We start from the raw sequence: 57,671 nt of genomic DNA, 5'->3' as shown, positions 1-57,671 counted from the left end.
TTATTTTATCGTTTCCCCCATCCTTGCTTTGAATTATTAAGTCAATGCGTTTGCCCTTGATAAAATCAAATTTATTCGTGAATTCCATATATTTAAAGTTTAAATGATTTACTTTTATATTAAAAGTTAATTTGCTATTGGTTTGAAGATTTTTAACTTCGATTTTTGATGGCGATTTTTTAAAAAACGATTTTAGTTTTATTACAAAAAAGTATGTTTTCATTACATGACGCTTGCTAATGGATAGGCCTATAAGGTTATCTTAAATTATCATAAATTATATTGATGAAAAAACATCAAACAAAAATCAAAATTTCAAGGATGATTTTTGTAAAGGAGAACATCATGAAAGCCAAAAAACAACTTACGTTTGCGTTTATTTCCACCATCCTTTGTGGATCAATTCTAATAGCTTCCAAAATAGGAGATGTCAGCCGAATCTTTCCCGCTAATGCCGAAGCCTCAAGTAGTGCTTTTATGACGTTCAACTTCTTGGACGGCGGAGATAGCGCAAATCAACCATATGCTAATACAGATTTATCTACGAATGTTACCACCACGGGTTATTCTTCGACAAAATCTCCATGGGAAGCGGATTATGCTAATCTTAGTTTAAAAGATGGAACTAGATTAGGCGGAAAGCTGGCTTCAGCTGTTCAAACGGATGACACGACGGCTTGGGCTAATATAAAGACTAAATTTACTTTTGAAAGACCAATAGATGCCTTGACACTATCTGGCGCGGCCACATTTGGTACAGCCGACAATGTCGAGCATTTCTACGTCCAGTATTCTTCTTCAGGAACCGTATGGACTACGGTGGTCGATATTGATGCCGGTTTAGAATCCACTGCGAAAATCTTAGTTGTAAACACGCAAGGATTAATCCCGGAAAATTCATATTTACGCTTTGGGATAGGACTAAAATCTTCGGGTACAAACTCCGGCCTAGCATTTACTGGGCTAACCGTCCACGATTACGCGCTCTGCTCGGAATAGCTTCGCCCGACGATTCATCCGTTTCTTCATCATCAACAAATTCTGTTTTTACTTCTGATTCAGAAACAAAATTGAATTGGTCGGGCTATAACAACTATTATTCGCCGCTTTTTGAAAGTGCCGACATTGTCGCTGATTTGGCCTTCGTTTTAAGAGACACGGTTTCTTATGTTCAATATCAAAATTCAACTGATATTGATATAACAAACTCGACTAAGGGGGGCCAGTATATTCTCTACGATGATACCGACATAGTAATCCCTTTAGGGGGTTGGCCATCAGGCGGAAATTATGCCATAGATGGTTATGGAACTTATTCGGTAGATCGCGAGCATATTTGGGCATGTTCAAATATGAGGATTATGCCATCAAATAAAAGTAGATCGCTTGCCAGTTATGTCGATTACGAAGTTAATGACGGATCATTTGACTATCGCCCGGAGCAGACGAACAAAGGTCACTTCTCGGATATGCATAATTTATGGAGTGCGGCTCGCTACGCCAACCAAACGCTTCATAGTGACCACTTCTTCGGAGAGACAAATGGTGCCTCTAAATCTCCTTACTTACAAAGTAACGCCTTTTACCCGGGGGAGGAGTTTATAGGCGATATCGCTCGGGTCTTATTCTATATGACACTCATGTATCCACACCTAACGTTGGTGAATGAAGGAGATGTTAATGCAGTTGAAGGGACTACGTACTATGGCTATCTTAATACTCTTCTCGTGTGGAATAGTATAGATCCCGTATCAGTAGAGGAAATATCCAGGAATCAAGCGATATTCAATATTCAAGGTAATCGAAATCCATTTATCGACTTTTATTCACAAAGTATTGCCAGCCTTATTTTTGAAAACGGAGATCCTAACGTCATATAGAATTATCAATTGGTTGCTATATGTTCATCTCATTCCCATCCGGATGAACATATTGTACAGGGTGACAAAACGTCACCTTTTTTTGTAAATAAATCATTATGATGATAACAACATACTCACCTTTGCTATAATTAAATAGCGAGGTAATGTTATGCGTGGAAATTTTATTTATCACAATCCTACCAAAATATATTTTGGAGTCGGAACTTTAGACAATTTAAAAGAGGAAATAGATGGAAAATATCAGCACATTCTTTTAGCGTATGGTGGCGGTTCGATAAAAAGAAATGGTATTTATGATTTGGTCATAGGCATACTAAAAAAATGTAAAGTCGATATTACTGAATTTTCCGGAATTATGCCCAATCCAACATATGAAAAAGTTTTGGAAGGGGCAAAGCTGGTGCGCGAAAAAAAGATTGATTTAATCCTGGCGGTAGGAGGAGGTTCAACCATTGATTGTGCTAAGGCCGTATCGTTAGCCAGTTATCATGATGATGCCTGGAATCGGTTTTGGATAAAGCACGAACCAATTTCCCAAAAACTGATACCGATCGCCTCCATTTTGACGATGGCGGGTACCGGTTCAGAGATGAACGGGGGTACGGTTATTACTAATACAAAGGAAATTTTAAAAAAGGGAACTGGTTATATAGAACTTAATCCTAAATTTTCAATCTTAAATCCGGAGTTCACTTATTCGGTTCCGGAATATCAAATGTTAAGTGGTATTTTTGATATTATGTCGCATATTATGGAAACTTACTTTAGCGCGGATGATAGTGATAATCTTTCGGATGATCTAGCGGAAGCGATGCTGAAGAATGTGATGAGAAATACAAAAGTCGCGATTGAAAATCCTCATGATTATGTCGCCCGGAGTAATATTATGTGGGATGCCACGATGGCCTTAAATGGCACGATCGACCCCGGAAAAGATGGTGATTGGGAAGTTCATGCCATCGAGCATCAAATCGGCGCTTATTACGATGTTGCCCATGGTATGGGATTAGCGGCCGTCTCTATCGCTTATTACCGGCAAAAGATACCATTTGCTATCGCCCGTTTCAGAAAGTTTGCAATCAATGTTTTTGATGTTGATCCCGATAAAAAAAGTGATTTAGAAATTGCTAATGAAGGTATCGATGCTTTAGCTTCTTTTATCAAAAAGAGTAAAATGTGTTCTTCACTTAGAGAGTTAGGCATAAATGATGACAGCAAGTTAAAAGCAATTGCGTCCTCAGTTAGTTGCTATCCGACATCGTACCAGACACTTACAGCAGATGATGTCTATAAAATTCTCAAGGAAAGTTTCTGATGAAAATTTTGCTGATCAGTGACTCCCATTATCGATCAATTGAACCGATATTAAGCTATGAATATGATGCCATATTTCATGCGGGAGATATGGATGCTGATACCAAACTTTTGCTGGATAATCATCAAGCCTACTATGTCGCGGGAAATTGCGACAGTTTTGAAAGCAATGATGTCGTGATAACCTTTAATCACCGAAAGATCCTTTTGACGCATTCTCATCGTTACCAAACCAAGCGCGGTTATGAGAAACTAATTGAGGAAGCAAAACGGCGGGAAGCGAACATTGTTATTTTTGGGCATACCCATCATCGTGATTTCTTCGTACGTGATGGAATCACCTTTATAAACCCCGGCGATTTTGTCGGAGGAAACTTTGCGATTATTGATGACAATACCCTTTCTTTTATGAACTATGGTGGGTTTATAAATAAAAAAATCGGTTTGATTAAAAAGATAGACATTTCTTTGTTTTGACATTTTAATATCGTTTAATATCTTTTGCTCAAATAAATATGTTTTTTTAATTACTTAATTGACTTAACTACGGAAAAATACTTTGTTTTTGATTGGGGGTTGGTTATAATAGACCCACATATAAGAACGGAGATTATGGTATGGGTAAGAATAATTTAAGGCGCCTTTTTTTGGGCACCTTAACCGTAACGGGATTGGTAGTTCCTTTTTCGCTTACACCCGTTGAGGCGATAAGTAATTATCTACACACGAATGCTTTATTGGCTAACGCTGATAGCGGTGCCGGCGATTATGCCGATGCGGATAACTATTATAACGGGATTGATGACTCTTTGACTGGCGAAAACTTGATGGTGGCCCTTTCCACTTTGACGAGCAGCGGCTTTGTCAATCACTCCTATAGTTCCTTACCGGATATTTATCAATATTCGGATGTTGATAGTTCTCATCCGGGTAAAATGCGGATGGTCTATACCAATAGTTATCGCACTTTTTCTGCCGGCAGTATGCCTTCTAGTTCAAATAAAGAACATGTTTGGCCGGCTTCTTGGTATGGAAATGGCACAAGAACTGAATCGGCTGGAAGTCCGGGAGCGGACGCTTTCAATGTCTGGCCGGCTGATTCGGGAGTTAACTCAAAACGGGGCTCGTCCGCGTTTGATGAACTTAGCTTTGACAGTAGCTACAAAGTTCCCGAATTAGGAAGTTACGACTATGGAGACGGAACTCCGGATAGTTATGTTTATTCTTCGGCTTTTAATAATTCTAACGGTCAAAATGATGATCAGTTTTATCCGGCGGCAGGTGAACGGGGAAAGATTGCCCGCATTTTAATGTACGTCGCAACGCGCTACAAAAACAACAGCACCTATGTTGTTACGCTTCACGATAATAACGTAACGCTCAAGGAAGGTTATATTGGCAAGTTATCCGTTTTGCTTAAATGGCATTATTTAGAACCGCCGGGCGAATTTGAAATTGCCCGTAATCAGACGGTCGCCGAAAGATGGCATCATGCCCGTAATCCTTTTATCGATCACCCAGAGTACGCCGGCCGCATTTATCAGTATTTACCGGAGCCAAACCAAAGTGCTCCTACCGAGGCGGTATTAAACGCCATCGCCACCTATTCGGAACCAGTAGCGGTTGAAAGTGTCAGTGTAAGCAGTTTGAAAACTACGATTGGCATCAATATGAGTACGCAAATGAAAGCGGAAGTTTTACCGACTAACGCCAGTGAAAAAGGCGTTTCTTGGGAATCAAGCAATCCCGCTGTTGCGACTGTTTCCTCTTCGGGACTTGTTAGTGGAAAAATGGGCGGAACGACGGTTATTAAAGCGACAACGAGTGATGGCGGAAAAGTTGATTCACTAACGATTACCGTCGATCCTAATTTGGTCGCGGCGACGGGAATAAGCATTACGCCGGACGTTGTTAATTTGGATATCGGACAAGAAACTTCCATCGCAGCGACGGTTTTGCCGACCAACGCCAGCAATAAGACGATCAATTGGTCATCATCAGTTCCGTCCGTGGCCTCCGTGGATGAAAACGGATTGGTCAAAGGAATTAAAAAAGGCATTTCGGTCTTAACGGCGACAAGTGAAGACGGTGGATTTACCGATACGGTTAAAATTCAAGTAGCCACCGATGGTGAACCATATTTATGGATTGATAGCACCGGTGCCGATAAGTATATTCCTTATATGAGTGACTTTGCTCCTAATGGCATAGTTGCCCATTATGTAGATGAACTGGGCGAAGATAGTATCATTACCAATTATACCTACGATTCAATTGACACGAGTAAATTAGGTCAACAGGAAGTGACAATTCGCTATCAGGGTTTAGTGGGAAACTACGATGTTTTAGTAACCAACGATGGGGCAGAGGCAAATCCGAGCAGTATCACCCAAGAGGTCTTAACTATTAACTCAGGTTTTCCAACTGCTTATCCAACATCGGCAACAACATACAAGTTGGAAGGACAAAATTTTACGCTCAAAAATGTGGCAAATTTTAACAGTTCTATCCAGGTAAAAAAAGGATCGGGCGTTTCTGCCTTTTATAACAACGAAGCTCTCAGTCCGATGACTTCAATCATTCTTACTAAAACGGGCAGTAGTGCGGGGGTACCTAATCTGTTTGTCGGTTTGAGTCAAAATCCCTCATCTGCTGTTTCGCCTGTTATCAGTGGAGATGTTCTAACATATAACGTGGAAGATGCTACGTTCTTTAAAATTACGGGAGCCGATTCGGGAGTGAGCAATTTAGAATCAATTACGCTCAATTATTCTAGTCAAGGAGCCGCCTTTACCGGTGAAGATCAAGCAAAAGCTTACGCGCGATACTTCATCGATATGACGAAGGACGAGTGTTTAGCACTTAATGTAAGTTTGACTAATTGGGATCAACTAACAGATGAGTATTCCTTTATGATGGACGAGGCAAAAGATGCATTTATTACCTCAAGCGATGAAGATATTGCTTCCGCGCGCGCCCGTTATCAATTTATCGTTAACAAATATGGTTATGAACCGTTCGCGAGTGATAGCAGTGGGAATCTGCTTTCATTAAGAGATGGACGTGAGCCATTAGCCGCTTCCAATCCGTGGATGATGTTAATATTTGGCATCGGTTTTGCGGGAATAATATCTCTTCTCTACTTTGTAAATCGCTCAAGTAAAAAAAGAAACTAATAAAAAAAGATCTTAGCAAGATATATCATCAGAACTAAGATCTTTTTATTTTAAATTACCGACGAATAATTTTTTGCCATTTCATGGAGGCCAAATGCTCATCATGAGCAATATTCGCCTTAATCTTATCAATATGCATTGCCCCTCTGGCGACTAAAGACAATGATTTCACTTCGCCCAACTTTTCAATATGGCTACGGACGACAGTGTAATCAAAAGGTCGGCAAGAGAAAACATCGGCATAAATCTTTTTGGTTTTATATTCATAGTGAAGAGCAATATGGCTTTGCGCAATAACGATAATTCCCGATAAAAACTTGGGGTTCTTCATTGTTGATTTAAGAACGAAAGCTCGGGTAATGGGATCCATATTTATATCAAACACGATATTTTCAAGGAAATCAGCCATGTGCTCCATATCAACGATGGTACTACTCTTTACTTCGCCCATCAGGTGGGGTCCAAAATCATCTTTCGGACTATATGGTGCCATTTCAAAATTGGGCTTACTGCGATCGGTAGAAATAAAGACCGATGATTTGAGTTCAAATGAGAGCCGAGTCTGCAAAAATGGAACTACTTGATCTTCATCAAAGCTTTTGGTGGTAAAAATATCTAAGAAGTAACATTCCCGAAGCGGAAAGGTGTGAATAGTAATGTGTCCGCCTTCCAAAAGGACGAAGGATGATACGCCGATATCTTTCTTTACCTTGCCATAATAGTAAGGAATAATTTGCGGTGGGCAAATTGGTGCCAGTTTTAGTTTGTAGGCTAAGGTAATAAGCGTTTCATTGATTAATTTGATGTCATCAAGTTGGCGAGGATTCCCACCATAGGCGTCAAGCGTAATGTGTTTCATTTCTCTATCTTTGGTTCTTTCTTATAAGGTTTCTTTCTTTTGTTGCAAGACATAAAATATTTCATAAAGCGTTTTTAATCCAAGCCACGAGGTAATGTCGTTGTTATCGAGAGGTGGACTAATTTCGACCAAATCCATCATCTTAATAGGCAGATGTTTAAAGGCCGATAGAATAATTGCCAGCAGATCGGTTGATTTCGGTCCAAAGGCTTCCGGAGTTCCGGTGCCAGGAGCGAATGCGGGATCGTTAGCGTCGATATCATAACTCAAATAAACAAGATAGTCATCATTAAATTTTTCATTTAGATAGTCAATTACTTTTTGCGGGCCATTTTCCAGAATAAAAGAGGCATTGAATATCTTTATTTCGGGGTGCGCAGCAAAATAAATGACTTCCTGTTCCTCATAACCGCGAATGCCGATTAAGCAGATATCTTCCGGGGCGATGCCGTTGTCGATAGCCCTTCTTACCGGAGTAGCGTGAGAGAAGTGACTGCCTTCATACTCATCGCAGATATCGGGATGGGCGTCAATATGAATTAATCCGGGCTTTTTATTGACTTTTTGGCAGTAATTAATAAACCCGTGGACGGTTCCGATATTGACACTATGATCACCGCCAATAAAAAGCACGAATTTCTCTTTCTCTAGAAAAGAAAGAGATTTCGCACTTAAAACTGAGTAATCCAACTTATCCGCATTTCCTTCGTCAAATAAGCGGATGTGGTTAAGCAGATACCCATCTTTGGTTAAGGCAGGCAAGAAACCACTTAAAAACCGAAGACGATCAGGGGCTTTGGAAGCACCCTTTCCAACCGAGGCATTTTGATCAAAAGGCAGTCCATATAACAGAATATCTGCCTTTTCTTCTTGTTCGACTAATAGATCACGAAATGATTCCATTTCCCAGCCCTTTCTTGCCCGCAAAATTTGCTCACTTAAAATATAGAGATTTTATCATTCACTTGCAATTATTTTGTTTGTTTTTAACGATTTTCTTTACCCATGTATTTTTTTACTAGGAAAAGTAACGTTTATTGTCTATTATTTAGGTGCTATATTTAACTAATTATGAAAAAGAAAGATTTAACCATTCGCAAGCGGAAAAAGACCAATATATTTAAACGGCTTTTTCTTAATCAAATGACGCCTACCATACTGTTAGTGCTCATTCAGATAGCAGTATTCGTTCTTTTCTTAATCAATATTTTTGAAAATTTCTATTCCTATTATTTATTAAATTTAGCAATTTCAATTATTCTAATCGCCACGATTTTAAAACGCGATACGGACCAGAGTTATAAATTGGCGTGGATTGTAATCGTCAGTATATTGCCTATTTTTGGTTCGCTCCTTTATTTATGGGTGCGAATTATGCCCGCGGCTCATTCCATTAGTAAGAAGCTGGTTCGCCGAATGAAGGAAACGTCCGTTTATATGGAGCAGGACGAAACGATTCAGGAAGAAATCCGGCGGAATTATTTTGAATATGCTGGAGTTGTCAACTATCTCCATAATTATGGTCCTTTTCCTACCTATCGCAATCAAGCGGCGACCTATTACCCGTTAGGGGATGATGTCTATCCGGATATGATCAAGGCGTTGGAAGGCGCCAAAAAGTTTATTTTTCTCGAATACTTTATTATCGCTCCAGGCGTTATGTGGAACAGCATTGTCACAATTTTAAAGAAGAAGGTTCAGGAAGGAGTGGAAGTTCGCCTGCTATATGACGGCTTAAACTCGCTCACGACCATTCCCCGCAATTACTATAAAAAAATTCGGGCAACGGGAATCAAATGTCGGGTGTTTTCCCCTCTTTCGTCAACCCTATCCCCCTATCAAAACAGCCGCGATCACCGCAAAATGATGATTATTGACGGCCAGATCGGATTTATCGGAGGCATCAATTTAGCCGATGAATATATCAATCAATTAAATCGGTTTGGCCATTGGAAAGATACCGCTTTAAGATTTAGGGGTGAGGCAGTCAATTCCTTGACCATAACTTTTTTATCAATGTGGCATATATATGACAAAGATTCGATAATCGTCGAACCATATTTACATGATCCCAAGGATTTTCAAGCCGCGACGAAAAACGAAAGTTCGGGAGGATTTATTACTCCCTACGCCGACGCTCCGGAAGATGGTGAAGAACGCGGTGAGCGATTGTTCCTCGATCAAATTGGCGATGCCAAGCATTATGTTCATATTTACACACCATATTTAGTTATGAACGAAGCCTTGAAAAAAGCCATCACCGCCGCTCAAAAAAGAGGGGTGGAAGTGGTAATTATTATGCCCCATCATCCGGATAAGAAAATTCCCTTTTGGGTGGCAAGAACCTACTATGCCGCTCTTATTAAGATTGGAATTAAAATTTACGAATACACCCCGGGATTTATGCACGGAAAATTAGTGATTAGTGATGATAAGATTATTAATATCGGTTCGATTAACTTTGACTTTCGCTCTCTATACTTAAATTATGAAAACGGAGCGCTGATTTTTGATGAACAAACAGCTAAAAAAGCCGAATCAGATTATCAGCAAACGATAGCTAAAAGTGAACTAATAACATTAAAACGATGCCGTGAATTTCCCTGGTTTGAACGGTTTATCGGTTTTATTATGAGCTTCTTTGATCCGCTATTTTAAAGGGGAGGCGATATGCCTTCCGCCTTCAGGTGAAATAAATATTTCTTCAATAGGATAGTTTGGAAACGAAGCCTTGACTCCGTCGATAAAGGCTTCTTTAATCTCGGGCTTAATGAAGGCCAGTATTGAACCTTTAAAACCCCCACCGTGGATACGAATTGCTCCATTGTGATTAATAAGTGGGCTTAGGACGTCAATGGCTTCTTGAGGGCTGCCGTGGTATTCGCCTTCAAGAAAGGTATTGTGAAGATTGTGGTGGGAAGAATGCTGTGAGGCGCGGATTTGTTCAAGAAATAGATCGACATCATTTTCTAACAAGGCAGTCTTAGCTTTCAGCACGCGCTCATTTTCAGTAAAAAAGTGGCGGGCGATGGCTATTTCATCCTCCGGTAGCTGGATATCATGAAGCATATCGGCCTCGAGAAAATAACGGGGGTTGATATCACGAAGAAATTCTTGATTGAAATAATGAGCGACATGAAACATACTATTTGGAATTTTAGCGTAGGCATCAACCAGATCAGCATGTGTGCCCGGCGGTGTAATTAAAAACAAAGATAAGGGTAAATTAAAGGGAAGTCCGATAATAGCCGGTTGCTTGATATCAGCAAAATCAAGAAAATTTGCTTTGCCGAAAGCGACACCGATTTGGTCAAGCAGACCACAGGGTTTGCCGAAATATTTGTTCTCGGCATACTGACCGGCTTGAGCGAGAAAAAGTTCGCCAAAGTGGGAGCCGTTAAAAAAATAGTTAAAAATCTGGCCGATTAAAACCTCAAAAGCGGCGGAAGAAGAAACTCCCGCTCCCGCAGGAATATTGCTGCTCATATAGGCATTGAATCCACTTACGAGGCCGTTTTTTTGAGCGATAGCGTTTGCCACACCCCGGATGATTCCCTGACTGGTTCCCTTTTCTTTTTCAACGATACTTAGTTCGCTTAGGTCGACTTCAATCAGCCCCATGCCTTCAGAATAAATACTTACTTTGGAAGTATTATTTACTTTAGCGCTGGCATCGATAGCTAACGAGCAATTGCCAACCAAACATAAGCCATGGTTATGATCGGTATGGTTACCGATAATTTCAATTCGCCCTCCGCAAGAGAAATGATCGGTTGGTTCTTCATTAAAGATTTCTTTAAATAGTTTATCCAGCCGCGTAAAGTTTTTTTCCATAATTACCTCTTTGTCTTTTGATGTTCATTAAGTCTTTACTCAGTATATATTATCATCGTTAGAGAATAAAAAATCTAGTGCTAATGAGAATAAAACGCGACTATGTTTTTAATTTATTGGCTTCTTTTTCTTTAAAAATAAAAAATAAATTAAGTGGAAAATCAAATAATCCGTCAAATTGAGTTTCGAAAAGATAAAAATCAAGATAGAATAATAAAAAAGAGGGAAGATATGAAACTTTTTTATTCCACCAGTTATAAACTAACCACCAATTTCTTCGATGCTTATGATCGGCTTACGGCCGAAGGAATATTGGATCTATGTCAAGACATCGCCGGTCGTCATGCGACCATGCTGGGCTTAGGCTTTGCGCCGCTTAATGAGCGCCACCTTCATTGGGTGGTGTTACGTAATCGGTTTGTGGGAGTGTTATTCTTATGGTAGTAGAGTTGGGGCAAAAAACCAGCGGCTCCGTCACATTCGACAGAGCCGCTATTCAGGAATTTCCCCAGTCACATCACCTATGAAGTTGTAAATGATTCGGACCTTTTGCCGCAGTTGTCCATCGATTTTTTCCGCTTGCCCGACGATGACCTTTTCAATAAGTGTCACCGCAAGCTCTGTAGTCAATACGGTAATATCTGTGAACTGCCTTACCAGTTTTATGAACCGCTCCACACCATCGTTATTTTCCCTGTCTTCGGCGATGACAATTCGCAGTTGTTCACAACGGGTGCGGAGCTGTGATTGTTCTGCCTCAAAGCCGGCGAGCATTTTTGCGAACCGCTCGGCGCTTAATTCGCCGACCACCTTATCCTCATATAGTCGGTTTATGATATGGTCGATTTCGTTTAGGCGATTCAGCCCCTCGGCGAGCTCTTTCTCGTTTTTACGGAGAGCGTCATCACCGCTTCGCTTTGTTTTCCGCTCCACCATTCTGGTGAACTCGTCTTCATGCGCTTTGGCAAAAGCCGTGACCTTGCGGAGATGGGTGAGCACCATTCCATCCAAATCATCCCGTCGAATATAGTGCGTTGTGCAGAGTTTGTAATGCAGATAGTACCCGCACATATAGCATCCGCCGTGGGATTTCAACCTCGGTGTAGGCTTGTAATACAGCTTGTTCCCACACGTGTCACAAAAAATCAAACCGTTGAGTGGACTTTTATCGTGAGCGATGATCTTTCTGCGCCGGCCACTTTCTCTGATCCTGTGAGCAGTTTGCCAGGTTTCCTCGTCGATGATCGCCTCTTGTGTATCACGGGTAACAATCCAGTCACTTTCAGGGTTTTGGACGCTTTTCTTGTTTTTATAGGATATCTTTTCTCTACGGTAGCTGACGGTATGTCCTGCATACTCGTAACGGTCGATAATCACAATGATTGTCGCCAAGTGCCAGAATTCTGGCGGATCCTCAAGATTGAGGCGTCTGCCGTACTTGTATAGTCCGATCTGCATCATGTGTTTGGAAGGCGGGTCAATTTTCCGATTGCTCATTTCTTCGGCAATTTGCTTGAAAGTCATACCCCCAATGTAGAGTCGATAAATCTCCCGTACCACTTCCGCGGCTTCCTCGTCAATCACCCATTTTTTGGGATCGGTATCAGACCACAGGTATCCATAGGGAACGTTGCCTGTGAGATGCTCTCCCTTTAGCGCCCTGGCCTTCATCCCTGCCTTAACCTTTTTGGAGATGTCGCGGCAGTACCACTCGTTTATGATATTCCGAAACGGCGTGAAATCGTTGTCCACTGCATTCGCGCTATCCACGTTATCGTATATGGCAATGAACCTAACGCCTGCGTCTGGAAAGGTCATCTCTGTGTAGAGACCAACATTCAAGTAGTCTCTACCGAACCTTGACATATCTTTGCATATTACCGCCCCAACGACACCATCCTCGATGTCGCCGAGCATTTCCTGAAAGCCGGGGCGATTGAAATTCGCGCCCGACCATCCATCATCGACATAGAACCTTGGATTGGTAAAGCCATTTTCGGCGGCATACTTGTTCAGAATCGCCTTTTGGTTGCTAATGCTGTTGGACTCCGCATCGCCGCCGTCATCACGGGACAAACGGCAATACAGTGCAGTGATTTTGCTTTGGTCAACCTGCTGTTTCCTCATCATCAGAACTCCTCCTGCTTTCGTTTGGGTCGTGACCATGTTCGCTCTGATCGGAGGACATAGCAAGTTGCCCGGCGGCGTTATCCGATAACTTACTGTTAACTTTTCGCACATCCGGAATGTGTTGGATGATCAGCTTTTTCAGCTTCTGCTCTAAGGTCTCGGTAGCTGCCGGGCTGCACTCAGCTGTGACAATGAACAGCGTTTTTCCTACCACGATCTCTGTTGTTGAATGTTCCAAAGCCACCCTCCGTTCCGAGGGATAGAAAAACTCCCCTCACTTCCTACTGGACAGCGAAGGGAGAAAATCCGTAGTAACAGAGGCAAAGCCTCCTGGCTTTTCCCAGTTATACGCGTTCTTTTCAGCAATATAGAAACGATGCACGTGCATTTATAGCATGGTATAAATCAATCCGCCTACAGCACCGGCACCCAGCATAACGTATATTGAATTGAGTTTAAACCTTCGCAACAGTAGAATACAGATCAGCATGATCACTACAGCAATCCAGTCAATAGCGCTTACCTGAAACTCGAAAAGGCTCCCCTGCCAAAGCACTTGAGAAACAATAACCACGCCAGCCGAAGCAATCAAGCCCACAACTGCGGGTTGCAGGCTCTTCAGTACGCCCTGTACGTATCGGAGGTTTCTGTATTTTTTATACAAGAACGCAAAGCATAATACAATGATAAACGAGGGTAACACGCAACCAAGTGTCGCGACCAAAGCGCCCCAAAGACCCGCGATTCTTGCGCCAACAAAACTTGCGGAATTTATCGCAATTGGTCCCGGAGTCATTTGTGAAATTGTGATGATATCCGCAAATTCATCCATAGTAAGCCAGCCATGTATCTGCACGACCTGGTTTTGTATCAACGGCAGAGCGGCATACCCGCCTCCGATGCTGAATAGACCGATCTGAAAAAATGCCAATAAAAGCTTAAGGTAGATCATCCTGTACCTCACTTGCGTTGTTTTTAGTCGCGCTCAATAGCCCAATGAATACGCAAGTCAGGATGACGAACATCGCGTTGACGTTGAACATCGTAACTGCGATAAAAGCAGCCACCACAATCGCGATAGGCATTATCTCTCTTCGTTTGATAATTTTCCCGCTCATATCAATGACGATGTCGATGATCACCGCGCATACCCCCGCACCCATTCCGCGCAAAACACTTTGAATCAGCCTGTTGCCGATAAACGCACTATAGCCGACTGAAATGATCGAAAGCAGAATCAACGGAGGCAATACGGTCCCAAACACTGCAACCAGCGCGCCTGGTATACCCGCCAGATGATAGCCAAGGATTACCGATGCATTAACTGCAATCGGCCCTGGCGATGACTGGGCAATCGCTATAAAATCGAGCATTTCCTTTTCATCAATCCAATGTAGCTTATCCACAAACTGTTTTTTCATCAGGGGAACGATAACATAGCCTCCCCCAAACGTGAACGAGCTCAGTCTAAATGTGGACCAGAACAGTTTCATCAACAGCTTTATTTTTGATTGTTTCAAAGTTCAGCCTCCCATAGTTTTATAGCGTTTTTACATTACTACATAATCACATATAGCGACTCGAGCCGAATTACTATCCATTAATAATACTCAGGTCGCTTTACAATTTGGGAACCGTGATCACGAATTCCGTTCCATGCCCCAGTTTGCTTCGAACATCAATGGATCCTTGATGTGTTTCAACGATCCATTTCACGATAGACAATCCAAGACCGCTGCCATTCCGGTTACGGGAAGCATCAACCCGATAGAAACGATCAAAGATATGCGGCAGTGATTCTTCGGGTATACCGATGCCATTATCTTTGATAGATAGGATGATTGCTTCATTATTTTGATTAACAGAAAGGTTGATCGTTCCCTTCCTCTTTCCATACTTGACAGCGTTTTCTACCAGATTGAGCAGCATTTGTGTGAGCAGGCTTTGGTCGGCCTGGATCTCCATATTCGCGGAACAATGCGATATCATTTTAATGCCTTTCTCCCGTAGCTGCTCTTCCATGGTTTCGGTCACGCTTTCCACCACATCCTTCAACTTTATGGTTTCGATGCATATAGGATAACACTTCTCTTGTCCGCGCGTAATGATCAGCAATTGACTGATGATCTTTTCCATACGAGTGCATTCGGTTAAGATGGTTTGCAGGGACTCCCGGTGTTCCTCTATAAGTGCCGATTCGTTCATCAGAGTTTCTGTGTAGGCACGTACCACGGTTACCGGTGTCCGCAGTTCATGGGACGCATCGGAAGAAAACTGCCTTTCCCTATCAAACGATGCTTCTACACTGGCAAGCATGCCGTTAAGCGCATCTGTCAACTCTCCAATTTCATCGTTAATGTGGGTTGGAGGAATGCGTTCGGACAGATTGCCCTGCGATATGATCTCAGCACTCGTGATGATTTTTCGTATTGGCATGAGTGAACGTTTAGCGATACCAAAACCACCCAAAAGCAAGATAATTGTTATGGAGGGAACCCCAATGAAAAATAGCAGTAATAGGATGGACAATACCTGTTGGTTATGTGCATATGATGCCGCAACACGCACGCGCAAAGCGAAATGATCCTCACGGATGAGTGCGGAATCCAATAAAAGCCAATCGCTTTCTGCGCCTTTCGCTGTAGAATACTCGTTCTCATGAATCGGCACCTGATCAAACACAGTGATATCTTTCCCATATGAAGCAATTTCGCTTCCATTATCTTCGGTGATATAAAACATGATGTTCTGAGATACCGGTACTTCGTTCTCGAATGTGATCATACCGTTTTCATTCTCGATTTGTGAGATAAGTTGGCTCATGGCCATCGTTGTCTCGTTTTGTAGGCTTTGCTGAAGCTCGCTGGAGACAACCCAATACAGAAATATACAAAACACGGTAATAACGACAAATGTAAAGGCCGTATACCAAAAAGTCATTTTTGTACGTAAGCGCATATTACTTCTCATCTGATGCTTCCACCTTTAGCACATATCCAAATCCTCGCACTGTATGCAAGAGTTTCGTCGTGTCATCACAGTCGATTTTTTTGCGTAAATAGCGGATGTACACATCGACAAGATTGGTTTCGAACTGGTGATCGTAGTTCCATACATGATCTACGATCTGATCGCGAGTCAGCACCTGTCCGACGTTGAGCATAAGATATTCTAGCAAAGCGTATTCTTTGGCTGTTAAGCAAATATCATTCCCCCCGCGTGAAACAACATGCGCTGTTATATCCATTTCCAGGTCGGCAACGACTAGTTTGGGAGAGTGTATGCCTGTGCGTTTTCGTAAAAGTGCCCGCAAACGCGCCAACAGCTCATCAAATGCGAAAGGTTTCGTCAAATAATCATCCGCGCCAATATCAAGCCCCTGAACACGATCTGGTATTGCGTCTTTCGCGGTGAGCAGTAAAACACCGCTCTCGCAGCGCTTGTCTCGCAATTGCCTTAGGATTTGCAGCCCGTTCATGCCCGGCAGCATAATGTCCAGTACGATCCCATCATATGTCATGGCAAGCGCATAATCCAGACCGTCTATCCCGTTTGCGCATGCGTCAACCGCATATCCCTCCATTGTGAGACGTTTCTGAAGGATTTTACGGAGGGCGGAATCATCTTCGACAATTAGAATTCGCAAATTGACCGTTTCCTTTCATTCTATTATGTAGCAAGTATATCATAGCCAAATGAAAATCTGATGAGAAAGGCCGAATTCCCTTTGGTTTTCATCTTCTTCTCATTTTCATCGGATACAGTAATTATGTCCTAAAGATGACGATACGGCAAGTGGAGGTACAGTATGAGGAACGCAGTTAAACAGACAAGCATAGCGATGTTTCTAATAATTGCACTGGTTCTTGGGTTCAATATATGGGCAACAGCGGATACAGTCCAGGGAACTGTCGACAATAATTTGATGAACACGGGAAATATCAGTATTACGATCGTAAACGCGGATGGCACGACCCAATCGGAAGCAATCGCTGAAGCAGCCTACGCGGAACAATGGCAGGTTCCTTGTATCATGCCACTTTATGATTATCAGTATCAGGACGAATTTCGCCGCATCACAATTAAAAAGACAGCAGAAAACGACATGACTTATTTCGTTGTGGACGTACAGCTATCCGATCCGGTGTATTTTCAAACGGCACTAAGTGGAGACAAAGCATACAGTGCATTGGAAGTAGTATCTGATATAGCTGTGAGGAATCATGCTATTCTGGCCATTAATGGTGACGATTATGGAACGCATAAATACGGAACGATCATTCGCAACGGGGAACTAATCCGAGCCAATACTACAACCCGTAACATGTTGATAGTGGATCAAAACGGAGATATGTCCGTAATTTCCGACCGTAAAGGGGAAAAACCGAAAGCGCTGAGCCAGCAGCTTGTATCCGAAAATGTATGGCAAACATTTGAGTTCGGACCTGAGCTAGTGAGAGACGGGCAGGCTGTAAGTTTTAACAGCGCGTTTGATGTAATCTCCACGAGAAGTACGCGGAGGGAGCCCCGCACGGCGATCGGTCAGATTGATACGCTTCATTATATCATTATTATAGCTGACGGGCGGCAGGATGGATATTCCAATGGGATGACGCTGCCGGAACTTCAGCAGTTATTCGTGGAATACGGAGCTCAGACTGCGATGAACCTTGACGGCGGAGGCTCAACCGAGTTGTGGTTTCAAGGACAAATTCTCAACAGCCCCGCGGGCGGAGAAGAGCGCTATGTGTCGGACATCATCTTTTTCTGATGAAAGTGGGATGTTGTATGATCGTCAAGAACATGCTTCGCAGAGGATTTCTCGGTTTTCTGATCGGGATTGCCGTTCAATACATTCTAGCCATTGCGGTTTCACTATATCTCAGACTGGGCTATCTGCTTCCATACCCGGCATCCTTTTCGGAACGGTTCGGAGGAGAGATGAGCACTGTGGTGATTGTTACAGTCATCTGTGGAGGTATTGGAGCAATTGTGGGTATAGTTGCAGCATGGTTAAGAAGCAGGAGATAGATTCTGAAAAACATTCTTAAAAGGATCCACTTCATTTATTTCTCATCTTGGGGTGTTAATCTTAAAATGTTCAATAGACTGCCGCGTTTGAACCGGCAAATAAAGAACGAAAATTTGGAAAGAAGGCAACAAAATGAAACACATGAAGAAAACTTACGTATCCGTAACACTGGCATTTCTCCTGGCAGTATCGCCTTTCATTATCGCATCGGCGGACAGCAACACTAACACCACTGCTATGACTTCCCTAAAGGTATCGTTCGACCAGGCACTCTCGATTGTTAGCGATGCGTATCCTGGCTTGACACTGCTATCCCTGGCACTAGATGACGAAAATGGCATTCATGCGTACCAGGCAGAATTACTCAATCCAGTTGACAATTCGATCATCGAGTTTACCATTAACGGTGAATCTGGGGAGATTTTTACGCAAGCCGCCGAAGAAAACAATCAGAATGAACAAGACGAAAATGGCGGTGCTGATGTCCAATTTTCTGACAACACACAGGACGAAACTTATGATGACGATGAAAATGGTTCAGAGACAAACCGAGGCGAATCTAAAGGGGACGAATTCTTCACTTTGAACTTAAGCGCGGTTACTATAACCTTTGATCAGGCTCTATCCACAGCAAAAGAAGCTTATCCCGGTCATACGCTGCTTACGCTGGGGCTGGAAAATGAAAATGGAGTCCTGATGTACCAGGCGGCGCTGCTCAATCCGGCAGATGATTCGGTTGTTGGGATTGCTATTGATTGTATATCGGGGCAGATTCTTCCGCAAACCGCTGAGAACGATCAAAACGAAATAGGCGAGCAGGGCGGGGAAAACATCCAATACGAAGACAAATCGGATGACAATGGGAATGATGCGCAAAGAGATGCTTTTGATATGAGTGCTGTGAAAGTCTCCTTTAATCAAGCACTATCAATTGCAAACACTGCATATCCGGATTATACTCTCTTCGCGCTGCAGCTGGACTCTGAAAACGGCAACCTATTGTATCAGGTAGAATTGTTCAATACGTCAAACAATACTATTCTGGAAGTCAAAATCGATTGTATTTCCGGTCAGGTTCTGTCACAGTCACCGGGTTTAGATGAGCAAAACGACAATGTTGATGAAAACGGAAACGGAACGGACGATGGAACCGGGAATGATAACTAGGATTCTATACTGTTGTAACTAGGAAATTTACTTTGCAGCCGATGACGTTTTATACACGTCATCGGCTGCAAACAATAAGAAGTATATTGAGACCTGTTCCTTAAACCGACATCCGCCTCTTTGTTTTGCCAATCAATTATCTACATCGCACGCGGATGAGCTATGGATCGATTGTACTTGCTTTACAGGAAGCGAGACAGCTCACTGCTATACCTGTCGTATAAGACGCCAACATCATCTTTTTCGGCATGCCAGACTTTTTTATCGTTCCATATCAAGTCCCCCTCTCCATCGGTACAGGCTATAGTTAGAATTTGGCCTGCATTCATAACCGTACCCTGTGGAAATACATAAACCTCCGACCCTCTTTGCGAGAAAATCATGTACCCGGATATATCCATTTCGGTGCCGTTATTGATCAACGTGATCGTCTGTGCATTCTTGTCTATTTCCACAATCTCAATATCCGCGTTGGGGCTTGGTGGTTGGGGGCTGGAGATTTTTATCTCGCCGGATGCGCTGACGCGCAGAAGTGCGCCGCGGGTGAAGCCCTCCGTTACCAAAACTCGAGCGCCGTCAAACAATGAGGTCACTCTCTCGTTCGCCGAATCGGCATCCTCAACCGTACTCGTAGATATCACTGCGATCTTTGGGGAAACAGCCGCCGCAAACATCTGGCTTGTCGCATCCGGATTGCCATGATTGCCCACCTTTAAAACATCCGCCTGTAAATCCACGCCCGCGGCCAGCAGAGTCCCCTCCTCGGCAAACTGCATATCTCCGGTAAACAGAAACGATCTCCCGTTCGCACCAAGGCGCAGCACCAGTGAGTTGTCATTATCGTCTTCACTATTGTATACCACAGGGCCAAGCACATCAAAAAAAGCATCGGCAGACAGGTTGATTGTATCGCCAGCCATAAGCTTGACATGATTCAGCGAAAGCTCCGCGGCTAAAAGATCTATCTTGTTTTCACCATTCTTTTTATCTTCTGAGATCTCCGCGGAATAGAGTGTGCCTATTGCGTATTGCGAAGCAAGAGCTTCCATTCCGCCAATATGGTCACTGTGTGTATGCGTCAGGAAAACAGCTTCCAGTTTTTCCACTCCGCACATCGCGAGCGCGCCGAGAAGCTGCGGGACAGATGCCTTGCTCCCGGTATCGATCAGGTAGGAATTACCGTCAATCTGCACAAGCGTGGCATCGCCATAGCCAACATTGGTAAACATCACGGAAACATCATGTTGATAATCCGCTATATCGCTTACAACTGCTTCAACCACATCAGAACTGTTTTGGGATCCAGTTAAAGCGTATCCGGGCTGTATCGCGGCGGCGAGGGCGAAAACAACGCAGATTCCCAAAAGCCATAGTCGTCGCTTATTCATGATCCAGCGTCTCCATTCCTTCATAATTCGTAACAGAAATGAGTACTATGAGCAGGTGCCTGCCAACCATATTGTATCATCAAACCGTTTAGATTGAAACTCGAAGCGGTTCTGCTCAAATATGCTGGAATGACGCGTTGCTAATTTCCCTTGTCGTTATGTTGCAGGGTCTGTATAATAACTGCAGGCGATGGAAATGTATGAGTTTACCCCGGAAGAAAAGCAGAGTATGCATAGACTGATCCACCCATTTGTCGTGATCGGACGTTACCAATCGAGTGGGATTTTGCGGCGAATCGAAGAAGGGAAGTTAACCCAACGAGATCTTGGGAGCATCCAGAAAAAGTTGACTGTAGCAACATTCAGCCTTAACAGTGCTATGCCAACATACAAGAATGAGTTCCTAACACGTCTGGAGATCGCAAAGCACGTGGCCATAGTCGACAACGCGCTGTCGCGTTACCATTTGATTGACTGGTAATAAAAAAGGCTGACACCGAAGTATCAGCCGTAGATAAATTATTCGATTTGTCCGAATTCTCCGGACACCCATCCGACTTGATTCTCGAGCGCAACCGCATGCCATCCGTTCTCGGCGGTTGCCACCCAGTCATAGGACGTGCCGTTCTGCGCGGTGGTGATCAGGCTGTACTGTTCGCTGTTCCCAGCGCGGATATCCACACCATCCCCGGAAGCGGTGATGATGACCCTTTTCATTTCGGGCGTTGCATCATCCTCGATTTCTTCCGTCTTGACATCGTCCAGTACCGCCTGCGTAATCGGGCCACAGATGCCGTCAGCCACCAACCCCTTGTCCGTTTGAAACGCCATGACGGCGGCCGTGGTTTCCGAGCCATAGCTGCCATCGGCACCGTATTTCGGCAGATTATAGCCAAGCGCCAGCAGCTTGCTCTGCAGCACTCGTACCTCTTCACCTTTATCACCTTTACGCAGGGTCGCCATGACCGTTTCACTTCCTTCGTTTGTATAATCCACACCGACGAGCTCGCCCCATTCATCCCAGTGGGAAAGCTTGCTGGTGACAATGCCGTAGGCAGTACCCTTCGCTTCAATGACGGTATCATCACCGATGAACAATCCCACATGATGCCGGGATCCGGCGCTGTTCACCAGAAACACCGCGGTGCCCGGCCGGATCGTGATACCGCTTTGCAGCGTACCCTTGCTGGTACAGTATTTGTTCCACATCGTATTGCTGCCGTGGTACATGTATCCGCCGAGTTCCTTGAACGCCCAGGAAAAAAGGCCGCTGCAATCAGCGACCCTTCTTCCGATCCACCGTGAACCGTACTTGACAGTCATAGAACGAGTAGCGGCATCCTGCTTGGCCTGCGTCCAAGTCTGTCCGGTACCACCCCAGATATAACCCCATTTCTGATCCAGCGCATACTGGAATTTCGCAATCAGCGCTTGTGCGGTAATCAACCGTTCTCACCGTCCCCGGAATCGACGGATTTCTCCTCCCGTCCATGCTGCTGTGCCAAAATCTCCTGATCCGCACCAACTGCTTTGCGGCTATCCGTTGGGATCCGAATCCTTTGTCCGGGCAGCAGAATATCGGTCGTCATGCCGTTGAGCGCTTTGATTTCCGGGTACCGGTCGCCGCTACTGAGCAACTTCTGAGCAATGGAGAACAGGCAATCGCCTTGCATGACCCGGTATAGGGCACTGTCCTTTTGTTTCTTAGCCATTCGCGTTATCCTCGTTAGAAGAAGAATCGCTGGTTGCGGCGGTATCATCAGTCGTTTTCGCCAGCTGTTTGACCACCTGGTTGGTGCCTACCGCAGTCAGGCCGGAAGCAGCGCCAATAGCAAGCGCCACCAGCAGATTGGTCTGCGTGATGGATTCGGGCACCGCAAAGTACATCACGGCGGCAGTGACAATACCCAACGCCAGCGCAATGAGGGGATAGAAGTGGCTGAGACGCTCGGAAAGGGTCGTGTACGGCGCAATGGTGGTCTTGACCAGGTCGATGATCACGTATACGACTGTCACAATGACGGGAATGGAAACGCTGTTGAGATAATCGGTCATGAAAATCACACTTTCTGCCTCTGGATGAGGCGGTTCGTTTAGGAAAAAACACGGATTGTCGTGGCGCAGGGTATGAAAAAACCGGGGCGGATGAACCGTTGCCCGGCGTTTTCACTTGTTGGCGTTTTGCTCCAGCAGATAGTCGTACAGCTCCCGGTTGACTTTATCGTAGTCCTCGAGCGCTGCGTGCAGTTCGCCGTTGGTACGCCCGTCGCGGATCGCGATGGCGTTGGCCATGGTCAGCTTGCCGATCACGCTCACGCTTTTTAAGATCAGGATGTTTTCCCGCCTGGCGGTTTCATCCTTTTTCTTTTCGCCTTCTTCCCTGTGGCGGAAAAACCGCTGCATGAAAAAGAGCGTTACGCCGCTTAACACGGACGCGCAGACGCTGATGACGGTTGCGGTCATGAAATCCCTCCCTTCCGGCCCGGGGTTGCGGCGGGCCAAATCGTTTGTCGAGGATTGCCCGCCGTGAGAAGAAAAAAGGCTCACGGCAGGGCATATGAAAAGCGCTGCCCGGGTAAGGAATCCGCGGGCAACGCGGATGTTAAACTCGGTGTACGCATTAGAATTTGGTTTACACCAGGTTCCAGAAGGACGGATCCTCCGAACCGAGACCATCCAGGGCCAGCCCGCCGATGCCCAGCCCGTACACCACATGATTGTACAGCTCCTGCAAATCCAGCGAGGTGCGGAAGACAAGGTATGCACATCCGCGGCTGTCGCCAAGGCAGGCCATCACCAGTTCGGCACCGGTATCCACCGGGGTGACGGTAAGTGGAGCATTCGAGCCACAGACAATTCCTTCGACGGTACCTTGTGACAGGCATTCCAGCTGTCCTTCCAAAACAACGGACCGGCTGTCCGGCTCTTCGCTGAGGCTGCTGAGCGTGAAAACGGAGCCATTCCACGCGGCTCCGGTTCTGTTCACCCTGCCGAGCAAATAGCTCTGTCCACTCAAATCCATCCTGATACATTCATGCGCGTCATACCTGTAGGCATCGCCGATCACAAATTCGGAAACCAACACAGTGTAATCCGATACGATGCCGACATTCCCGGAGGTTGCGGAAACCGTCTGCGTGATTACTGGTCGCCCGCCGTAGTAAACCGTAACCGTCGTGCCGCGCTTGCGCAGTTCCAGTATAAATAGGTGGGGCGCTGTATAGGGATCGTCCGTCCTTTCCAGAGGCACATCGAAGGTGGTCAACAGATACTGCGCGTTAAGATAAGGGCCTTGATAGATTTCGATACGCTTATAGGGATCATTGTAGACCACATAGAGCGTGCCACAGCGGATGCCGGTTTTGCCAAAATTACTGGTACGGTCAGCAGGTTCCAGGAAAACCAGGCGCGCATAGAAATTGCTAAAGGAAGCGCCGCTGTAGAGCAGTTCTCCCTTTCCTGCCAGATAATGAAGGCTTGATTCACCGTCTGGGTCATTCTCCGTGCCGTACTCACCATCGTCCGCATTGTAGTTTCCCAGCGTGCTGTAGTCGGAGAAGCTATCATACCAATAAGCCACAGGCGTTGGCGGATACCGACGCATAATGATCAGGAGATGAAACGCTGTTGGCGTGAGATCATTCCCATCCCTATCCACCAGGGCGTGTAGGCGGAGCGTTGCAGATCCCGATGCGTAGTCATACACATGCGGCAGCAGAACCGTCCGGTATTCCGCCGTGTCCAGATGGCCCGCAAAGGCAGCACAGGGCTGACCATCGGCGCAGGATACAGTGCCCAGCAGAAACCCTGCTGCTGTTGAAAAGGGTACATCGGATGCTCCAGTCGCCGTGTACATTCTCCCCGCACCCAGCAACCCAAGCAAGACTGTCCCCGGCGAATACCACGCCGTTGCCTCGCGGAGAACAGCTTCGATCTGCTCCATTTTGCCATCTGCGTGAAACAGCAGGCTAACCGTATTGAAATAACCAGCAAACGCGGCATGATCGACCCAAGAACACTCGATTTCCAGTATGGCTGGTAGTGAGAGGTTAAAATGACCAGCCGCATAGGCATGCTTATATTGGAGAAACAGGTCGGTAAAAAGGTCGCATACAGCCAGCCGGTGGGTGGAATCAGAAGCGCTGGTTATGCGGATATCCAGTCCCTTGAACAGTGGATAAAGGCTGCGTAACGAACGCACATCCGATAGCAGCGTATCCTTTGCGCCATTGGTGTTATCTCGCACGGCTACAAACGCAGCCTCATCGGTATTGCTGACCGACAGCAGCCAGCGGGTATCCGTTCGCGCCGAAATAACGGACATGAGCAGATCCAGATCGAGACTATTGAGGTGGATGTGTCCCGACGCATCGAAGGTCAGGCAGCGAACCGCAATCATCGCGGGCAGGGCTTGCGCGGAGGAAAGCCACTCAATTAGTCCTGTAGAGATTGTGTTGATCCACGCCATGGTCATGCGCCGGCACCTCCGTTTCGCTCCTGAAAATCAAAAAGGAGCCGCATGGCTCCCTCCAATTTGATGTTGTGCCGTGAGATACCGTCTTGTACGTAAGGAAAAAAACCGCTCTTTTCTACTGTCCAACCATTCTTGGACACCGTGTAATTGTCAGAATCGATCACCAGAGCATCGCCGGCAGCTATAGGGTCAACTGTCAGCCTTTGCCCGCCATCGCCCTGAGAGAGTTCGATAGCGGCGCTGTCTTCCAGTGCCATTCCCTGTACATTCAGTCCACAGGCGGCGGTACCCTTGTTCAACAGCACCAGTGTTTCGTTACCGTGAACGACCGCGTTTACCCGGCGTCGGTTGCCTGTGTTGACCAGCATCTCTGCCGTATCCGGTGCATAGCCCGTCGGGTTTGTCCCTTCCTGGAAAACCATATCCGTAAGGGAAATATCTCCAGTGGCGTTATACAGTCGAATGCCAACGCGAATGCCATTTACCTTCTTGGCCGTGCCAGCCTGCGGAATGTCTACCAGCGCCGAAAAAGCTTTGAAAGTCATAGGCTACCCATCCTGTGTAAACTGGATTTCGCTCACATGTCCCGTCCAGCCTGTGGCGATGGACCCCGACTGGAGCATCAGGTCGGTAAGGTAGAGATCCCCGGTGGTATTTGTTACGGTGACCCTGACCCGTATTGACTTCACCTTCCGGCTGGTATCTGAGCCGGACGCCTGCACTGTCGGTGCGATCTTTTGGACCACGTTCGTATAAGAGACCATACCGGCGTCACCTCTCTCCACTTGTTGGGCCTAATACAGGTCGTATTCTTTGCTCTCCATGCTGCCGTCGTCATACGTGATTTCGATTTCCAGCGTTACCGCACCGCCGTCGCCCAGCTCCACATTGTCTGCAGCGACCTTCGCAGAGAAGGTGTAGTTATCCCGAGTCGCGGGATAGACCACCTGGCTCAGGGACTTCGTGCCGTTGAGCACTCCTGTCGCCTTGAAGCACGCGCTGCCGCTGGCACCGTTTTCCGTGTCCACCACAAAGCCGTTGTTGGCCCAATGCGCGAAGCCATCGTCGGCACGGCTGTTCTTCAGATGGTTGAAGGGCACCATGTCCTTGATATCCACGCTGGACACCAAGCTCGTGCCTTCCGTGGCAGCGACGGCGGAGTCCCAGGTTGAGCTGGAACTCGATAAGTTCTTGAGCGTTGAAGAGAGCTCCAGTTTCGACTTCCACGGTTCCTGTAGATTGTACTCTCGGCGCACCACGCGTGTCTTCACATTGATGCCCAGTTCCTTGTCGTATACCGTCACCCGGTCGCCCAAATCCCAGGTCTCGTGCCGGTATCCGGTGAGCAGGGACAGATCCATGGCGGAGAGCTCATAACTCACAGTCGGCGCAGCGTATTCTGTCAGCCGCATTTTGGTGTATTCCAGCATCTGCGAGGGATTGGTAAAGGACGTACAGTCCAGCGTGGAGATACGCACCTCGTCGGTATAGGAGTAATCTTCCACATATGCCTTGCCCTGGTTCACGTCGGCAAAGGTCATACCTTCCGCGCCGATTGCATAGAGCCGGGTGACCAGACTGGCGGTGCTGGTAACCTTCTTGATCTGGCTCATGTTCTTGTTGTAGGCAAACACCGCGCCGGAATCCGAGCCATACTGGGTATACAGATGCACCAGCCTGCGCGGACAGTCGAAAACCAGATCCCCACCGTGAATATCGGCAACTGACCTGAGAATGGCCAGCGCGTTGGTCTTTTCGCTGGTCCAGGAGCGCTTCGTGCTTACCTCTACATCGCCCACATACCAGCCCGTGCCATCGAGCGCGTAGGCCATCTCCGTCTTAGCGGTTTCGGAAATAAATTCCTTTACCGGCCGATACACGGAAAATCCCAGGTCATAGAACTCCGCCTCGGCGTATACCGTGGTAGTGGACTTGCCATCGCTGGTTTTTTCATCGGTGACGGAACGGATCCGGTAGATATCGTCCACGATCTGGATTCGTGCTTCATTGGCAATATAGGCTCGCTTAGCATCCGCAAAGGGAAGGGAGAACCGAAGCGTATCCTCGCCGTTGATTTCCCCGCACACCGTGATTTCATAGGCGTCCTCCAGCACCGCAGCAGACGCGCCGGAGGCGTCCAGCACCACCGGGTAGCTGTAGCCCTTCACGGAGAACAGGCGGTTTGGGATATCATAGACGCGCAGTTCATGGAAGCGCGGGGTACGCGTTGGATCGTTGGTACAAAGGGTAACCCGGAAACGGATATACTCTGCCGCCGGTGAGGTGATGTCCCCTTGGGCATCGACCGGCGACCAAGCTGTCCAGTGAAGCAGATCGGTGCTGACGGAGGATTCCACGGCGCCCAGACTGGTGGTGCCTGCCAGATACGTAAAGTCCCACGCGGCCTTGCCCGTTCCGGTCACATCGTAGGCGACGGCTCGGGTGATGAACATGCCAACGGATGGATAGGCGCCCTCCACAGCCGCCAGGGTGACGGTTCCCGGCGAGGAGTAGACATCGCAGGTGCTGTTGCCCTGATCCACGGACAGACTGGTGAGAAACTGGCGCTCCAACAGATACGCCGTGAAGTCGGAATCCGTTTCCACAAACACATCGTCCACCAGCATGGCCGTGACGGTCGGTTCGGCGCCGGAATGCGTGTAGTCGAACGCACCGATCAGCAGATCCGCTTCGGAAGTAGTGTTTACAGTGGTGGCAAACGTTCGCAGCGGCGAGGTATACCAGGTGCCGTCCGTGTAACAGCCAATGACCGTCTGCACGGTATTCTCTACGGTATCGACGGTAACGGCGATGAAATACCAGGTATCCGGCTGCAGCTGCAGGTTTTCTTGCGCCGAGAAGCAGGTGGCACCGCTGGTCCCGTTGAGCATGACATTGACCTTGCCACTGGATAGATCGAGCCGAAACAGCGGTAGTGTATCGGTTTTCTGCGTCGCCAGTAAGGGAACGACGCCTGTCGGGATGGAGGGAAACCGGAAGCTACCGCCGAAAACCAACCTGCCGTACAGCGGACTAAAGAAAGCGCCATCGTTGGCGGCTTTCAGATAACTGCCGCCCGAAGTGGCATTCAATGCTACAGCCTTGCCGAAAACACCCTCCGTGAGCGCATAGTCCGTTCCCACCGGCGCCAGATCGCGCCCGTAGTTGGCGGCATCCGGAAAGCGGACAGATTCATCCTGGGCAACAATCGCTTCATTGAGCCGCCACACGCCCACCGCGTGATCTGTGATGGGGAACTCTCCGGTAAAATCCGAGGGTTCGGTCAGAATCGCAATCACTGCCATAGGCTTACCTCCATCTGCTATTGCTTCGAATGGTCAGCGACGAGAACGCGCATCCTTCCGCCTCGATCAACACCCGGTTCACACCCAGATTGAGTTCCGGCAGGTTCAGGCTGGACAGATAAGGAAGGCCATTCTTAACCAGCACCCCATCTGTGTCCACGACCTTCGCGGTCATGTTGGCGGTATCGATCACCAGCACTTCATTGGTTGCCAGTCGGCCAGAGATCGTAAGCGCCACCCCGTTAGTGGTGATCCGAAACCAGCGCGCCGAGGAATCGTTGATGACCTCGCCCATGAGCCGGTACTCCGGGAGGCTGACCGCGTTGCCCTTGGTGCGTAGGATCGTGTGCGTGCCTGTCGCTGTCAGCGTGAAATTCTCATCGGAGAGCGCGTATCCGTACGGGTCCGGGCAGAAGAAATCCAGGTCGAAGGAACCCGCGCAGCGGATGAGTCGTGTACAGCTCACATCGCTGTCCAGACGCGCAAGAAAGTACCGGTCGGGCAGCTCATCCAACACCAGCTGAGCGGTCCCGTTGGTAGGGTCGAGCCACGCCGCGAGCACGTCGAGTACATGAATCAGGCTGGCCATGCTGCCCGCGGGATTCACGCCGCATTTGGCAGAGATCCGTCGGCTGGTCTTGCTGGCGCCAAAGTCCGCCACACCTTCCTTTCCGGGGATGTTTACCGTGTAATTGTTTACCGCGGGGATGAATCGCCAGTCCGTAAGCCGTGCACGGATGCCCATGGTGGACGAGTGGATACCGTTGAACAGAAAACCCATGCAAGCACCCCCATTCTCCTGTGGCTATCAGGATTTGCTTTGATTACGCCGTAGTGAAGTACCCCTGCGCACGGCTGGACTGCTGGATCATGTTGTACAGCTGCTGGGAGATGGCGCGGATGTCGTCCTCGCTGCGCACGATCAGCTGCTGCACGGACACCAGCGGGCCGGACGTGACCGTTGCTGTACTGCTTACCCCGTTCAGGCTGATCCCGCCCGCGTCCAGCGTTGTCGGCACCGCCGCCTGCATCTGATCCGCCACCTTGTTCATCTCGTCCTCAAAGCCCAGCCCAAGCCCCAACGCCAGGTTGGCGCCGATCGAATCCCGGAACAGCGTGGAGGGCGAAGAAATGCCAAAGAACGACTTGATTCTTTTCCACAGCCCGCTGCACAGGTTGCTGACTTTGGTGTAGAGGCTGCTTGCGGCGTTGGAAAGGCCCGTCCAGATCCCGGAAGCGAGGTTCCCGCCGATGGAGATCATGCTGGAGACGCCGCTGGTGAAGGCGGTCTTGATGCGGGTCAGGATGCCGGAGCAAGCGGTAACGATGGTTGAACCAATGCTGCCCGCATTGCGCACCAGGCTGTTAAACAGCGTTGTGCCGGTGGCGGCGATCGTACTGGCGTAGCCGGAAATCTTGCTCTTGATCTGGTTCAGAATACTGGATACCTTGCCCGTCACATTCGTAATGACGGAGCCCACATTGGTCGTGATGTTGTTAAGCAAGGACTGGCCAGCCGTGGCGATGGTGGTCGCCTTTCCAACGATGAAGTCCTTGATGGACGTGACGATGTTGCCCACGCCCGTTTTCACGGTGGCGATTACGGAGGAAACGTTCTGCACAATGCCATTGAGCAGGTTTTGGCCTGTGGTCGCAATCTCAGAAAGCTTGGAACTCAGTGCCGTTTTGATGCCCGTGACAATATTGCCCACGGCAGTCGTGACCTTCGTAACGACCTCGGTGATCCGCGTGGTCACTGACCCCAGCAGCCCCGCGCCCACCTCGGCGACCTTGCCAAACATCGACGTAAAGAACGTAACAATCCCGGTGATCACCTGGGGAAGCGCGGCCACAATGTCCGTCACAGCCTGTCGGAGATTGGTCACAATGGATTTCAGCAGGCCTTCGCCGGTCGAGGCGATGGTTCCGAAGGACCCGACGAGCCCATTGACCAGCGCCGTGATGATCTTCGGAACGGCCTTGACCACCTCAACGATGATCCTGGGCAGGTTGGTAATGAGCGCGACGAACAGCTGTACGCCCGCGTTGACGATATCGTCGAGATTGTCCATGATGGCCGAGACCAGGCCCTCGATGATCGCCGGGATTGCCTCGCAGACCGTATCAATGATCTCAGGCAGCGCATCTACCAGCGCCACAAGCAGCGTGACGCCGGTTTGAATGATCTCAGGAATCGCTGCCAAGAGCTTGTCGATGAGGCTGGTGATGAGCTTGGGGAGCGCTGCAATCAGCACGGGAATCGCTTTCAGGATCCCCTGGGCCAGTCCGGTTACCAGCTGGAGCGCCGCGTCGATGATGAGGTCGAGGTTGTCGATGAGCCCCTGCACAATCGTAATGATGGCTTCAACCGCAGCGGGGATCAAGTCGGGCAGTGCAGCGCCGATGCTGCTTACGAGGGTGGTCACCAGTTGGAGCGCGGCGGAAACCAGCAGCGGCAGGTTGTCGATTAACGCGTCCACAATGGTCAGGACCGCGTCCACGGCGACAGGAATCAGCTCGGGAAGTACCGAGAACAGCATATTCAGAATCTGCTCAAACAGATCACCCACGGTGGTGAGCAGGGTTGGCAGCAGTTGGTTGATCACGGGGATCATCGCTTCGATCGCGATCGGTAAAGCTTCGACGATGTTCTGGATGATCGGGGTGATGTTGGTCAGCACATCGGAAAAAGCGTCCACAACGTTGCCGCACAGCTGCTTCATATCGGCCTGCGAATCGCCGAAGCCCACGACCAGGTTCGAAAACGCTGCTTTGAGCGACCCGATAGAGCCGGAAATCGTGTGCTCCGCCTCAAGCGCCGTCGTTCCCGCGATGCCCATGCTTTCCTGCATGACGTGAATGGCCTGGACGACGTCGGAGTACGAAGAAAGATCGAACTTGACCCCGGAGATCTTCTCTGCGTCCTTGAGCAGACGCTGCATTTCTTCCTTGGTGCCGCCGTACCCCAGTTTGAGGTTGTCCAGCATCGTATAGTTCTGCTTGGCAAAACCCTGATAGGCGTTCTGGATGGAGGACATGTCGCTGCCCATTTTGTTGGCGTTGTCCGACATATCCGTGATCGCCATATCGGCATACTGGACAGCTTTTTCCGTATCGCCGCCAAGGGACTGGATGAGGCTCGCCGAGAACGACGTGACCGTTTCCATATACTCGTTGGCGGAGAGCCCGGCGGTTTTGTAGGCGTTGGCGGCATAGGACTGCAGTTCTTTGCTGGAATCCTTGAAAAGGGTGTCCACGCCGCCGACCAGCTGCTCGTAATCGGCATAGGCGCTCACGACGGATTTCGCGAGGGCAACGGCGGCGGCGCCAGCCGCGGCCACAGCCGCGCCGAGGGCTTTGCCGACCGTACCCAAGACGGAGGCGAATCGACCGTACTTCTCGCCCGACTGATCCGCAGCGTCGCCCGCGTCGTCCACCGCCTTGTCCAGTTCCCTGGCTTCGCCTTCTGCGCCGTCCATGCCGGAGGAGGCCTTGTCCAGCGCAGTCCCGCAGTCCTTCAGCTCGCCTTCGAGCTTTCCGAGGGTAGCCTGCGCGTCGTACAGCGCCGCCTGGTATTTGTTCGCCTCGGCGGATCCTTCGCCGTACTCGGCGGTCGCACGCATGAGCGCGGCCTGCAGCGTGGTGATCTTCTGCTTTTGCAGGTCTATCTGCTGGTTCAAGACAGCTTGTTTGGCGGAGAACGCCTCGACGGATTTGGCGTCGGAACCGTACTCGGCGGTCACAAGGTTCAGCTGAGAACGCAGCACTTTGAAGGAACTGTCGAGCATAGAGAGCTTCTCGTCCAACACCTGGCTTGCGTCTTTCGCCTGCCCTGTGGACGCTGCAGTATCTTCCAGCGCGCCCTGATTGGATTCCAGGGCGGTGTTCATGTTGTTCAGCTCAGCCTTGGCGTTATTGAGCTGAGTCGCGTAAGAGAGGGTGCGCTTATCACTCTCGCCATAGGCGGTTCCGGCGGAATCGAGCGCCTTTTGCAGCAGCTCTACCTTCGACTTCTGCGCCTCGATCTGCTTGGTCAGCGCCTCGGAGCGCGCGGCTACGGCAGCAGCGGACCGGTCGTTCTGGTCGTACTCGGAAGAAACCAAATTCAGTTCGGACTTGACTAGCTTGAACTGGGCGTTCAGGTCGGAGAGCGCTTTCTTGAAAGTGGCCTCGCCTTCGGCCTTGAGCTTCACGCCGATACTGCCGTCGTTTGCCATAGCGCGTCACCTCCCTTACATGAAATGAAAACACCGAGCCGTGGATGTTCCACAGCCCGGCATCAGTCGAGGGCAAAAGGAATCACGTCGTCGATGTCCAGACGCCGCTTCGCCTTGGCCATGCGGTTGAAAATCTTGTAGATCTCGATCTGGTCCAGCAGCTCCCCGATAACGGTCAGGTGGTACTCCTTACGCGAGTAGCCGAGGAGCGAGCAGGCGTAGAACTGGAGCCACGCGAACGTGCTGCCGTCGTCGGCTTCGGAGGGTTTGCGCCGGTATCCTCAGTTTCCACATGGCGCGCCGTGCCCTTGGACATACAGGACATGATGGCGTCCTTGAAGCCCAGGAGGTCGTAGGGCGAGGTCAGCAGTTCCAGCGTCTCGGCGTCCAGAAGCTCCTGCTGGTCGTCCGGGAACTGGAAGTTGTGGATGAGCACCGACTGGTTGGCCAGAAGAGCGATGAGCCAGATGATCTCGTCCAGGCCCTCGTCGAAGTTCTCTTTTCCCTCGAACAGCTTGTCGCCGAGATTCTGGAGGCCGCCGTACCGCTTGGCGATTTCCTTGGTAGCCCGGGTGGTCAGGAGCAGCGCATATTCTTTGCCGCCAATCTGGATCACGGCGGCACGGTCGCAGTCGATGACAGCGCTATTGGCAAGTTGAATGGATTCCATGGATCAAGTCTCCTTCAATAGCGGCAGGCAAAAGCGGCGCCCCATTCAAGAGACGCCGCCCTGCTCGTCTGTTGGTTCATGAGTGTGTTGGTTACGCCGTTACTCCACGGTAACCGTGGCCACCCCAGAGGTGACCGACGCAGCGGTGGCGCTGCCGATAACGCAGTAGTAATAGAACGTACCTGCCGTATCGGTGGGCACCGTATACGTCAGGCTCGTGGCGCCGGTAATCGCCGAACCGCCGGTATTACTGTCGGTGGTGTTTGCATACCACTGATAGCTCAGCGTGGAACCATCCGAAGCGGAGGCGACAACCGAGATGCCTGCGCTGCCGGTATTGAGCGCGAAGGTTTGCTCGCCGGGGTTGGCGGTAATGGTGATGATGGCGGTGCCTTCCGCCAGGACCGTAACGGCAGCGGTTTCCGAGGTGACCGCAGTCAAGCCGGAAGCGGAGACCACGCAGTAATAGTAGTACGAACCTTCCGTGAGATCGGTGGGCAGGGCCAGGCTGGCGCTGGTGGCACCGCTGACCAGCGTGCCGCCGGTATTGCTGTCGGTTGTATTCCCATACCACTGATAGCTCAGCGTGCTCCCGTCCGAGGCCGCGGCGGTAAGGTGCAGGCTGCCTGAGATCGCGTCGGCGGTAACCGTCGCATCATTGGGCTGCGCACTGATCGAGATGGTTGCGGTACCGGCTTCCACCGTGACGGTGACAGCCTGGGTTTTCACAGAAGCGCAGGTTTCGCTGCTGATCACGCAGTAGTAGTAATACGATCCGGCCTGCAGGGAGATCGGCAGGTTGAAGGAACGGTTGGTCGCACCAGAAATGGTCGTGCCACTGACATTGGTGTTGGTCGTGGCTTCATACCATTGGTAGGTCAGCGTAGACTCGTCGGACACGGTTGCCAGCACCGTAATCGTACCGGAGACGGAACCCGCAGTCGTGGAGATGGAGCCGGGCTGCGCGGTGATTGTAATGGTGCCGGTCGCTGCCTGCGCGGAGGCCACGACGACAGCCACGACATTGGAATTCACCGTGCCGAGCGTCGGGCTGGTGGCGCGGCAGAAGAAGGAATACGTGCCGACCGTCAGATCGGTGGGTACCGTCAGCGTACCGTTGGTCGCACCGGAAACCGCCGTAGCGCCGGTCACGCTGCTGACCGTATTCACGTACCACTGATAGCTCACGGCGGAACCGTCGGAAGCCGAGGCGGCAGCGGTGAGCACACCGGTAATGCTGCCTTCCGTCACACTGCGGCCGGTGGGCTGCGTGGTGAACGTGAGCGACGCGACCGTACCCGCAGCCGCGACCACTACGGCAGCGGGCGTGGTGACCACCGAGGTCGTGCCGTTGCCGATCACGCAGTAGAAGTAATACGTGCCTTCCGTCAGGCCCGTCGGAACCGGGAGGGATGCGCTGGTTGCCCCGGACAGGAGCGTGCCGCTGGAAGCAACATTGCTGCTGCTTTGGTACCACTGGTAGGTCAGCGACCCGGAACTGGTCGTGGCGACCACAGTCAGCGTCCCCGTGATGCTGCCCGCAGTGACAGCCAAACCACTGGGCTGCGTACTGATTGTGATCGCCGCGCCGCTGTAATTGGGCTCATAGACCGCGCTGTACCAGTTCGCGATGGTTGTCGGGGACACATTCGGATCGCCTTCCGTCACTTCCGCCTTCCAAGGATGTTTGTTATTTCCATCCAGCCGGTTGCGGCGGTAGACTGTGCCCTCAATGCTGGGTGTCTGAAAGGAGATCTTGTCACCCTTGGTTTCCAGCTTTGCGGAAGGGAGCTTGAACAGCACGCGATAGAGCCAGAAGTAGCGATATAAACCGTTGGCCCGGCGTGCTCTGAACCCGATGGCCACCGCGCCGCCCGAATCCTCGCTGCCGGAGATCAGCACGCCGTTGTCATCCACGCTCGCGCCGGTCAGGTCACAGGCGGATACGCGCCCGATGTCGTTAACCCCCAGGGTCAGCTTGCCCGTTTGGAACTCCGAAATGTGTTCAGCGGCGCCGTCGTCGGCGTAGAGCGTAGCTTCCGCTACATCCACGGACAGATCCGCGTCGATCGCCTTGGCAAGCGTTCTGGGAACCCCGTAGGTTTCGTTACCAGACTCGTCTTCCGTGATCTTCGCGTAGACGAGCCGATCCAAACCAATTGTACTCATTGGGTGTCCTCCTCATTGAAATGATACGGATACACTTTGGTCACGTCGATTTCGTAGTGGTGATAGCCGGTATCCGACTCATACTCTACATATTGCCTGCCAGTCACCGTGAAATCGTTCTGTAGCAGCGTCCGCACCAGTGCATCCGCGAGGGTGGTGTAGCTGCCCCGGACGTAAAGAGAAAGCCGGACTTCCGGCTCGGTATACTGTGGGCTGTTGTCCGCGTGCTGGGGGAAAATGTCTGACATCGGGATCAGCACCAGAAAGGTATCCGGCGGCTTCTTCTTATAAGCCCCTGTTTCAACCGGAAGAAACAAGCCGTCAGCAATGGTTTTGATCTCCGCAAGGATGCTCACAGCCCGTCCACCTCCTGGTTGAAAGCGTCGACCATCGCCTGGGTCGCGGGCGCTTTGACTGCGCTTTTGGTCGCGCTGAGAAACGGGCGCGCGGGCTGGTTCGATTTCCCGTGCTCCAGGATACCGGCGATCATGGCGTTGCGCTTTCCGTCCTTTCTGGGCTCATTGAAGCCGATCTTGATATCCACGGAGCCGTCGTCGGCAGCTTTGACGGGGCTGACGCCCAGCGCGCCGACCAGCTGGCCGGTAGACTTGCTTTTCCGCTTTGTGCTTCTGCCGATCGCGCCCGCGAGCTTTGTTTGAAACACAGGCTTGACCACATCCGCTCCCGCCTGGAGGGTTTTCTCCAGCACCGCATCGGTTCTGGCTTCCAGTTTGGCAAGCTTCTTCATGATGTCGTCCGGAAATTCCACCGTCACTTTCGCCATACCAATCACCCCTCCGAAGCCGTCACGAGTTGCGCCGTCACGACCAGGTACATTCCGTGCCCGGATATCTCGTCTACCGCCGTGATGTTGTACCGGCCCGCCGCGTCGGTAATGAACTGAGAGGGCTCCACGCGAAGCCCGGGGATACACCGGAAACGGAACACGGCGGTCTGGGTAGCAAACGTCGCATCGTCTTTGGATGATTCGTTCATCCCGGTGTAGCTCTTTTCGGCGCGTACGCTGGCTAGGACGATATCCTGATCGGATGAAAACGCCTCATCGTCTGTGGTTCCGCGCCGCTCAATGATATCGATGAAATCGTTCATCTGAGCACTCATATCTTCCACTCCTTATCGAGCCGGAGCAGGGTATCCACGCATTCCAGCGTCTGTTTAGCCGCCGTGGTAGTGGGGGTAAAGAACCCCCCGGCGCCGCCGTCCTTGGACTCGTAGTAGAAACTGGCCAGCAGGATCACTGCCTGCAGCGTGGTCGGGCTCATCCGGTGCGTGCTGTAATACGCATTGTCCTTGTGTTGGAACTTCCCGGCGTAGTCCATGGCGGCGTTCAGATGCAGAGTGAGGATCGCGTCGTCCTGATCATGCCCGATCACCAGGTTCGCCTTTAGCTTCGCCAGCCGCGCCTGCCTGCGTTCTTCTACCGTCATGGGCACTCGCCTCCTGGTTACGCCACGACCACGGCGACAATGCTGGAGGTGACCGGAGCCACCGATTCCGTCGCGCCGCCCGCGGCATCCGACACTACGCAGTAGTAATAGATCGTGCCGGCTGCGGTTGTCACCGGCGCGTAGGTCGCGGCCGTGCCGCCGGTGGCAATCTTGGTGGCGCCGACGGTGGAGTTGGCGGTGTTGGAGTACCACTGGTAAGCCACGGCACGTCCGTCCGAGCTAGAACCGGCGACAGCCAGCCCGACAGCATCATTGACGGCAACACTCTGCTCCTCCGGCTGGGTGGTGATCGTGATCGTCGGCGCGACGGCGTCCATCAGCCCTTGGGCGCGCATCAGGATCAGCAACGCGTTGAAGTCCTTGACAACGTTGGCGGCGGTCGACTGCGTGGAGTTGGCCAGATACGGGAGGGTCACAGCTTCCGTTTCCTCAGCCGCGCCGCTGTTATCGGTAAGCTTGCCGCCCGGCGCGATAACCAGTTCGCCGCCAATCACGGTTCGCTCTCCGCCCTGTTCGGTGTAATTCTTGGTGTTGTATTCGCTCATGAGAAGCCCTCCGATCGAAATGGATAATGGAACCGGGGTAAATGAAAAGACTGCGGTGTTCGCAGCCCTCCCTTTACCCCGGTAGAAATACTAAAGTCAATCAGGGTTTTTGCGCCATCAAGCAAAGACTTACGCGCCCATCCGCAGGAGCTGGATGCCTTCGGCGAGAATGACTTTACCGTCCACGCGCTGGGTGCACAGGAAGCCGACCTGCCCATTGGTGCTGTAGAGTTCGTTGAGCCGCTGCACCGTTCTGCCCAAGCGGTCGCAGATCCAGTAATTGCTGAAATCACCGAAGGCAATGGGGAGCGCGCTCGCCGCCACATCCGGCACATAGGGGCTGGTGTAAATCGGATAACCCAACAGCCTGTCCGGCTGACCCGCCTGCACGGAGGGCTGCCAAAGGTAGGCACCGTTCGCGTCCTTGAGTTTGCGGAGCGCGGAAATGGTGCCGTCCTTCATGAGGAACTTGGCGTTCCGGCGGTACGGCGCAGTGAGCGCGTACGTCAGGTCGATGAGGTTATCCACCGTAACGGACGCGCCCGCCGTAACGCCAACATGGCCGCCATTCGCGGTAAAGATGCCCGTGGGCTGGCCCGTACCGTTGCCGACGCAGAACGCCTGCTCCTCGGCAATGCCAAAGGCTCTGGCAAACTCACCCGCGATATAGGTTTCCAGATCGAACATGGCATCCTGCAGCAGTTCCGTGGAAACCTTCACCAGGTCGGTGAGCTTGTAAGCGTCCACCGTAATCTGTCCGAAGGTCGGATTGCTTTCGGTGTATGCGCCGTTTTCCAGCGTCCATTGCGCCACAGAGTGGGTGGCTGCCAGCGGAATTTTACGCTCCGCGGAAGTGGTGATCACTTTGGCGATGGAGCGTACGACGTTGCTTTCCTCAAGCCCGGCGACGATCTGGCTTTCGAACTCGGTCGGGACGAGGTAGCCGCCGTCGGCATCCGCACCTTCTTTCATAACGTTGTGAATCAGCGGTTTGCCGCGAAGAACGTTGTGAAAGTCGGCGCGGTACTCATCGGAAGCCCTGCCGGTTTTGGGCTTATCAGGCTGGATAGGCTTGCCAGTCATCGGCGCGGACGTGGCTTTGCCCATTTCGAGGTCGAACGCCTGTTGGCGCTCCAGACGCTCAATTTCCTTGCCAAGGCTGACCATCTCGGCCTCCATGCGGTCGTACTCAGCGGCGGATTCGGGCGGCACCAGACCATCGGCGCCGCGCTTGGAATCAAGAAATGCCTTGGCAGTGTTCCAGGTTTTATTGCGCTTTTCGCGCAGTTCAAGAATCGTAGACATGATCTTTTCCTCCTCCAATTAATGGATAATCAGGTTCAGCCGCTGTTCGAGCGTCGTCGCGGCCACGCCTTGCGGCGTTTCGGGTTGTTTGGGTTTCCCCTTGGGACGCAACTTGTCCAGCAGGGAGTTGGTCACCGCCCTGCGGCTGAACGCGAACGTGACCTCACCGGCGGGCACCTGGCGTTTCTCGTCTTGCAGGATACCATCGGCGAATCCCAATTCGATCGCCTTGTTGGCGTTCATCCACGTCTCCGCGTCCATCCAGTGGCTGATTTTCGCTCTGCCCTGGCTCGATTTGATTTGGTAGGCGTTGATGATCGACTCCTTCACCTCGGCCAGCATCTCGATCGCCTTTTGCATCTCCTCGCTGTCGCCGATCGCGACAGTCAGCGGGTTGTGGATCATCATCAGGGCGGTGGGCGCCATCAGCACCGAAGTGCCGGCCATAGCAATCACGCTGGCCGCTGAAGCCGCGATGCCGTCAATCTTGACAGTGACGTTGCCTTTGTAGTCCATCAGCATGGCGTAGATCTGGCTGGCCGCCACACAGTCCCCGCCGGCCGAATTGAGCCAGACAGTGATATCGCCTTCGCTAGAAAAAAGCTCGTCGCGAAAAAGGCGAGGTGTGATCTCATCGCCCCACCAAGTCTCTTCAGAAATCTCACCGTCGAAGTAAAGGACGCGCTCGTCAGAATCGCGCGCCCAGTCCCAGAATTTCTTGTTATTCACGTTGTGTCCTCCGTTCCTTTGGATTTGTAAGCTGCGCCAACATCGGCGAGTTTAACCATGTTCCCGTTGAGGACATGCGCGTTCCCGCCTTCCGCCTCTGTCAGCAGGTTCATATCCTCCAGCGCCCGCACGTCGTTGACGGAGTAGAAGCCGTTCTGGATACCGACGCTGTAGCCTTGCATTCGGCTTTGGTAATCGCCGCGCAAAAGCCCGTCAAGGTTGAAGCGGATAGAGAGCGCCGCCTTTTCGCCCGGCAGCAGAAGGGCTTGCGTCAGCGACTGTTCCCACCGGATCACCCACGGGCCGAGCGTGTATTTGACAAACTCCAGCGACTGCTGCTCGATGTTTGAGAAGCTGCTCTTTTCAAGGTCGCCCACCATGTGTGGAGGCACCCTGAAAATCCGGGCAATCTCATTGATTTGGAACTTACGGGTTTCTAAAAACTGCGCTTGTTCTGGCGGGATGGACATCTGGTGGAATTTGAGACCGTCTTCCAGCACGGCAACCTTGTGCGCGTTCGCGCCGCCGAACTGGGACTGCCAGCTTTCCCGCAAACGCTCAACCTGATCCGGCTTGATCACGCCGGGGTGTTCCAACACGCCGCCGGGGTTCGCGCCATTGGCGAAAAACGTCGCGCCGTAATCCTCGGTGGCAAGCGCAAGCCCCACCGCGTTCTTGGCCATCGCGATGGGGCTGTATCCGATGAGTCCGTCAAAGCCTAGTCCCGGGATGTGCAAGACGCTCTCGCGTCGCAGCTTTATCTGACCCTTGTCGCTTTGATAGGTGTAGACAAGTTCATCGTTCGGGTCGCGGTCGACCGTCATTCGGTCGGGCAGCAACGGGTAGAGGGCAACGGGATAGCCGCGCCCATCCCGAATGATCTGGGCGTAGGCGTTGCCCCAGAGGAGCAGGTGTGCCATAAGCGTTTCTCTGAACACAAACGAGGTCATTTCCTTGTTCGGCTCGTCATGCAGGAGCCGCTGCAGAGGATGGTCCGCCGTGCGCTCCTTGCTCCCGTCCGCTTTATAACGGTAGACGTGAAGCGGCAGTCCCGCGATCGACTCCGAGAGGATGCGCACGCAGGCGTAGACCGCGGAAGTCTGCATGGCTGTCCGCTCGTTGACCGCTTTGCCGGATGTGGTGCCACCAAACAGAAAGCGCCACCCACCGCCCACGCTGTTGCTGGGCTTATCGCGGGAGTGAAACCATCCGCTCAAGACGCGTCTTCTCATATAAACAGCAACCCCCTTTCCGCGTAAGCGCTCTCGGTGATTCCGCCGCCGATGGTCGCTCGAGCGAGGCCCATGATCATGGCTACCACGCCGTCTATCTTCTCGGTGGACTTTTTCTTGTTGGGCTTGATGTTGCCCGCCGCGTCCTGATCAATGATGACGTTCCCCATGTTCCAGTCAAGAACGGGATGCCGGCCGTGCCGGATACGACCCTCCATGACAAACTGGTAGAAGTCCTTGCTGGGCGGGGACATGGAAATGAAGCCCTGCCCAAACGGAATCACCTCAAAGGCATGCTCCGCGCCAAGCTCCTCAAGGTCACGGCGTATTTTCTCCGCGCCGTAGCGGTCATAGGCGATTTCCCGGATGCGGAATCGTTCGGAAAGTTTCGCGATGAACGCCACAATGAAGTCGTAATCCACGACGTTACCCTCGGTGGTGTTGAACACGCCCATCTTCTTCCAGACGACATAGGGCACATGATCGCGCCTGGTTCGCAGGTCGATCACTTCCTCCGGCAGCCAGTAGTAGGGCAAGACCGTATACTTGGTATCACTCCCGGCGGGCGGGAACACCAGGACAAGGGCGGTCAGGTCGCCGGTGGAGGATAAGTCCAAACCGCCATAACAGGCCCTGCCTTCCATTTCTTCTTCCAGCTGCGTGTGCGCCGAAGGCGAATTGGGTCCAGCGTCACGCTGGCCGCAGGCGTCCCATTTGTCCATGGGCATCCAGCGGATATCTGCGTTGCACCACTCGTTCAGGCGAAACTGCCGGAAGTGCATCTCTTCGGCGGGGTTCTGTTTCGCTTGTTCATAGGCCGCCTGAACCGTCTCAAACGGAATCGTCACCCCGATGGAAGGGTTTACGCGTCGCCAAACACGCTCGTCTTCCCAGTCGTCGCCCTCCTCGATACCGAATACGGCAGGATAGAAGCTGGGATCGATCTTGGAACCGTCCAGAACCGCCTTGGCTTTGCAGTGAATCTCATAACAAATGGAGGTTTTATCCCTGCCCGCCGTAGTAATGAGGAAATAGAGGGGCTGTCGCCGAGCATCGCCCGTATACTTGGTCATCGTGTCAAAGAGCTCTCGGGTCTGCTGGGCAAACAACTCGTCGAAGATCAACCCCGATACGTTGAAGCCCTGCTTGGACTTGGTCTCAGAGGAAAGCACGCGGTAGAAACTATTGGTGTGCGGGAAGATGATTCGCTTGGTGGATGGCACCAGCTTGGACAGCTGATTTAGGTCGGGGCATTGCTCTACCATCGCCTTAGCGGTATTGAAAACGATGCTTGCCTGATTGATGTCAGCGGCGCAGGAATAAACCTCCGCGCCCGCCTCGCCATCGGCGAAGAGGAGATAGAGCGCCACCGCCGCCGCGAGTTCGCTCTTGCCGTTCTTTTTGCCGACCTCGACGTATGCGGTGCGGAACTGACGGTTGCCGTCCGCGTCCACGATACCGAAGATGTCCCTGATGATCTGTTCCTGCCACGGCATCAGCTGAAACGGCTTGCCATACCATTCTCCGGTGGTGTGCCTGAGCATGGAGATGAAGCCCACCGCGAAATCTGCCCGTTTCTCGTCGTAGCGCGAGGTCGGCAGCATGAGCGGCGTGGGTTGATAATGAAATTCGCCCATCAGTGGGCCTCCTTTCGCGGTAAATAAAAAGAGCCCACCGGCTCAATGAAACCTATCTGTACGAGAGACAGCCCCTTTCGGGGCGTCCTCAGCAGTTTGTTTGATACCGGGATGTTCCGTTAGACAGGGCCTACTCCGTCCTTGAAGCTGCTGTTGCCTTCGAGCTTTGCCAACAGCAGCTTCCGCGCGTTCTTGAACTCATTGCCGATGAGCCCCAGGGAGAGCAGCCAGCAGCGCATGGCGTACTTGGGGTTGCCGGTGGGGCCACGATCTTTTGCGGTGACACGCTTTTTCGCCATGGCTGTCTTGCAGAGAGCGGCGATGAACTGCGTGTAGCTGGCGGCTTCACTCGAGCTGTTCAGCGTAAACCATGGGAAGCTCACTGTTTCTTCTGTTACCCGTATCGGCAGGTCAGCAGAGCCCAACGCCGCCTTGATGAGGGCTTCCTTTGCCGCCACCATCTTGGTGAGGTTATCCAGTGTTTGAGGGGTAAAGCCTGCCAGCGGGAATTCCACTGTCAGGAGATCAGATTCGTCGGTGTCGGGAGCGTCGTCGGTTTGCATACCGTTTTCCCCTTGAAAGTCCTCACGGCGAGTACGCCCCAGCCCTAGCTCTTCTTTCTCGGTCATACCGTCCTCCCAGTCGTCGGGGATCTCATCGCCACCGTACTGCCCACGGTTGGAATAATCGGGAATGTTTTCAGCCTCAAGTTTCATGCGGTGCATTTCATGCTCGGCGTACGCTTCGGCTTCGTCGGTCTCGGACGTGAAGCCTTTTTCAGCGAGCTGTGCAAGAAGCTCGCCGGTCTCGCCCCTGAGCGTTCCGTCTCGGTGCAATTCCAAGCCATCGCCGAAGTCGTAAGCGTACTTCATTGCGCCGCCCATGCAGTATTTACCCTTGCGGCCGGTCAGTTCCTCGATTGTCTTGACGAGAGGTTTGCGTTCAGCGCCTTTCAGGTTAAATTTGGTTGCCATGGGTTTTCCTCCTGTGAGCCTTGATTTCAAAGGGTCTCCGCCCTTCGTTGTAGCCCATATTGGCTCTGAAACACATGATTATCAAGTCCTTTCTAAGAGATAGACCCGATAAAGATGTAGGAAAAACCAAGGCCATTTTCGAGGACTTTATCCCGAATGAGCCGCGCCCGGTTTTGCTGGCTTGCTTATATCAGCGCTACCGCTTTCACGAGGTCGGCGTACTGATGCACCTTGCCGTCCCGTTCGCAGGTAATATCCGCACCGCCGTTTTGTTTCATCTCAGCGTAACGGCGCAGAATGACGGACGCATACTTCTCATCGAGCTCAAGCATGAAGCACGTACGGTCGAGTTGCTCACAGGCAATGAGCGTCGAGCCGGAACCACCGAAGGTATCCAACACGATGGCGTTCGCCTGACTGCTGTTGGTAATCGGGTACGCCAAAAGGTCCAGCGGTTTGGAGGTCGGATGGTCGGCGTTTTTCTTCGGCTTGTCAAAGTTCCAAATCGTGGTCTGTTTGCGGTCGGAGTACCATTTGTGCCTGGCGGTATCCTTGAAAGCGTAGAGCACAGGTTCGTGCATCTGCTGGTAATCCCCGCGCCCGAGCACGAGTGCGTTTTTCACCCAGATGCAGGTGGTCGAGTAATGAAAACCCACGTCCACGCAGGCGCGGAAGAAATTGACTTTCTCCGAATCCGAGTGGAAGCAGTAGAAAGCTCCGCCGTCGGCGAGGTTCTCGTAAAAGCATTTGAACGCCGCGAGCAGGAAAGCGTAGAACTGCTCGTCGGTCATCTTATCGTTCTTGATTTTTAGCCCGCTGGAGCCCTCGAAGTTCACATTGTAAGGCGGGTCGGTCAGCACAAGGTTCGCCTTTCGGCCGTCCATCAGCTTACGGACGGTACCGGCATCAGTCGCATCGCCGCAGATAAGCCGGTGCCGTCCGAGTGTCCACACATCCCCGGGCAAAACAAAAGCCGCTTGTTCAAGGGCGGTCGTCAGATCGAAATCGTCGTCCTGCACCCCTTCGTTGGCACCTGCGAACAGTTTCTCGATCTCGGCGGCGTCAAACCCGGTGATCTCAAGGTCGAAACCCAGTTCCTTCAAGTCTGCGAATTCCAGAGCCAGCAACTCCTCGTCCCATCCGGCGTTCAGCGCCAGACGGTTGTCGGCAAGAATATAGGCTTTCTTTTGCGCCTCAGTCAGGTGCTCCACAAACACACACGGGACTTCCGTCATTCCCTCGGCTTTCGCCGCCAAGACGCGCCCGTGCCCCGCGATTATGTTATAGTCTTTGTCCACGATGACAGGGTTCACAAAACCAAACTCGCGCAGAGAAGAACGCAGCTGCAGGAGCTGCTCCTTGCTGTGGGTGCGGGCATTCCGCGCGTAAGGCACCAGTCGGTTGATGTCCGCCATTTCAAAACGTTCAGTCATTTTCATCCTATCGCCCCCAGCATCTGATTCGTTCTGGCAAATTCGCCATGATATAAAATAGCCGCGCTGTCATAGGCGGCTGCGGCTTCTTTAACGCGTTTCATATAATCCAAGATATCGGTACTTATATCCGCTCGTGATTTGAGCAACATATCGATTTGCCTTCTTTTGTGCGTAGAACAATCCAGTGGCCGAAACGCCTTCCAGTCAAGTCGTTTGTTTTTTCCATGCCTAGAAACCTCGATTTTGTAGAAGTGTCAAGAAGGCGTTTTTCTCCTCGGTCTGGGTATTCGAGTGCCGGTTGATAATCTGCATGATGAGGTTGAAATCGCCCTGCATCGCTTTGTAATAGCCGGCTCCCGCCGTAACGTAGGGCGAGAGCTTCAGGTCTTTGGTCATGCGCCCGATTTTTCGGTTCATGCATTCGCAGGCTAGAAAACCCTGCCGGTTAAGAACGTAATCGGTAATCGTCTGTGGCGCTACAAACCCCTCGCAACCGCGCGCGGCGATGTATTCCTCAATCTCAGCTCGCAGCACATCGGCAGCGGGCACTTCCTTCTCGCATTCCTTCATCGCCATGGAGAAGTAGTCCGCCATGACGTTTTTGGAATATACCTTCTTCGGCGCCGGCGCGGGAACCGTATTGGGTTTCGCTTTACCTTCCAACTTCTTGTCTTGGATGTTTTTCCGAGGACGGCCTGCCCCCGGACGATAGCCGCCGCTGGGCATGCCCTTCACCTCCCCGGTTTCATTCCCGCTTGATCTTGATTTTTTGATTTTTGATTTTTGAAAAATTCACGCGTGAGGCCGAGCGCGCTGCGCAGCCTAATGGCCGTAGGGATTTGACCCGCCCCTGGCGCCGCCCTCATTACGGAAGTAATCGCCCTGCTGGCTGTGCAAACGACTATGGCACTCAGAGCAAAGGGCTTGCAGGTTCGACCAGTCGTTGGTTCCGCCGTCCGTTAGCTTGCGCCTGTGGTGGACGAGCTCGGCCGGTCTCAGTCTTCCTTCGGCTGTGCAAATCTCACACAGGGGGTTTGCTGACAGGAACGCTGCGCGTATCCTGTTCCACGACCGCCCGTAACGTTTGTTGGAATCAGGATCGCGGTCGCAGTGGTTGTAGCGCTTGGCTTCAGCCTTTTGATGTTCCTCGCAGTACCTGCCTGTGGTCAGCTTGGGACAGCCTGGGTAGGCGCAGGGTTTCTTTGGTTTGTAGGGCATGTTGCGCCTCCTTCTATGCGCTCCACTGGACAACCTACTTCTCCTCGGGCTTCCCGGTGGCAGCGACATTCAGTAACAAGCAATACCACTTCAGAGGTCTGAGGCTCTCCTTTCCCGCGTACGAGAACAGCCCCTGCGGGATTGCTCCTGCGGGGGCTGTATGGATCGATTGCTCTATTATTAGCATACCAGAAATTCTCAAGTACACAAGTGAACTCGTGTGCATTTATGTGAACTGGCGTGCACACTTTTTTCTGCTATTCAGTACGGCACGGATCCCGGGGATAAGCTTTGTGATGTTGGTGTTAATGTTATCAGTGCTGATTCGGATCACCTCCCAGTCATCACCGAGTTTCCACTTGATAACATCATCGCGGGTCTGCTGGTATTTCTGTCTGTCTTTCCCGTGATACGGAGCCCCATCAATCTCCAGAACGACTTTCATTTCTGGGAGGACGAAATCGACTGTGTACTCAAAAACCTTAACCTGATGATGCGCGTTTACGCCGCGTCGCGCAAGTTCCAAGGCAACCATGATTTCCTCAGTGCTCTGGAACCAACCTCGATTGTTCAACTTTTTTCTTACAAGGTCGATAGCCGCTTTATATTGGGCGATGTCGGTCATCTTGGAGATCCGTTTAACGGCGTTATCCAGCTTCCGTTCCTTAACCGACGAAACTTTCTGCTCCTTCTCAGCGCGTTCCTGCGCAACGGCTTCTTTGCGGCATTCCGGGCAGGCGTACTTGATATTTCTCAAATAGCTCCAACTGCGGACCGGTGCTCCGCAAAAGCGGCAAGGCGGATAATAGATCGTCTGCTTGTATGGTCTCTCCTCAAATGGGATACCGTCTTCTTTTGCTTCAAAATAACTCATGCCTGTGCCTCCCGCTCCGCCAGCAGCCTGTCCACCACTTCCACGGCACGATCGTGTTTGTTCAGCACCCAGCGGCGGCTGTAATGCAGGTCAGACGCGATCTGATCCCAAGGCAGAAAGCACAGGTACCTCTTTTCAAGGATCAGCCGGTAGCTTTCATTCCGCACTTGGTCGATTAGGGAGGCGATGTTCATCTTCAAACTGACCAGTTCGTCAATCTGTTGGTTGACCTGTTCTTCGGCCTCCATCAGCCGGAGAATGGTATCCTGCAGGGAAGTCACGTTACGAGTGTGCGACACTGGTTCGCCGCTATAGGATGCCGTGACTTTTTGTGTCAGGGAACGCAAACTCTCCACCTGTTGGAGTTTGCTGTTGATCCGCTGGTCAAGCCGGTATGCCTGTCCGAGATACTCTTTTGCCATCATAAGTTCTACCTCCTCAACTGCGCCCTGACCGCGTCCATCAGCGCGGATTGGGTCAGGTTTTTCTGGTCAAGGGCCTTCATGACCATTTCGTCAATCGTGTCCTTTGTAATGATATGGTGGATAACGACCGTTTCGGATTGCTGCCCTTGCCGCCACAGGCGCGCGTTAGTCTGTTGGTACAGTTCAAGGCTCCAAGTCAAGCCAAACCAGATGAGCGCGGAGCCACCCGCTTGCAAATTGAGCCCGTGACCGGCGGAAGCGGGATGAATTAACGCCACCGGCAGTTCACCCTGATTCCACCGTTCAATTGTGCCGGCCTTGTCGAGGTGGGCAAATGGAATATGGAGCGCGACAAGCCGCTCCACAATCCTTGCTTTGTCATGCTGAAACCAATAAGCCACCAGAACGGGGTTGCCGTTGGCTTGCTCGATCAGATCCTCCAGTTCATCGAGTTTGCGGTCGTGAATCGCGTTCACCGCGCCATCGTCGCCGTAAACTGCCCCGTTTGCCATCTGGCATAACTTGCCCGACAGCGCGGCGGCGTTGGCGGCGGTGATCTCACCGCCTGGCAGTTGTAGTATGAGGTCTCGTTTCAGCTCGTTATATCGCTCCCGCTCTGTATCAGAGAGATAAACCTTGTGTTCCACAGCCAGAAGGCCCGGCATTTGCAGATGATCTGTGGCGTTCATACTGATGGTGATGTCGCCGATTCTTTCATAGATCTGCTTTTCGGCGTTCGGCAGAGGCTTGTAGGTGAAGATCACCTGACCGTTGCGCTTGTCGGGCAGGAAGTAGTCCGACCTGTATTGGCCAATAAACCGTCCAAGCCGCTGACCCATATCAAGTAACCGGTATTCCGCCCATAAATCCATAAGCCCGTTGCTGCTTGGAGTGCCAGTCAGCCCCACGATCCGTTTCACCTTGGGGCGCACCTTCATCAGCGACCGGAAACGCTTGGATTGATGGTTCTTAAAGCTGGATAGCTCATCGATCACAAGCATATCGAAGTCGAAGGGGACGCCGCTCTTTTCAATCAGCCACTGGACATTTTCCCGGTTCAACACGTAAATGTCGGCATTGGCATGAAAAGCGGCGATCCGCGCATGCTCCGTGCCTACCGCCACCGTGATTCTAAGCCCCTGCAGGTGCGACCACTTCTCAGTTTCCTGCCGCCACACATTGGTGCAGACTCGCAGGGGCGCGATGACCAGCACCTTGCCAACCTCGAAGGAATCATACAGGAGATCGTTAATCGCGGTCAGCGTGATGACCGTTTTACCAAGCCCCATCGAAAGAAGGATCGCACTTACCGGATTATCCTCGATGAACTCCGTGGCAAACCTCTGATAGCGGTGCGGCTTATAATTCAGGCATACCATGCCGGCATCTCCCTCTCGCAAAGGTCAAAGATAAAATCCCGACCCTTCGCAGTCCAAAGCAGCATAGGCATCTCATAACCGTTATCCAGCTTGACGATCTGTGTTGCCGCAATGTGGTCTCGGGCGTAATCGGTGTATAGCTGCCAGGTATCAGAGCCATTCGGTTTATACTGTACGCGACTCTGGCGCAGGAAATCATTGAGCCGTCTTGCCGAAATACCGAGTTCCTTGGCGATCTCCCCAGTCTTGTAGAGCCCCACCGTGTTGGTTTGCCCCTCATACTTATCGGCGGTGATTTTCAGCATCTGATTCTGGGCCTCGAGGGCTTCACGCTCTTCCTCTTTGGCAACGAGTGCCAACAGCGCCGCCTTATAGCTTCGCGGAGCCAGGCTGCGCTCCATTTCGTTGAAAGCAGCGATGTAGGCCTTCTTGAAAGCCATCGCTTTATCACCGTTGTAGCCCATGACCAGAATCGTGAAGCCATCGCGGGTCATGAGATAGGAAGGTTGAATGTGGTTCTGTTCGTTGATGTAATTCGACTCCTCAAAATTGAGCAGTCCCCATTTGGCGTCATTTCCGATGATGTTTCTGATGTCGCGTATCACATTGTCGTGCCTTTTTTCAAAGACACGCGCAATATCACGGCTCGATACGACAACCTTGCCGTCATGCTCTGTCAACCCGAGAGCCATTAGTTGGTTTTCCATTTGCCATATCCTCCAAAATCTGCTGTATTTGTTCAGGTCGGTCCAGTACGTAGACCTTGAAGCCCAAGCGTTGAAGCATCCCGTGCCTTGAAACCTGTAAGGGGCGGGGGTGCTCCCCGATGCGTTTCACCTCTACGAACCCAAGCCTCCCTACTTTTAACAGGACAAGGCGATCCGGAAATCCGTAGTAGTTGGGAGAAACAAATTTCAGCGCGATGCCTCCCGTAGCCTTAACAGCCCGCACCAGTTTGCTCTCCAGATCTTTTTCCCGCATCGTTATCTCTTTCTGCGACAAAGTGTCGCGCAGGGGTTGTCGTAGCCGTAAACCTTTATGCCATAAGGGTTTAGGCTCCCCGCTACGACAACCCGCCATGATTTTCCCTATATATTGCTTACGCGCGTGTGTTGCGGGTACAATGGTCTATCCCTTACCTGAAAAACACATTTTGAATATAAGGGATAGTGTTGTATCACCTGTCGTAAACGGCTCGCAAACCCTTTGTTCATCGGGATGCATCCGCTGCGACGACTCTTACATACATCCGCTGCTCGCCATAGATGGGGATCCGCTTTTTTTCTTGGGTTCTTTCCCACCCGCTAACGCTTGTCATCAGCGCAGCTAGCGTATAGGAATCGGAGATTCTGAGGTCTGAGAAGCTGCGGCCTAAACACTCGACCCATATTTCAGCGTTACAGACCATTTCGCGTCGGGTCACGCCTTTTGGTGAGGTCGGTGCATGCGGATCTGCGAGGAAGCTTCGGCGGGCGTAGATATCCATCTCACTCCAATTTTCGGGCAGCAAGGTTTCGAGGTATTCCTCGACCATGCCCTGGCGCTCATCCAGTTCCATAGCGTCACGCTGCGCATCCTCAGCGGCATGGATCGTATCGCTCTCCAGGTATAGCGTCTCGCCGTTTTCCCAGAGTTGTTTTGCTTCCGCCCAGATCTGATCGCGTTCTTCTGGAGTGAACTGCCAGCGCTTCCTTTGCTCCGACTGCCGGCATTTGATGACCCAGAAGCGGCGGTTGCCGGTGATGTCGCGCAGATACCCACGCTCGCCGTTGACCGTTGCGATGATGATGGACTGGCGTGGGTGGCTTTCAACCGTTTTACCGTAGCTGGGACGGTACTTGTCATCCGAGGTGGAGAGGAACGCTTTCACCTTTTCGATATCAGCCTTTTTCATGCCGGCAAGCTCGCCGATCTCTACGATCCAGAAGCCCTGCAGCTTTTCAGCGCCGGACTTATCGTCCATATCAGTGAGTGACAGGGTTTCGGAATAGAACTCGTCGCCTACGAGGTCTTTGAACAAGGTACTTTTGCCAATGCCCTGCGCACCGTCGAACACGGGAACGCAGTCGAATTTGATGCCGGGATGGTAGATCCGCGCCACAGCCGCTGCAAAGGTTTTCCGGCTGACGGTGCGAACGTAAGGAGTGTCATCCGCCTGCAGGCATCGGCTGAACAGCGTTTCCACGCGCTTTTGCCCGTCCCAAGGCGGGAGTGCGTCAAGGTAATCCCGGATCGGATGGAAACGCCGATCATCGGCGGCTTTGGTGAAGCTTACCTCATGGTTGCGGCTACTGAAGGTGACGTAGCGTACATCCAGCAGCGCTTTCAGCTGCGCGGTATCGGCGTCGCGCCAGAACTTGTTGTCCGCCGGGCGCTCCCAGGGCATTCCCCCGGTGACCTGCACGCGGTTGGCCAATTCGTTATAGGCAAACCCTGCAAAGTCAGGATCGTTGCGCAGGATCAGCGTTTCGTTCCAGACGCTGTTTTCCAGAACGCTGCTGCGGGGCATGTACTTGAGCAGCGTTCGCCAGTTTTCCACTTGAGTACTGAAATCAGCCTGTGCCTGTGCTTGCCGGTTTGCATCCAGCTGCAGCTTCACCTTGGCAAGTGAAACCGCAAACTCCGCCATCGCATGGAATGACTGCTTCTCATCGAAGTCGGGGAACTTATGCATCCGGACGAGGTCAAATGCGTTGAGCAGCTTCCCGCCTGCCGGGTCAGAAGCATGATGGGAGTAGACCCACTTGCCGTCGTAAACGACCACGCCCGCTATGGAGTCGGCTTCCTTATACTGATAACGCCCATCGACTGCCGCCGGCTCGTACACGTCGGACAGGAATTCGTCAATGGCGTCCTCGACCGGGTAGGCGGTACAGAACGCGCCGACCACACCGCGCTTGGACAGCGGATCCTGCTGACTTTTCACCTCACGGTTCCGCACCTCCGACTCACGGGAGGAGGTCGGCCATTGGGTCACGTCACGCCAGTCGGCATACATGTTCAGGTATTGGTCGGGGTCGAGAGGCTCGCCCGATTGCTCCAGAAAAACGAACTTCCCGTTGGTCGGGCACGAGGCCCAGTACATCATGCGGTTCGCCTGGTAAGTGCTGTCGTCGAAATAGTCCATGCCGATCTGCCTGGCGATCATGCGCATCAGAGCGGGGTACTCGTCTTCGGACACTTCGCGGGAGAACAGGATGACGATCCGGTAGCGGGAGGCTTCTGGCAGATGGCTGTGAGTGGAGTAGAGGAAGTAGCACAGCCCGGCTAAAGCCGAAGCGGTGAGCGCGACGAAATCCACATCCTGCGGGATATTGTCGGCATCAAGCGCACCGACCTTGCGGCTGATGACGTGCCCGTTCCTGCGGACACCGCCTTTGAGCCATCCGCCAACAAATCCGCCATGGTCTTTGGCCGCGTCCCTCTGCGCTTTGGACAGCTTCGGGTATTCTTCGGCTGTCTCGGTGGTTCGGAGCGGATTGCGGTTTCTGTCGACGATGTATTGCCAGGGGTGTTCCAGATTTTTATACCTCTTATCCGTTTTGTGATTGCAGACCGAGATTTTGATCGGTTCAGGCATCGGTATCCTCTCCTTCGTGTCGGCCGGTGTGATTGCATCAGGGGCAGCGCAGCGTTCCAGGCCTGTCATAGATCACCACCATCGGGTATAAGGTCCTGCAGGGCGTCGGCAAACATCTCGAGCTCATCAGGCTTAAGGTCAAAAACCGATGTGATCTCAAACTCCTCGAGAAGATCAGACACCTGTTCGCTGTAGCCTGCCCCACATAAGGTCTTGACCAGCCAGGCCAAAGCGTCGGCGGTGATGCTGATCCCTTCGGCGTGACACTTGTTGACGATGCGTTTCCGGGTGCAGGCGGAGCAGATGATGCTGGTGGAGACCAGATCGCCTTCGCCTTCTGCGAGAACATCCATGAGGTCGACCGACAATTCGCGCCCGCAATCGGGGCAATGGGTGTAGACGTTCTCGTCGGTGATTTCGGTCTTGACGACCTTGCCGCCCGGCAGCTGGGTTTTGGTGTAGAACATTTGGGTTTCCTCCGTGTCTTTGATAGACGGAAAATCAACCGCCTCCACTTTCTACTGGACAGGGGCGGTTGAAAATCCGTAGAGCTTTTTCAATCTTTTTGATAAAAGGATGTTTCGTAGCCATCGCAGCGGAGAGGCAGGCCCGAAGCCCAGGGTGGTACACGGCTCATCTGTTCACAGACTGCAGGAAGGCTCATGCGCAGGTCGGCCTCGATGACTACCTCGTCATGGATATGCATCACAACGTCTGCATTGCGGAATGTAGACAACGCATAGTAGAGAATGTCGCGCGCCGTAGCCTGGGTGATGTTCTCCACCCACTTGCCAGGCGATGACTCGATGCGCTCCCACTTCTTGTTCGCGCCTATGCCCTCGTAGGTCACGCACTCCGATCCGAAGCGGTTTACACCGATGCGGGGCTTGACATACGCCAGCTTTCGTCCGTTGGGCAAGGTGATGAACAACATATCGCTTTGGCAGCTGAAGCGGATGCCGTGGGTTTCGGTGATTCTTTTTTGATTGACGGCTGCCTTGGCAGCTTTATCTGCATCCCACCAGAACCGTACGACGTTGGGATTCGCCGCTCGCCAGGCGTCCACGAGGGGCTTGAGTTCGCTTTCCAGCAGCCCCATTTCCAAGGCCCCGAATGCCTTCAATGCACCAACCGAGCCGGAATAGCCACAAGCTAGCACCGCGATTTTGGATTTCTGGCGCAGCGGTGATTTTTTATCAAGGGAGCCTTTGGGCACACCAAACATGATCTCGGCGTTTTCGATATAAAGGTCGTGCTTCTGGGCGTAAGCCTCTAGCGTCCAGGTCTCACCCGCAAGCCACGCCAACACGACTGCTTCAATACTGCTGAAATCCGCAACGATGAATTTGCATCCGGTTTTTGGCACGAATGCTGTGCGTATGAGTTCGGACAGGACGTTAGGGACAGAATCATAGAGCAAGTTTAGCGTCGTAAAATCTCCACTGCGAACAAGGGAACGCGCCTGTTCGAGGTCCGGCATATGGTTCTGGGGCAGGTTCTGACATTGGATTAAACGTCCAGCAGCTCGGCCGGTCCGGTTCGCGCCGTAATACTGGAACAGTCCTCTTGCGCGATGATCGGCACAAGCCACGGTCTCCATCGCCTGATACTTCTTCACAGAACTTTTCGCTAGCTGCTGGCGGAGTGCAAGGACCTCGCCCAGCGGTGCCGGCGCGGTCTTGAGCAGTTCGGCAACTGCTTTTTTCCCGAGGGTGTCCGTTTCCATGCCGTTTTCAGCGAGCCAGTCCTTCATCTGCGACACGGAGTTCGGGTTATCCAGAGCGGTTAACGCCTGCATTTTTGTCAGCAGTTCACCCTTCGACTGTTCGTTGGCGATGATGGCGTTCCGGACCAGCGTCATATCCAGCAGCACACCCCGGTCGTTGATCTCCTGATCCTGGCGATACTCCTCCCAGATGCTGTCCGGTACGGGGAACTTAGCCAGTCTTGCCTGAATGGCCAGTTCTGTTTCTACGTCGCGGTGGTTATAGGATTTAAACAATTCCCACTTATCAGGCGCGTACTCGGGTAGGTTACGGGTGCGTTTACCGTTTGCAATGGTCGCCGCACAGGGTTTGCAGAAATAACGAATGAGGTCTTTGCCCTCTGACAGTTTTTGCTTCTCAAGCCCCAATACCGCACCAACCTTCTCCAAGGAAAGCGGCAAGCCCATATAAGCGCTCCAAATCATAGAACACCGCCATGACGCTGGGTTCAGGAACCGCGTCTGGCCTAAGCTTGAAGAAGAAAAACCATTATCGGCAAGCGGGTCGAAGCTGATCCCCATATCCAACAGGTAGCGGGATAGGCAAACTCTCTCAAAATTGGCATTAAAGGCCCATTTCTCAACGACGTCATCCGTCAGCGCGTCGAGCACATCTGGCGGTATGGTTTCACCATTGGCAAGGGCTACAACCTGAACCTCGCCGTTGTCTATGCAATAACCGAACAGGAGAATCTCAAAATCATCCGCTTCGGCGTACTTATACACGCCTGACTTCGTCAGGTCGACGGATGAGTAGCTTTCAATATCCATACTGATCGTTTTCATATATCCTCCAATCGAAAGAGGGCGACAAGCCCTGCCCGTCGCCCTCTGCTTGTTTTGATTTTGGGTTGCCTCAGTTCAGGAAATCGCCATCGCTGCCTTCAGCCGAGAAATCGTCGTCGAAATCGTCCTCTGCTTTGGCGCGGCTACCGAGGGACTCCCCGTCGCGGACCTTCTGGATATTCTGCAGGCCGCAGGCGATGCCGCGATTGCCATTGGAATTGAAGGCGTAGAACGTAAGCGACGCGCGGGCATAAACGCCGGAGTAGATCTCGCTGGTGTCGTAGATGGGCTCGCGGTTCACATCCACCACGCCGGGGGCAGTATTGCTGTTGGCGTTCAGGAACCAGTGCCCCGCATACGCCTCGTCATCCGGGCGCTCGGTGTCACCGTCGCGCAAAGGGCTCTTGAGAGAAGCGAGGGGCGGCATGGACCGGCTGTTGCCCTTGAGCTTCGATTCGCCTTCTTCGTAAGCTGCCTGGATGGCTGCTTTGACCTTCGCGACGGTTTTCGTATCGCTCTTGGGGATCAGGATGCTGGTAGAATACTTGGGCGTACCGCCGTTGATCGATTTTGCCCGCCAAATGTTTGCATAGCTGAGACGGCACACATCGGTGATGATCTTTGTGGGGTTAACTGCGTTTTTGTTGGCCGTGTTTTCCATGATAAAATCCTCCTATATTTGGGTGGGGTCGGCGAAATCCTCCGCCGCCGTTGTGATGTTTAGCGCTTGGCGCTTGTCCGCCACCGGAGCAAGCACCGGTTTGCCTTGGGGCTTGGTGACAAGCCCCCCGATAATTTCTTCAAATCGCTTCTTTCCCAGAAGCGACGTCATCGCGGTGATGCCGATGACTTTGTGTTCATATGGATCCAGCCCGACAGCTTTAACGACCTCTGCCACTGCTGTTTCATCCCTATACTTACGATTGCTTCTGCCCTCAACCACTTTCCAGCCGTCGTATTGCACGCCCCTGAGCGCTTCGGCGAGAGCAAAGTCTTTCACGTCCGATGCCCAGGAAACCAGATTGTCAATCTTTCCGAGAATGACGGCGATTTCACCGGCCAGCAGCAGGGCGGGCTCAGCGAAGTCGTATGAGGCGAGCGCCAGATTCGCATCGGCACGTTCCCGGCATTCCGCTTTGGCCTTACAGAACTGGCAATGGTCGCCAGCTTTATAATTGCCGTTGCCATACCACGCCAGATCCGCTGCGGGTTTCAAGACTTCTACCGCCCAGGCTTCGATGTCCTCGCAGGTGATTTCCCAGGTGGAGCAGTTCTGCAATCTCGGTTGGAAGATGGACATCCGCACCGTATGAATGGGATACAGGAAACCAAACATCTCCAGTGCTCCCAGGGCGTAGATCCGAAGCTGGTCGTTACCTTCCGCATCCACCTTCACGCCGCGTCCGTATTTCAGGTCAATGATGTGAAGAATGCCGTCCGAGATGATGAGCGTGTCACAGGTGCCGGAACAGCCGGGAACCCACTGCGAGCAGTCCACACGCTGTTCCACATAGACCTTGGGATCCGTTAGCCCTTCCAGTTGTTCGCTGACGAAAGCGATGTAATCGTCCGTGTGCTCATCCATCTCGAGGTCATCGCATGTTGTCGCGACTTTGGTTTTGCCGAGCCGGTATAACAGTTTTTTCTCTGCGACATGGTGTGCGAGCGTCCCTTCCTGTGCATAGCCCGACGACGAATCCGGGTAGTTTTCCGTCAGTCGAGCGCTTGGAGGACACGCAATCCAGCGGTGACTCGACGATGGTGATAGCAGGGAGTGTTTTACGCCATCGCTCATTGGATGGCCCTCGCTTCCGTAATCAGGACGTCAAACTCAGATGGATCGATGTCGGACAGCCTTTGCGCACCATGTTTATGAATCAGGGCTTGCACTGCCTCCCGGTGACCGGTTGACGCTTTGTCCGCCAAGATGCCTCGTACTTCTTCCAGGGTGGGCGTTTGGGTGGTTAGAGCCTCCGTCTGCGATGCCGGTTCATTGCCCACGCTGCTGTGGTCAGCATTGCCCATCGTTATAAGGTCCTCCGCGATTTCGGATATGGACGCTGCCAGGCTTGCGAGTTCATGACCGAGTTGCTGCGCTTTGCCGGGTGCCATAGATTTTGCCTCCTTTCATTTCTTCCGCACGTCGTTGTTCCAACGCGGCGATCCTGCCAGCCAACCGTTTGCTCACGATGCTGATTGCCGTCAGAACGCCGATCAATTCTTCGTTCCGTTCGCGTTCGCGGCACAATGCGCAGCGTGCACATGGGTTTGTGTTCATTTGCCTTTTCCTCCGTTTCTGTGTTGATGGAGCAAAATGCCCCTCACTTCCTACTGGACAGCGAGGGGCGAAAATCCGTAGTGGAAATCAGTCGTCGTTCAGGATTTCTTTGAGAATGGGATAGGAGCGGATGATGCACTTGAGCCTATTCTCCCGATAACGCACACCATCGAGGGTGATGTGGAAGCGATCAGCGATCTCCTGTTTCCTGACTTTGGCTTTCATCAGATCCCACAACGCACGATCGTCCTCGGAAAGCGTGTTCAGAACATCCATCAGGATGTCGAGCTTCGACTGATCCTCGTAGATGGCGTTCATATCGGCGGTTTCATCTTCCAGTTCCGTATAGACCGTCGCACCATCATCGCCATAGCCAATGGATTTATCCAGCTCAATGCCTGTGTACTTCACAGCATTAAAA

General features: G+C 51.5%; 58 protein-coding genes and 3 pseudogenes (2 of these 61 cut by a window edge). 11 read left to right on the top strand and 50 right to left on the bottom strand.

Annotated features, from left to right (window positions below; genetic code table 11):
• Positions 1–223: the 5' end (the start) of a GNAT family N-acetyltransferase gene (locus tag PKC96_07520; GenBank protein HMM01153.1), read on the bottom strand. 371 nt of this gene lie to the left of the window's left edge; 223 of the gene's 594 nt are visible here — the first part of the coding sequence; the start codon lies at positions 221–223; its stop codon lies off the left edge, out of view.
• Between the two features lie 122 nt (positions 224–345).
• Between PKC96_07520 and PKC96_07515 the strand changes: the two genes are divergently transcribed.
• From PKC96_07515 to PKC96_07495, 5 genes are all read left to right on the top strand, one after another.
• Complete coding sequence (locus PKC96_07515) at positions 346–999, top strand: hypothetical protein (protein HMM01152.1); 654 nt, start codon at positions 346–348, stop codon at positions 997–999.
• Positions 1,000–1,070: 71 nt separating this feature from the next.
• Positions 1,071–1,880, top strand: a complete 810-nt coding sequence (locus PKC96_07510; GenBank protein HMM01151.1) for an endonuclease — start codon at positions 1,071–1,073, stop codon at positions 1,878–1,880.
• A 151-nt stretch (positions 1,881–2,031) separates the two neighbouring features.
• Positions 2,032–3,198: an iron-containing alcohol dehydrogenase gene (locus tag PKC96_07505; GenBank protein ID HMM01150.1), complete on the top strand. Its 1,167-nt coding sequence runs from the start codon at positions 2,032–2,034 to the stop codon at positions 3,196–3,198.
• Positions 3,198–3,674 carry a YfcE family phosphodiesterase gene (locus tag PKC96_07500; GenBank protein ID HMM01149.1) on the top strand — a complete coding sequence of 159 codons (477 nt, stop codon included), beginning with the start codon at positions 3,198–3,200 and terminating at the stop codon, positions 3,672–3,674. The genes PKC96_07505 and PKC96_07500 overlap by 1 nt, the downstream gene beginning before the upstream one ends.
• Positions 3,675–3,814: 140 nt before the next feature.
• Positions 3,815–6,373, top strand: a complete 2,559-nt coding sequence (locus PKC96_07495; protein ID HMM01148.1) for an Ig-like domain-containing protein — start codon at positions 3,815–3,817, stop codon at positions 6,371–6,373.
• Between the two features lie 55 nt (positions 6,374–6,428).
• On the opposite strand, the gene PKC96_07490 is transcribed toward PKC96_07495, so the two are convergent.
• Together PKC96_07490 and PKC96_07485 are read right to left on the bottom strand one after the other, a co-directional pair.
• Entirely contained in the window at positions 6,429–7,232 is an 804-nt protein-coding gene (locus PKC96_07490; GenBank protein ID HMM01147.1) for an S-adenosylmethionine decarboxylase, read from the bottom strand.
• Positions 7,233–7,253: 21 nt separating this feature from the next.
• Positions 7,254–8,135, bottom strand: a complete 882-nt coding sequence (locus PKC96_07485; GenBank protein ID HMM01146.1) for an arginase family protein — start codon at positions 8,133–8,135, stop codon at positions 7,254–7,256.
• A 168-nt stretch (positions 8,136–8,303) separates the two neighbouring features.
• Here PKC96_07485 and cls point away from each other — a divergent pair, with 168 nt between their 5' ends.
• A complete protein-coding gene (gene cls / locus PKC96_07480) occupies positions 8,304–9,890 on the top strand; it encodes a cardiolipin synthase (protein ID HMM01145.1) in 1,587 nt (528 codons plus the stop codon).
• Here the strand turns inward: cls and PKC96_07475 are convergent.
• On the bottom strand, positions 9,882–11,066 hold the full coding sequence (locus PKC96_07475; GenBank protein HMM01144.1) for a galactokinase family protein: 1,185 nt from the start codon (positions 11,064–11,066) through the stop codon (positions 9,882–9,884). The genes cls and PKC96_07475 overlap by 9 nt on opposite strands.
• Positions 11,067–11,297: 231 nt before the next feature.
• Between PKC96_07475 and PKC96_07470 the strand changes: the two genes are divergently transcribed.
• Complete coding sequence (locus PKC96_07470) at positions 11,298–11,510, top strand: thioesterase (protein ID HMM01143.1); 213 nt, start codon at positions 11,298–11,300, stop codon at positions 11,508–11,510.
• A gap of 48 nt (positions 11,511–11,558) precedes the next feature.
• On the opposite strand, the gene PKC96_07465 is transcribed toward PKC96_07470, so the two are convergent.
• From PKC96_07465 to PKC96_07440, 6 genes are all read right to left on the bottom strand, one after another.
• A complete protein-coding gene (locus PKC96_07465; protein ID HMM01142.1) occupies positions 11,559–13,196 on the bottom strand; it encodes a recombinase family protein in 1,638 nt (545 codons plus the stop codon).
• Positions 13,174–13,434 (bottom strand): hypothetical protein, encoded by a 261-nt coding sequence (locus tag PKC96_07460; protein HMM01141.1) that lies wholly within the window; start codon positions 13,432–13,434, stop codon positions 13,174–13,176. The genes PKC96_07465 and PKC96_07460 overlap by 23 nt, the downstream gene beginning before the upstream one ends.
• Before the next feature lie 150 nt (positions 13,435–13,584).
• Positions 13,585–14,148 carry a chromate transporter gene (locus PKC96_07455; GenBank protein ID HMM01140.1) on the bottom strand — a complete coding sequence of 188 codons (564 nt, stop codon included), beginning with the start codon at positions 14,146–14,148 and terminating at the stop codon, positions 13,585–13,587.
• A complete protein-coding gene (locus PKC96_07450; GenBank protein ID HMM01139.1) occupies positions 14,135–14,716 on the bottom strand; it encodes a chromate transporter in 582 nt (193 codons plus the stop codon). The genes PKC96_07455 and PKC96_07450 overlap by 14 nt, the downstream gene beginning before the upstream one ends.
• 100 nt (positions 14,717–14,816) lie before the next feature.
• A complete protein-coding gene (locus PKC96_07445; GenBank protein ID HMM01138.1) occupies positions 14,817–16,166 on the bottom strand; it encodes a HAMP domain-containing sensor histidine kinase in 1,350 nt (449 codons plus the stop codon).
• Positions 16,156–16,842, bottom strand: coding sequence for a response regulator transcription factor (locus PKC96_07440; protein ID HMM01137.1), 687 nt, complete (start codon positions 16,840–16,842; stop codon positions 16,156–16,158). Before PKC96_07440 ends, PKC96_07445 begins: the two co-directional genes overlap by 11 nt.
• Positions 16,843–17,004: 162 nt before the next feature.
• Here PKC96_07440 and PKC96_07435 point away from each other — a divergent pair, with 162 nt between their 5' ends.
• The 4 genes from PKC96_07435 to PKC96_07420 all read left to right on the top strand — a co-directional run bounded on the left by PKC96_07435 (position 17,005) and on the right by PKC96_07420 (position 19,395).
• Complete coding sequence (locus PKC96_07435) at positions 17,005–17,967, top strand: phosphodiester glycosidase family protein (GenBank protein HMM01136.1); 963 nt, start codon at positions 17,005–17,007, stop codon at positions 17,965–17,967.
• A gap of 17 nt (positions 17,968–17,984) precedes the next feature.
• Positions 17,985–18,227, top strand: a complete 243-nt coding sequence (locus PKC96_07430; protein ID HMM01135.1) for a hypothetical protein — start codon at positions 17,985–17,987, stop codon at positions 18,225–18,227.
• Between the two features lie 66 nt (positions 18,228–18,293).
• Positions 18,294–18,455, top strand: coding sequence for a hypothetical protein (locus PKC96_07425; GenBank protein ID HMM01134.1), 162 nt, complete (start codon positions 18,294–18,296; stop codon positions 18,453–18,455).
• A gap of 10 nt (positions 18,456–18,465) precedes the next feature.
• A complete protein-coding gene (locus tag PKC96_07420; protein ID HMM01133.1) occupies positions 18,466–19,395 on the top strand; it encodes a PepSY domain-containing protein in 930 nt (309 codons plus the stop codon).
• Between the two features lie 182 nt (positions 19,396–19,577).
• Here the strand turns inward: PKC96_07420 and PKC96_07415 are convergent, their stop codons facing one another.
• The 40 genes and pseudogenes from PKC96_07415 to PKC96_07220 form a co-directional block, all read right to left on the bottom strand.
• Positions 19,578–20,783: an MBL fold metallo-hydrolase gene (locus tag PKC96_07415; protein HMM01132.1), complete on the bottom strand. Its 1,206-nt coding sequence runs from the start codon at positions 20,781–20,783 to the stop codon at positions 19,578–19,580.
• Between the two features lie 519 nt (positions 20,784–21,302).
• Entirely contained in the window at positions 21,303–22,229 is a 927-nt protein-coding gene (locus tag PKC96_07410) for a peptidoglycan-binding protein (GenBank protein HMM01131.1), read from the bottom strand.
• Positions 22,226–22,495 carry a LysM peptidoglycan-binding domain-containing protein gene (locus tag PKC96_07405; GenBank protein ID HMM01130.1) on the bottom strand — a complete coding sequence of 90 codons (270 nt, stop codon included), beginning with the start codon at positions 22,493–22,495 and terminating at the stop codon, positions 22,226–22,228. Before PKC96_07405 ends, PKC96_07410 begins: the two co-directional genes overlap by 4 nt.
• Positions 22,488–22,847 (bottom strand): hypothetical protein, encoded by a 360-nt coding sequence (locus tag PKC96_07400; protein ID HMM01129.1) that lies wholly within the window; start codon positions 22,845–22,847, stop codon positions 22,488–22,490. Before PKC96_07400 ends, PKC96_07405 begins: the two co-directional genes overlap by 8 nt.
• A 102-nt stretch (positions 22,848–22,949) precedes the next feature.
• Entirely contained in the window at positions 22,950–23,246 is a 297-nt protein-coding gene (locus tag PKC96_07395; protein ID HMM01128.1) for a hypothetical protein, read from the bottom strand.
• 169 nt (positions 23,247–23,415) lie between these two features.
• Positions 23,416–25,257: a hypothetical protein gene (locus tag PKC96_07390; protein ID HMM01127.1), complete on the bottom strand. Its 1,842-nt coding sequence runs from the start codon at positions 25,255–25,257 to the stop codon at positions 23,416–23,418.
• Positions 25,254–25,802, bottom strand: coding sequence for a hypothetical protein (locus PKC96_07385; GenBank protein ID HMM01126.1), 549 nt, complete (start codon positions 25,800–25,802; stop codon positions 25,254–25,256). The genes PKC96_07390 and PKC96_07385 overlap by 4 nt, the downstream gene beginning before the upstream one ends.
• Positions 25,803–25,805: 3 nt before the next feature.
• The gene (locus PKC96_07380) at positions 25,806–26,021 is read right to left on the bottom strand and encodes a hypothetical protein (GenBank protein ID HMM01125.1); all 216 of its coding nucleotides are present in this window, start codon (positions 26,019–26,021) and stop codon (positions 25,806–25,808) included.
• Between the two features lie 30 nt (positions 26,022–26,051).
• Positions 26,052–28,562, bottom strand: a complete 2,511-nt coding sequence (locus tag PKC96_07375) for a phage tail protein (GenBank protein HMM01124.1) — start codon at positions 28,560–28,562, stop codon at positions 26,052–26,054.
• 4 nt (positions 28,563–28,566) lie between these two features.
• A complete protein-coding gene (locus tag PKC96_07370; GenBank protein HMM01123.1) occupies positions 28,567–29,343 on the bottom strand; it encodes a phage tail family protein in 777 nt (258 codons plus the stop codon).
• A gap of 43 nt (positions 29,344–29,386) precedes the next feature.
• Positions 29,387–32,779, bottom strand: coding sequence for a phage tail protein (locus tag PKC96_07365; GenBank protein HMM01122.1), 3,393 nt, complete (start codon positions 32,777–32,779; stop codon positions 29,387–29,389).
• A gap of 277 nt (positions 32,780–33,056) precedes the next feature.
• A pseudogene (locus PKC96_07360) lies at positions 33,057–33,449 on the bottom strand (hypothetical protein).
• 99 nt (positions 33,450–33,548) lie between these two features.
• Positions 33,549–34,457 (bottom strand): hypothetical protein, encoded by a 909-nt coding sequence (locus PKC96_07355; protein ID HMM01121.1) that lies wholly within the window; start codon positions 34,455–34,457, stop codon positions 33,549–33,551.
• A gap of 582 nt (positions 34,458–35,039) precedes the next feature.
• Positions 35,040–35,618: pseudogene (locus PKC96_07350) on the bottom strand (phage tail protein).
• The gene (locus tag PKC96_07345) at positions 35,615–35,974 is read right to left on the bottom strand and encodes a hypothetical protein (protein HMM01120.1); all 360 of its coding nucleotides are present in this window, start codon (positions 35,972–35,974) and stop codon (positions 35,615–35,617) included. The pseudogene PKC96_07350 and the gene PKC96_07345 overlap by 4 nt, the downstream one beginning before the upstream one ends.
• The gene (locus tag PKC96_07340; GenBank protein ID HMM01119.1) at positions 35,971–36,402 is read right to left on the bottom strand and encodes an HK97 gp10 family phage protein; all 432 of its coding nucleotides are present in this window, start codon (positions 36,400–36,402) and stop codon (positions 35,971–35,973) included. Before PKC96_07340 ends, PKC96_07345 begins: the two co-directional genes overlap by 4 nt.
• Before the next feature lie 5 nt (positions 36,403–36,407).
• Positions 36,408–36,740: a head-tail adaptor protein gene (locus PKC96_07335; GenBank protein HMM01118.1), complete on the bottom strand. Its 333-nt coding sequence runs from the start codon at positions 36,738–36,740 to the stop codon at positions 36,408–36,410.
• On the bottom strand, positions 36,737–37,066 hold the full coding sequence (locus PKC96_07330; protein ID HMM01117.1) for a head-tail connector protein: 330 nt from the start codon (positions 37,064–37,066) through the stop codon (positions 36,737–36,739). Before PKC96_07330 ends, PKC96_07335 begins: the two co-directional genes overlap by 4 nt.
• Positions 37,067–37,395: 329 nt before the next feature.
• Positions 37,396–37,632 (bottom strand): annotated as a pseudogene (locus PKC96_07325) (hypothetical protein).
• Between the two features lie 129 nt (positions 37,633–37,761).
• Entirely contained in the window at positions 37,762–38,937 is a 1,176-nt protein-coding gene (locus PKC96_07320; GenBank protein HMM01116.1) for a phage major capsid protein, read from the bottom strand.
• Between the two features lie 18 nt (positions 38,938–38,955).
• A complete protein-coding gene (locus PKC96_07315; GenBank protein ID HMM01115.1) occupies positions 38,956–39,666 on the bottom strand; it encodes a Clp protease ClpP in 711 nt (236 codons plus the stop codon).
• A complete protein-coding gene (locus tag PKC96_07310; GenBank protein ID HMM01114.1) occupies positions 39,663–40,898 on the bottom strand; it encodes a phage portal protein in 1,236 nt (411 codons plus the stop codon). The genes PKC96_07315 and PKC96_07310 overlap by 4 nt, the downstream gene beginning before the upstream one ends.
• A complete protein-coding gene (locus tag PKC96_07305; protein ID HMM01113.1) occupies positions 40,895–42,535 on the bottom strand; it encodes a terminase large subunit in 1,641 nt (546 codons plus the stop codon). The genes PKC96_07310 and PKC96_07305 overlap by 4 nt, the downstream gene beginning before the upstream one ends.
• Before the next feature lie 119 nt (positions 42,536–42,654).
• The gene (locus PKC96_07300; GenBank protein HMM01112.1) at positions 42,655–43,509 is read right to left on the bottom strand and encodes a hypothetical protein; all 855 of its coding nucleotides are present in this window, start codon (positions 43,507–43,509) and stop codon (positions 42,655–42,657) included.
• A gap of 185 nt (positions 43,510–43,694) precedes the next feature.
• Positions 43,695–44,948 (bottom strand): site-specific DNA-methyltransferase, encoded by a 1,254-nt coding sequence (locus tag PKC96_07295; protein HMM01111.1) that lies wholly within the window; start codon positions 44,946–44,948, stop codon positions 43,695–43,697.
• Complete coding sequence (locus tag PKC96_07290) at positions 44,945–45,094, bottom strand: hypothetical protein (protein ID HMM01110.1); 150 nt, start codon at positions 45,092–45,094, stop codon at positions 44,945–44,947. The genes PKC96_07295 and PKC96_07290 overlap by 4 nt, the downstream gene beginning before the upstream one ends.
• 79 nt (positions 45,095–45,173) lie before the next feature.
• Positions 45,174–45,671, bottom strand: a complete 498-nt coding sequence (locus tag PKC96_07285; protein HMM01109.1) for a hypothetical protein — start codon at positions 45,669–45,671, stop codon at positions 45,174–45,176.
• Positions 45,672–45,767: 96 nt separating this feature from the next.
• The gene (locus tag PKC96_07280; GenBank protein HMM01108.1) at positions 45,768–46,163 is read right to left on the bottom strand and encodes an HNH endonuclease signature motif containing protein; all 396 of its coding nucleotides are present in this window, start codon (positions 46,161–46,163) and stop codon (positions 45,768–45,770) included.
• A gap of 226 nt (positions 46,164–46,389) precedes the next feature.
• On the bottom strand, positions 46,390–47,037 hold the full coding sequence (locus PKC96_07275; GenBank protein ID HMM01107.1) for a DUF559 domain-containing protein: 648 nt from the start codon (positions 47,035–47,037) through the stop codon (positions 46,390–46,392).
• Positions 47,034–47,462: a DUF1492 domain-containing protein gene (locus PKC96_07270; GenBank protein ID HMM01106.1), complete on the bottom strand. Its 429-nt coding sequence runs from the start codon at positions 47,460–47,462 to the stop codon at positions 47,034–47,036. Before PKC96_07270 ends, PKC96_07275 begins: the two co-directional genes overlap by 4 nt.
• A 5-nt stretch (positions 47,463–47,467) precedes the next feature.
• Positions 47,468–48,832 carry a DEAD/DEAH box helicase gene (locus PKC96_07265; GenBank protein HMM01105.1) on the bottom strand — a complete coding sequence of 455 codons (1,365 nt, stop codon included), beginning with the start codon at positions 48,830–48,832 and terminating at the stop codon, positions 47,468–47,470.
• Complete coding sequence (locus tag PKC96_07260; GenBank protein HMM01104.1) at positions 48,829–49,548, bottom strand: phage regulatory protein/antirepressor Ant; 720 nt, start codon at positions 49,546–49,548, stop codon at positions 48,829–48,831. Before PKC96_07260 ends, PKC96_07265 begins: the two co-directional genes overlap by 4 nt.
• Positions 49,508–49,822: a VRR-NUC domain-containing protein gene (locus tag PKC96_07255; GenBank protein HMM01103.1), complete on the bottom strand. Its 315-nt coding sequence runs from the start codon at positions 49,820–49,822 to the stop codon at positions 49,508–49,510. The genes PKC96_07260 and PKC96_07255 overlap by 41 nt, the downstream gene beginning before the upstream one ends.
• A 229-nt stretch (positions 49,823–50,051) precedes the next feature.
• On the bottom strand, positions 50,052–52,421 hold the full coding sequence (locus PKC96_07250) for a virulence-associated E family protein (protein ID HMM01102.1): 2,370 nt from the start codon (positions 52,419–52,421) through the stop codon (positions 50,052–50,054).
• A 65-nt stretch (positions 52,422–52,486) separates the two neighbouring features.
• On the bottom strand, positions 52,487–52,888 hold the full coding sequence (locus PKC96_07245) for a hypothetical protein (GenBank protein ID HMM01101.1): 402 nt from the start codon (positions 52,886–52,888) through the stop codon (positions 52,487–52,489).
• An 89-nt stretch (positions 52,889–52,977) separates the two neighbouring features.
• Positions 52,978–54,972, bottom strand: a complete 1,995-nt coding sequence (locus PKC96_07240) for a DNA polymerase (protein HMM01100.1) — start codon at positions 54,970–54,972, stop codon at positions 52,978–52,980.
• A 70-nt stretch (positions 54,973–55,042) separates the two neighbouring features.
• Positions 55,043–55,633: a DUF2815 family protein gene (locus PKC96_07235; protein HMM01099.1), complete on the bottom strand. Its 591-nt coding sequence runs from the start codon at positions 55,631–55,633 to the stop codon at positions 55,043–55,045.
• Between the two features lie 12 nt (positions 55,634–55,645).
• Positions 55,646–56,767 carry a DUF2800 domain-containing protein gene (locus PKC96_07230; protein HMM01098.1) on the bottom strand — a complete coding sequence of 374 codons (1,122 nt, stop codon included), beginning with the start codon at positions 56,765–56,767 and terminating at the stop codon, positions 55,646–55,648.
• Positions 56,764–57,084, bottom strand: coding sequence for a DNA ligase (locus tag PKC96_07225; protein ID HMM01097.1), 321 nt, complete (start codon positions 57,082–57,084; stop codon positions 56,764–56,766). The genes PKC96_07230 and PKC96_07225 overlap by 4 nt, the downstream gene beginning before the upstream one ends.
• Before the next feature lie 253 nt (positions 57,085–57,337).
• Positions 57,338–57,671 carry the 3' portion of a hypothetical protein gene (locus PKC96_07220; protein ID HMM01096.1) on the bottom strand. The gene runs 245 nt beyond the window's last position, so only the last 334 of its 579 coding nucleotides appear in the window; the start codon falls outside the window, past its right edge; the stop codon is at positions 57,338–57,340.

The sequence above is a fragment of the Bacilli bacterium genome (genome assembly GCA_035326105.1).
Lineage (GTDB): Bacteria > Bacillota_I > Bacilli_A > RFN20 > CAG-826 > UBA7706.
This window is presented reverse-complemented; position numbering and strand designations above follow the sequence as displayed.

What these genes read in the sequence shown, in the direction of transcription:
- PKC96_07465 (HMM01142.1), bottom strand. Translation starts at nt 13,196, where the DNA reads ATGATGAGGAAACAGCAGGTTGACCAAAGCAAAATCACTGCACTGTAT.
- PKC96_07415 (HMM01132.1), bottom strand. Translation starts at nt 20,783, where the DNA reads ATGAATAAGCGACGACTATGGCTTTTGGGAATCTGCGTTGTTTTCGCC.
- PKC96_07300 (HMM01112.1), bottom strand. Translation starts at nt 43,509, where the DNA reads ATGGCAACCAAATTTAACCTGAAAGGCGCTGAACGCAAACCTCTCGTC.
- PKC96_07365 (HMM01122.1), bottom strand. Translation starts at nt 32,779, where the DNA reads ATGGCAAACGACGGCAGTATCGGCGTGAAGCTCAAGGCCGAAGGCGAG.
- PKC96_07275 (HMM01107.1), bottom strand. Translation starts at nt 47,037, where the DNA reads ATGAGTTATTTTGAAGCAAAAGAAGACGGTATCCCATTTGAGGAGAGA.
- PKC96_07240 (HMM01100.1), bottom strand. Translation starts at nt 54,972, where the DNA reads ATGAAAACGATCAGTATGGATATTGAAAGCTACTCATCCGTCGACCTG.
- PKC96_07385 (HMM01126.1), bottom strand. Translation starts at nt 25,802, where the DNA reads ATGACTTTCAAAGCTTTTTCGGCGCTGGTAGACATTCCGCAGGCTGGC.
- PKC96_07505 (HMM01150.1), top strand. Translation starts at nt 2,032, where the DNA reads ATGCGTGGAAATTTTATTTATCACAATCCTACCAAAATATATTTTGGA.
- PKC96_07445 (HMM01138.1), bottom strand. Translation starts at nt 16,166, where the DNA reads ATGAGAAGTAATATGCGCTTACGTACAAAAATGACTTTTTGGTATACG.
- PKC96_07260 (HMM01104.1), bottom strand. Translation starts at nt 49,548, where the DNA reads ATGGAAAACCAACTAATGGCTCTCGGGTTGACAGAGCATGACGGCAAG.
- PKC96_07310 (HMM01114.1), bottom strand. Translation starts at nt 40,898, where the DNA reads ATGAGAAGACGCGTCTTGAGCGGATGGTTTCACTCCCGCGATAAGCCC.
- PKC96_07495 (HMM01148.1), top strand. Translation starts at nt 3,815, where the DNA reads ATGGGTAAGAATAATTTAAGGCGCCTTTTTTTGGGCACCTTAACCGTA.
- PKC96_07430 (HMM01135.1), top strand. Translation starts at nt 17,985, where the DNA reads ATGATCGTCAAGAACATGCTTCGCAGAGGATTTCTCGGTTTTCTGATC.
- PKC96_07330 (HMM01117.1), bottom strand. Translation starts at nt 37,066, where the DNA reads ATGACGGTAGAAGAACGCAGGCAGGCGCGGCTGGCGAAGCTAAAGGCG.
- PKC96_07500 (HMM01149.1), top strand. Translation starts at nt 3,198, where the DNA reads ATGAAAATTTTGCTGATCAGTGACTCCCATTATCGATCAATTGAACCG.
- PKC96_07375 (HMM01124.1), bottom strand. Translation starts at nt 28,562, where the DNA reads ATGGCAGTGATTGCGATTCTGACCGAACCCTCGGATTTTACCGGAGAG.
- PKC96_07380 (HMM01125.1), bottom strand. Translation starts at nt 26,021, where the DNA reads ATGGTCTCTTATACGAACGTGGTCCAAAAGATCGCACCGACAGTGCAG.
- PKC96_07370 (HMM01123.1), bottom strand. Translation starts at nt 29,343, where the DNA reads ATGGGTTTTCTGTTCAACGGTATCCACTCGTCCACCATGGGCATCCGT.
- PKC96_07250 (HMM01102.1), bottom strand. Translation starts at nt 52,421, where the DNA reads ATGCCTGAACCGATCAAAATCTCGGTCTGCAATCACAAAACGGATAAG.
- PKC96_07390 (HMM01127.1), bottom strand. Translation starts at nt 25,257, where the DNA reads ATGACCATGGCGTGGATCAACACAATCTCTACAGGACTAATTGAGTGG.
- PKC96_07235 (HMM01099.1), bottom strand. Translation starts at nt 55,633, where the DNA reads ATGGAAAACACGGCCAACAAAAACGCAGTTAACCCCACAAAGATCATC.
- PKC96_07435 (HMM01136.1), top strand. Translation starts at nt 17,005, where the DNA reads ATGAGGAACGCAGTTAAACAGACAAGCATAGCGATGTTTCTAATAATT.
- PKC96_07305 (HMM01113.1), bottom strand. Translation starts at nt 42,535, where the DNA reads ATGGGCGAATTTCATTATCAACCCACGCCGCTCATGCTGCCGACCTCG.
- PKC96_07335 (HMM01118.1), bottom strand. Translation starts at nt 36,740, where the DNA reads ATGAGTGCTCAGATGAACGATTTCATCGATATCATTGAGCGGCGCGGA.
- PKC96_07285 (HMM01109.1), bottom strand. Translation starts at nt 45,671, where the DNA reads ATGCCCAGCGGCGGCTATCGTCCGGGGGCAGGCCGTCCTCGGAAAAAC.
- PKC96_07485 (HMM01146.1), bottom strand. Translation starts at nt 8,135, where the DNA reads ATGGAATCATTTCGTGATCTATTAGTCGAACAAGAAGAAAAGGCAGAT.
- PKC96_07280 (HMM01108.1), bottom strand. Translation starts at nt 46,163, where the DNA reads ATGCCCTACAAACCAAAGAAACCCTGCGCCTACCCAGGCTGTCCCAAG.
- cls (HMM01145.1), top strand. Translation starts at nt 8,304, where the DNA reads ATGAAAAAGAAAGATTTAACCATTCGCAAGCGGAAAAAGACCAATATA.
- PKC96_07230 (HMM01098.1), bottom strand. Translation starts at nt 56,767, where the DNA reads ATGAGCGATGGCGTAAAACACTCCCTGCTATCACCATCGTCGAGTCAC.
- PKC96_07395 (HMM01128.1), bottom strand. Translation starts at nt 23,246, where the DNA reads ATGACCGCAACCGTCATCAGCGTCTGCGCGTCCGTGTTAAGCGGCGTA.
- PKC96_07455 (HMM01140.1), bottom strand. Translation starts at nt 14,148, where the DNA reads ATGATCTACCTTAAGCTTTTATTGGCATTTTTTCAGATCGGTCTATTC.
- PKC96_07420 (HMM01133.1), top strand. Translation starts at nt 18,466, where the DNA reads ATGACTTCCCTAAAGGTATCGTTCGACCAGGCACTCTCGATTGTTAGC.
- PKC96_07290 (HMM01110.1), bottom strand. Translation starts at nt 45,094, where the DNA reads ATGTTGCTCAAATCACGAGCGGATATAAGTACCGATATCTTGGATTAT.
- PKC96_07255 (HMM01103.1), bottom strand. Translation starts at nt 49,822, where the DNA reads ATGCGGGAAAAAGATCTGGAGAGCAAACTGGTGCGGGCTGTTAAGGCT.
- PKC96_07475 (HMM01144.1), bottom strand. Translation starts at nt 11,066, where the DNA reads ATGGAAAAAAACTTTACGCGGCTGGATAAACTATTTAAAGAAATCTTT.
- PKC96_07295 (HMM01111.1), bottom strand. Translation starts at nt 44,948, where the DNA reads ATGAAAATGACTGAACGTTTTGAAATGGCGGACATCAACCGACTGGTG.
- PKC96_07270 (HMM01106.1), bottom strand. Translation starts at nt 47,462, where the DNA reads ATGATGGCAAAAGAGTATCTCGGACAGGCATACCGGCTTGACCAGCGG.
- PKC96_07490 (HMM01147.1), bottom strand. Translation starts at nt 7,232, where the DNA reads ATGAAACACATTACGCTTGACGCCTATGGTGGGAATCCTCGCCAACTT.
- PKC96_07515 (HMM01152.1), top strand. Translation starts at nt 346, where the DNA reads ATGAAAGCCAAAAAACAACTTACGTTTGCGTTTATTTCCACCATCCTT.
- PKC96_07320 (HMM01116.1), bottom strand. Translation starts at nt 38,937, where the DNA reads ATGTCTACGATTCTTGAACTGCGCGAAAAGCGCAATAAAACCTGGAAC.
- PKC96_07340 (HMM01119.1), bottom strand. Translation starts at nt 36,402, where the DNA reads ATGGCGAAAGTGACGGTGGAATTTCCGGACGACATCATGAAGAAGCTT.
- PKC96_07425 (HMM01134.1), top strand. Translation starts at nt 18,294, where the DNA reads ATGTTCAATAGACTGCCGCGTTTGAACCGGCAAATAAAGAACGAAAAT.
- PKC96_07405 (HMM01130.1), bottom strand. Translation starts at nt 22,495, where the DNA reads ATGGCTAAGAAACAAAAGGACAGTGCCCTATACCGGGTCATGCAAGGC.
- PKC96_07470 (HMM01143.1), top strand. Translation starts at nt 11,298, where the DNA reads ATGAAACTTTTTTATTCCACCAGTTATAAACTAACCACCAATTTCTTC.
- PKC96_07245 (HMM01101.1), bottom strand. Translation starts at nt 52,888, where the DNA reads ATGTTCTACACCAAAACCCAGCTGCCGGGCGGCAAGGTCGTCAAGACC.
- PKC96_07225 (HMM01097.1), bottom strand. Translation starts at nt 57,084, where the DNA reads ATGGCACCCGGCAAAGCGCAGCAACTCGGTCATGAACTCGCAAGCCTG.